This window comes from Saccharicrinis aurantiacus (assembly GCF_947489045.1).
Taxonomy (GTDB): Bacteria; Bacteroidota; Bacteroidia; order Bacteroidales; family Marinilabiliaceae; genus Saccharicrinis; species Saccharicrinis aurantiacus.
In genome coordinates this window covers 115,344-173,014 of record NZ_CANLCN010000008.1, presented here as the reverse complement: position 1 = coordinate 173,014, position 57,671 = coordinate 115,344, and the positions used below count along the sequence as shown (strand labels likewise).

At 33.5% G+C, this 57,671-nt stretch carries 49 protein-coding genes (2 of these 49 cut by a window edge); 26 read left to right on the top strand and 23 right to left on the bottom strand.

Translation table 11 applies throughout. The features are described from left to right. Together QMO11_RS11405 and QMO11_RS11400 are read left to right on the top strand one after the other, a co-directional pair. A protein-coding gene (locus tag QMO11_RS11405) for an MFS transporter (RefSeq protein WP_282037411.1) crosses the window boundary here: on the top strand, positions 1–906 show its 3' portion. It extends 375 nt beyond the left edge of the window; the window shows 906 of its 1,281 coding nt (coding positions 376–1,281); its start codon lies beyond the left edge, outside the window; it ends in the stop codon at positions 904–906. A 49-nt stretch (positions 907–955) separates the two neighbouring features. Then, entirely contained in the window at positions 956–3,085 is a 2,130-nt protein-coding gene (locus QMO11_RS11400) for an FUSC family membrane protein (protein WP_282037410.1), read from the top strand. A 1-nt stretch (position 3,086) separates the two neighbouring features. Here QMO11_RS11400 and QMO11_RS11395 read toward each other — a convergent pair whose 3' ends face one another. Beyond that, a complete protein-coding gene (locus QMO11_RS11395; protein WP_282037409.1) occupies positions 3,087–3,488 on the bottom strand; it encodes a hypothetical protein in 402 nt (133 codons plus the stop codon). A 90-nt stretch (positions 3,489–3,578) separates the two neighbouring features. Between QMO11_RS11395 and QMO11_RS11390 the strand changes: the two genes are divergently transcribed. Then, positions 3,579–4,028 carry a NanQ anomerase/TabA/YiaL family protein gene (locus QMO11_RS11390; RefSeq protein ID WP_068472372.1) on the top strand — a complete coding sequence of 150 codons (450 nt, stop codon included), beginning with the start codon at positions 3,579–3,581 and terminating at the stop codon, positions 4,026–4,028. A gap of 53 nt (positions 4,029–4,081) precedes the next feature. Here QMO11_RS11390 and QMO11_RS11385 read toward each other — a convergent pair whose 3' ends face one another. The 3 genes from QMO11_RS11385 to QMO11_RS11375 form a co-directional block, all read right to left on the bottom strand. Further along, positions 4,082–4,549, bottom strand: a complete 468-nt coding sequence (locus QMO11_RS11385; RefSeq protein ID WP_068472374.1) for a hypothetical protein — start codon at positions 4,547–4,549, stop codon at positions 4,082–4,084. Between the two features lie 155 nt (positions 4,550–4,704). After that, entirely contained in the window at positions 4,705–5,583 is an 879-nt protein-coding gene (locus tag QMO11_RS11380; protein ID WP_282037408.1) for a MerR family transcriptional regulator, read from the bottom strand. A 226-nt stretch (positions 5,584–5,809) separates the two neighbouring features. After that, entirely contained in the window at positions 5,810–7,183 is a 1,374-nt protein-coding gene (locus QMO11_RS11375; RefSeq protein WP_282037407.1) for a fasciclin domain-containing protein, read from the bottom strand. A gap of 309 nt (positions 7,184–7,492) precedes the next feature. On the opposite strand from QMO11_RS11375, the gene QMO11_RS11370 reads away from it, so the two are divergent. From QMO11_RS11370 to nadD, 3 genes are read left to right on the top strand one after another with little or no spacing between them, the layout of a single operon-like run. Next, entirely contained in the window at positions 7,493–8,368 is an 876-nt protein-coding gene (locus tag QMO11_RS11370; protein ID WP_282037406.1) for a YicC/YloC family endoribonuclease, read from the top strand. 24 nt (positions 8,369–8,392) lie between these two features. Continuing rightward, positions 8,393–8,962 carry a guanylate kinase gene (gmk, locus tag QMO11_RS11365; RefSeq protein WP_282037405.1) on the top strand — a complete coding sequence of 190 codons (570 nt, stop codon included), beginning with the start codon at positions 8,393–8,395 and terminating at the stop codon, positions 8,960–8,962. A 1-nt stretch (position 8,963) separates the two neighbouring features. After that, positions 8,964–9,542, top strand: coding sequence for a nicotinate (nicotinamide) nucleotide adenylyltransferase (gene nadD / locus QMO11_RS11360; protein ID WP_282037404.1), 579 nt, complete (start codon positions 8,964–8,966; stop codon positions 9,540–9,542). Here the strand turns inward: nadD and QMO11_RS11355 are convergent. Continuing rightward, positions 9,539–10,135 carry a DUF4202 domain-containing protein gene (locus QMO11_RS11355; protein WP_068472384.1) on the bottom strand — a complete coding sequence of 199 codons (597 nt, stop codon included), beginning with the start codon at positions 10,133–10,135 and terminating at the stop codon, positions 9,539–9,541. The two genes, nadD and QMO11_RS11355, sit on opposite strands and share 4 nt — an antisense overlap. Positions 10,136–10,311: 176 nt before the next feature. Beyond that, positions 10,312–11,670: a S41 family peptidase gene (locus QMO11_RS11350; RefSeq protein ID WP_282037403.1), complete on the bottom strand. Its 1,359-nt coding sequence runs from the start codon at positions 11,668–11,670 to the stop codon at positions 10,312–10,314. Positions 11,671–11,885: 215 nt separating this feature from the next. Here QMO11_RS11350 and QMO11_RS11345 point away from each other — a divergent pair, with 215 nt between their 5' ends. Then, complete coding sequence (locus QMO11_RS11345) at positions 11,886–13,886, top strand: ATP-binding protein (RefSeq protein WP_282037402.1); 2,001 nt, start codon at positions 11,886–11,888, stop codon at positions 13,884–13,886. Between the two features lie 5 nt (positions 13,887–13,891). Here the strand turns inward: QMO11_RS11345 and QMO11_RS11340 are convergent, their stop codons facing one another. Beyond that, the gene (locus tag QMO11_RS11340; protein ID WP_282037401.1) at positions 13,892–16,234 is read right to left on the bottom strand and encodes a TonB-dependent receptor; all 2,343 of its coding nucleotides are present in this window, start codon (positions 16,232–16,234) and stop codon (positions 13,892–13,894) included. A gap of 322 nt (positions 16,235–16,556) precedes the next feature. On the opposite strand from QMO11_RS11340, the gene QMO11_RS11335 reads away from it, so the two are divergent. Together QMO11_RS11335 and QMO11_RS11330 are read left to right on the top strand one after the other, a co-directional pair. Beyond that, positions 16,557–16,922, top strand: a complete 366-nt coding sequence (locus QMO11_RS11335; RefSeq protein WP_282037400.1) for a DoxX family protein — start codon at positions 16,557–16,559, stop codon at positions 16,920–16,922. A gap of 34 nt (positions 16,923–16,956) precedes the next feature. Next, on the top strand, positions 16,957–17,484 hold the full coding sequence (locus QMO11_RS11330; RefSeq protein WP_282037399.1) for a lipocalin family protein: 528 nt from the start codon (positions 16,957–16,959) through the stop codon (positions 17,482–17,484). Between the two features lie 51 nt (positions 17,485–17,535). Here the strand turns inward: QMO11_RS11330 and QMO11_RS11325 are convergent, their stop codons facing one another. Next, the gene (locus tag QMO11_RS11325; protein WP_282037398.1) at positions 17,536–18,363 is read right to left on the bottom strand and encodes an endonuclease/exonuclease/phosphatase family protein; all 828 of its coding nucleotides are present in this window, start codon (positions 18,361–18,363) and stop codon (positions 17,536–17,538) included. A 127-nt stretch (positions 18,364–18,490) separates the two neighbouring features. Continuing rightward, on the bottom strand, positions 18,491–18,730 hold the full coding sequence (locus QMO11_RS11320; protein WP_068472398.1) for a CDGSH iron-sulfur domain-containing protein: 240 nt from the start codon (positions 18,728–18,730) through the stop codon (positions 18,491–18,493). Positions 18,731–19,064: 334 nt separating this feature from the next. On the opposite strand from QMO11_RS11320, the gene QMO11_RS11315 reads away from it, so the two are divergent. From QMO11_RS11315 to QMO11_RS11305, 3 genes are all read left to right on the top strand, one after another. After that, complete coding sequence (locus QMO11_RS11315; protein WP_282037397.1) at positions 19,065–20,204, top strand: DEAD/DEAH box helicase; 1,140 nt, start codon at positions 19,065–19,067, stop codon at positions 20,202–20,204. Positions 20,205–20,394: 190 nt separating this feature from the next. Beyond that, a complete protein-coding gene (locus tag QMO11_RS11310; RefSeq protein ID WP_282037396.1) occupies positions 20,395–21,555 on the top strand; it encodes an aldo/keto reductase in 1,161 nt (386 codons plus the stop codon). Between the two features lie 164 nt (positions 21,556–21,719). Further along, a complete protein-coding gene (locus QMO11_RS11305) occupies positions 21,720–23,750 on the top strand; it encodes a sulfatase-like hydrolase/transferase (protein ID WP_282037395.1) in 2,031 nt (676 codons plus the stop codon). Between the two features lie 95 nt (positions 23,751–23,845). Here QMO11_RS11305 and QMO11_RS11300 read toward each other — a convergent pair whose 3' ends face one another. Beyond that, the gene (locus QMO11_RS11300) at positions 23,846–24,766 is read right to left on the bottom strand and encodes a DUF6263 family protein (RefSeq protein ID WP_282037394.1); all 921 of its coding nucleotides are present in this window, start codon (positions 24,764–24,766) and stop codon (positions 23,846–23,848) included. Between the two features lie 225 nt (positions 24,767–24,991). Between QMO11_RS11300 and QMO11_RS11295 the strand changes: the two genes are divergently transcribed. Together QMO11_RS11295 and QMO11_RS11290 are read left to right on the top strand one after the other, a co-directional pair. Continuing rightward, on the top strand, positions 24,992–25,696 hold the full coding sequence (locus QMO11_RS11295) for an SAM-dependent methyltransferase (protein WP_282037393.1): 705 nt from the start codon (positions 24,992–24,994) through the stop codon (positions 25,694–25,696). A gap of 799 nt (positions 25,697–26,495) precedes the next feature. Further along, positions 26,496–27,350: an SDR family oxidoreductase gene (locus QMO11_RS11290; RefSeq protein ID WP_282037392.1), complete on the top strand. Its 855-nt coding sequence runs from the start codon at positions 26,496–26,498 to the stop codon at positions 27,348–27,350. Positions 27,351–27,411: 61 nt separating this feature from the next. Here the strand turns inward: QMO11_RS11290 and cbiB are convergent, their stop codons facing one another. Together cbiB and QMO11_RS11280 are read right to left on the bottom strand one after the other, a co-directional pair. Then, positions 27,412–28,341: an adenosylcobinamide-phosphate synthase CbiB gene (cbiB, locus tag QMO11_RS11285; protein ID WP_282037391.1), complete on the bottom strand. Its 930-nt coding sequence runs from the start codon at positions 28,339–28,341 to the stop codon at positions 27,412–27,414. Beyond that, entirely contained in the window at positions 28,341–29,363 is a 1,023-nt protein-coding gene (locus tag QMO11_RS11280; protein ID WP_282037390.1) for a pyridoxal phosphate-dependent aminotransferase, read from the bottom strand. The genes cbiB and QMO11_RS11280 overlap by 1 nt, the downstream gene beginning before the upstream one ends. 291 nt (positions 29,364–29,654) lie before the next feature. Here QMO11_RS11280 and QMO11_RS11275 point away from each other — a divergent pair, with 291 nt between their 5' ends. After that, a complete protein-coding gene (locus tag QMO11_RS11275; protein ID WP_282037389.1) occupies positions 29,655–30,851 on the top strand; it encodes a sensor histidine kinase in 1,197 nt (398 codons plus the stop codon). Positions 30,852–30,940: 89 nt separating this feature from the next. Further along, positions 30,941–31,453, top strand: a complete 513-nt coding sequence (gene tpx, locus QMO11_RS11270) for a thiol peroxidase (protein WP_068472414.1) — start codon at positions 30,941–30,943, stop codon at positions 31,451–31,453. A 36-nt stretch (positions 31,454–31,489) separates the two neighbouring features. On the opposite strand, the gene QMO11_RS11265 is transcribed toward tpx, so the two are convergent. The 3 genes from QMO11_RS11265 to QMO11_RS11255 all read right to left on the bottom strand — a co-directional run bounded on the left by QMO11_RS11265 (position 31,490) and on the right by QMO11_RS11255 (position 34,798). Next, positions 31,490–32,887 (bottom strand): dicarboxylate/amino acid:cation symporter, encoded by a 1,398-nt coding sequence (locus QMO11_RS11265; RefSeq protein WP_282037388.1) that lies wholly within the window; start codon positions 32,885–32,887, stop codon positions 31,490–31,492. 79 nt (positions 32,888–32,966) lie between these two features. Then, complete coding sequence (aroC, locus tag QMO11_RS11260; RefSeq protein WP_282037387.1) at positions 32,967–34,043, bottom strand: chorismate synthase; 1,077 nt, start codon at positions 34,041–34,043, stop codon at positions 32,967–32,969. 164 nt (positions 34,044–34,207) lie between these two features. Next, entirely contained in the window at positions 34,208–34,798 is a 591-nt protein-coding gene (locus QMO11_RS11255; protein ID WP_068472418.1) for an FKBP-type peptidyl-prolyl cis-trans isomerase, read from the bottom strand. Positions 34,799–34,994: 196 nt separating this feature from the next. Here QMO11_RS11255 and QMO11_RS11250 point away from each other — a divergent pair, with 196 nt between their 5' ends. Then, entirely contained in the window at positions 34,995–35,801 is an 807-nt protein-coding gene (locus QMO11_RS11250) for an SDR family oxidoreductase (protein WP_282037386.1), read from the top strand. A 15-nt stretch (positions 35,802–35,816) separates the two neighbouring features. Here QMO11_RS11250 and QMO11_RS11245 read toward each other — a convergent pair whose 3' ends face one another. Next, entirely contained in the window at positions 35,817–36,449 is a 633-nt protein-coding gene (locus QMO11_RS11245; RefSeq protein WP_068472422.1) for a LysE family translocator, read from the bottom strand. 385 nt (positions 36,450–36,834) lie between these two features. On the opposite strand from QMO11_RS11245, the gene QMO11_RS11240 reads away from it, so the two are divergent. Together QMO11_RS11240 and QMO11_RS11235 are read left to right on the top strand one after the other, a co-directional pair. Beyond that, positions 36,835–39,090, top strand: coding sequence for an inorganic phosphate transporter (locus QMO11_RS11240; protein ID WP_282037385.1), 2,256 nt, complete (start codon positions 36,835–36,837; stop codon positions 39,088–39,090). Positions 39,091–39,253: 163 nt separating this feature from the next. Further along, positions 39,254–40,507: a porin gene (locus tag QMO11_RS11235; protein WP_282037384.1), complete on the top strand. Its 1,254-nt coding sequence runs from the start codon at positions 39,254–39,256 to the stop codon at positions 40,505–40,507. 118 nt (positions 40,508–40,625) lie between these two features. On the opposite strand, the gene QMO11_RS11230 is transcribed toward QMO11_RS11235, so the two are convergent. The 3 genes from QMO11_RS11230 to QMO11_RS11220 form a co-directional block, all read right to left on the bottom strand. Continuing rightward, positions 40,626–41,339, bottom strand: a complete 714-nt coding sequence (locus QMO11_RS11230) for a LytR/AlgR family response regulator transcription factor (RefSeq protein ID WP_282037383.1) — start codon at positions 41,337–41,339, stop codon at positions 40,626–40,628. A gap of 138 nt (positions 41,340–41,477) precedes the next feature. Then, on the bottom strand, positions 41,478–42,149 hold the full coding sequence (locus QMO11_RS11225; RefSeq protein ID WP_282037382.1) for a TrmH family RNA methyltransferase: 672 nt from the start codon (positions 42,147–42,149) through the stop codon (positions 41,478–41,480). A 215-nt stretch (positions 42,150–42,364) separates the two neighbouring features. Then, complete coding sequence (locus tag QMO11_RS11220; protein WP_068472431.1) at positions 42,365–42,637, bottom strand: HU family DNA-binding protein; 273 nt, start codon at positions 42,635–42,637, stop codon at positions 42,365–42,367. Positions 42,638–42,995: 358 nt separating this feature from the next. On the opposite strand from QMO11_RS11220, the gene trhO reads away from it, so the two are divergent. The 3 genes from trhO (at position 42,996) to QMO11_RS11205 (ending at position 48,400) form a co-directional block, all read left to right on the top strand. Then, complete coding sequence (gene trhO / locus QMO11_RS11215; protein WP_282037381.1) at positions 42,996–44,006, top strand: oxygen-dependent tRNA uridine(34) hydroxylase TrhO; 1,011 nt, start codon at positions 42,996–42,998, stop codon at positions 44,004–44,006. Positions 44,007–44,111: 105 nt separating this feature from the next. Further along, a complete protein-coding gene (locus QMO11_RS11210) occupies positions 44,112–45,341 on the top strand; it encodes a metallophosphoesterase family protein (protein WP_282037380.1) in 1,230 nt (409 codons plus the stop codon). Continuing rightward, positions 45,338–48,400, top strand: coding sequence for an SbcC/MukB-like Walker B domain-containing protein (locus tag QMO11_RS11205; protein WP_282037379.1), 3,063 nt, complete (start codon positions 45,338–45,340; stop codon positions 48,398–48,400). Before QMO11_RS11210 ends, QMO11_RS11205 begins: the two co-directional genes overlap by 4 nt. A gap of 21 nt (positions 48,401–48,421) precedes the next feature. Here the strand turns inward: QMO11_RS11205 and QMO11_RS11200 are convergent, their stop codons facing one another. Continuing rightward, a complete protein-coding gene (locus QMO11_RS11200) occupies positions 48,422–50,827 on the bottom strand; it encodes a polysaccharide biosynthesis tyrosine autokinase (protein ID WP_282037378.1) in 2,406 nt (801 codons plus the stop codon). Between the two features lie 16 nt (positions 50,828–50,843). Next, the gene (locus tag QMO11_RS11195; RefSeq protein ID WP_282037377.1) at positions 50,844–51,626 is read right to left on the bottom strand and encodes a polysaccharide biosynthesis/export family protein; all 783 of its coding nucleotides are present in this window, start codon (positions 51,624–51,626) and stop codon (positions 50,844–50,846) included. Between the two features lie 247 nt (positions 51,627–51,873). Between QMO11_RS11195 and QMO11_RS11190 the strand changes: the two genes are divergently transcribed. Then, positions 51,874–52,848, top strand: coding sequence for an oxidoreductase family protein (locus tag QMO11_RS11190; protein WP_282037376.1), 975 nt, complete (start codon positions 51,874–51,876; stop codon positions 52,846–52,848). Between the two features lie 18 nt (positions 52,849–52,866). Further along, complete coding sequence (locus QMO11_RS11185) at positions 52,867–53,766, top strand: 3'(2'),5'-bisphosphate nucleotidase CysQ family protein (protein ID WP_282037375.1); 900 nt, start codon at positions 52,867–52,869, stop codon at positions 53,764–53,766. A gap of 5 nt (positions 53,767–53,771) precedes the next feature. Here the strand turns inward: QMO11_RS11185 and QMO11_RS11180 are convergent, their stop codons facing one another. Then, the gene (locus tag QMO11_RS11180) at positions 53,772–54,626 is read right to left on the bottom strand and encodes a C40 family peptidase (protein ID WP_282037374.1); all 855 of its coding nucleotides are present in this window, start codon (positions 54,624–54,626) and stop codon (positions 53,772–53,774) included. A gap of 138 nt (positions 54,627–54,764) precedes the next feature. Here QMO11_RS11180 and QMO11_RS11175 point away from each other — a divergent pair, with 138 nt between their 5' ends. Beyond that, positions 54,765–55,865 (top strand): CapA family protein, encoded by a 1,101-nt coding sequence (locus QMO11_RS11175; protein WP_282037373.1) that lies wholly within the window; start codon positions 54,765–54,767, stop codon positions 55,863–55,865. Between the two features lie 116 nt (positions 55,866–55,981). Here the strand turns inward: QMO11_RS11175 and mltG are convergent, their stop codons facing one another. Then, a complete protein-coding gene (gene mltG, locus QMO11_RS11170; protein WP_282037372.1) occupies positions 55,982–57,043 on the bottom strand; it encodes an endolytic transglycosylase MltG in 1,062 nt (353 codons plus the stop codon). Between the two features lie 433 nt (positions 57,044–57,476). Between mltG and QMO11_RS11165 the strand changes: the two genes are divergently transcribed. Continuing rightward, positions 57,477–57,671, top strand: the 5' portion of a protein-coding gene (locus QMO11_RS11165; RefSeq protein WP_282037371.1) for a hypothetical protein. It continues 1,410 nt past the right edge of the window; the window shows 195 of its 1,605 coding nt (coding positions 1–195); it begins with the start codon at positions 57,477–57,479; the stop codon falls past the right edge of the window.

The window sequence follows — 57,671 nt, the reverse complement described above, 5'->3', positions numbered from 1 at the left end:
ATTGCCGTAATACCCTCTATCAATCAATATTTAAAAGGGAATTACAAACACCGTAATTTTGGCAAACTCTTTGGGTACGCCACTACTGTAAATAAAATTCTGATGATGGTTTCAACAGCTGGGGCTGGATTATTATTAGATTGGAATGCAGATTCCTACAGAATTTTCTATCCTGCAGTTGGTATACTAGGCGTAATATCAATTTTTCAATTAACAAAAATTGAGTTCAAACATCAAGTTGAACCTATTCAAACTCCTATATGGCAAGCTCTAGGAGATTCTTTCAAAAGGATATTTGACATCCTTAAGAATAACATCCCCTTTAGGCATCTTGAAATTGGATTTATGTTATATGGTTTTGCATGGATGAGTACCCATGCTGTAATTACCATATTTTATGATACTGGTTTAGGATTGAATTATTCCTCTGTTGCATTTTATAATAATGCCTATAACTTAGTCGCCATTTTAGTGCTCCCATTATTCGGCAAACTTATTGGTAATATGGACCCTCGTAGATTCGGTATTATTACTTTTGGTTCGTTAATGTTATTTATAGCCTTTACTGGTATCTCAGAAGTTGTAAGTACAAATTTTGATATTGTTGGACTAAAAATATACCATATGCTTTTAATAGCAGTGGTTTTTAACGGTTTATTTATGGGAAGTATGCCTTTATTGTGGGGTATTGGCAGTAGCTATTTTTGTGAGCCAAATCAGGCAGCCGATTTTCAGAGTGTACATCTTTTCTTAACTGGTTTCAGAGCACTATTTGCTCCTATAATAGGTATTAAATTATATGAATTAATGGGTTTTGGGTTTACTTATGCAGTGGGTATAGTATTGCTTGCCTTTGCAATTCTTTTAATGATATATTCTGAAAGAAAGTTTCCTAAAGAAGCATAATTCACCTACAATTCTTTATATTTTTGCATCGCCTTTTTTAATGTTTTATATGTTACAATTTAAAAATACAGCCTGGTACTTAAATCTGAAAACTGAGTTTTGGCGTCATCCCAACAGACTTACTGCACTTAAAGTAGTAACAGCAATGTTTGCTTTGGTATTGCCTTTTATTGTAACCAACCATGCTTACATTGCAGTAACACTAGCATTAGGTGTTGTGGCTGCAGCCCTATCTGAAACGGATGACCACCCGCGCGGACGATTAAAAGCCCTTATAACCACTATTATAAGTTTTGCAATAACCACCTGTTCGGTTACTCTTTTAAAACCTTTTCCTTTAATATTTGGTTTTGGCTTTATTGCCTCAACAATTGTTTTTGTTATAATTGGAGGTATTAGCGAACGCTACAGAGGAATTTCTTACGGTGCCATATTAATTGGTATTTATGCCATGCTTGGTTACGATAACGACCTAGATTGGTATGTGCAACCATTTCTATTATGTTCTGGCGCATTATTTTACGGATTAATATCTCTGTTTTTATTATATAGAAAACCGTGGCGCTTACTTGATGAGCAACTTTCGATGGGCTTTATTGCATTATCAAAGTATCTAGAAGAAAAATCGAAATTATTCCCAAGCAGCACAAACGAACAAGTAGATATAGGTAACAAACTTGCCCTATTAAACGTGGAAGTGGTTAATGCTCTTGAAAAATGCAAAGAAGTAATAAATATATACAGCCACGAGGTTGATGATCAAAAGGACCTTCTTCCTTACCTTCAAAGATTTATGTTATTGCAAAGCTTACATGAGCGAGCTGCATCGAGTCATGAGAAATACGAACGACTGGGCAATAAAATTGAATATAAAGAATTACTTGAAGGCTTTTCAGAATTACTGCATCAATTAAGTCATGCTGCAGAGTTAGTGGCTGAGAATATGCTAACCGGACAAGAGTACAACCATCCGGTTTCTATCGGTTGGATTGTAAATGCACTCGAATTTGAGATTGAAAAAATTCCTGAGAAAGACCAACAACTTCTTATCTTATTATTACACAATTTGTCCCGTTCTCATGTATCGCTAAAAAACCTAAACACTCCCGAAAGGAGTACTTCGATACCACGATTAGGACAAGATAAAAGAACGGTTAAAGAACGTATTAAAGATCAATTACGATTTAGTCATCCGCGAATGCGTTATGCCATACGTTTAAGCTTCTGCTTTACTATAGGATTTTTACTCAACTACTTTCTTGAGCTTGAGAAAGGAGAATGGATTTACATGACTTCTCTTTTTGTTAGTCAACCAACCTACCGAGAAACAAGACAGCGTTTATTTCAGCGTATTTTAGGTACGATAAGTGGTGTTGTTATTGGTGTTAGCATTATACAACTATTGCCGACCGACTTAGGACAAATGTTACTAATGCTATCCTGTGCATTTTTCTTCTTTTTGTACCTACGAAATAAATATTCATACGCAGTTGTATTTATTACTATTTATGTACTAAGTGCCAACAATTTAACCAGCTCTGCTGGGATGGAAATTCTGATTCCTCGTACCATAGATACCGTAATTGGTGCTTTATTGTCCTTTTTAGCCGTGAGGTTTTTGTGGCCTAATTGGCAGTATAAAAGAGTTCCAAAACTTTTGGCAGATGCCTTAGATAAAAATGCCAATTATTTTCATACCATACTTAATGAGCTGAATGATAAAAACACAAAATCTGACGATGACTATGATTATCGTTTGGCCCGAAGATTAGCTCACAAGGCCGATAATGAACTAACATTAGCCTGGCGAAGCATGCGTGTTGAACCTCATAAGAAACGCAAAGTTATGGATCAGGCTTTTACTTTAACCTACTTAAACCATGCATTATTATCGTACGTTTCTGCTTTGGGAGCCCAAAGAGATATATTGCATATTAAACAAAATATTTTCCATGATACAGCACAGCATATCGAGAATACTTTAGTAGAAACATCTCATCTGATAAGCAATAACTCAAGGTCAAACGCAGATATTTCGTTAAAACCACTTTTGGTAACTTTAAAAGATAAAATTAATGAGCTAGATGTTTCAGAAGAGCGTCAGCAACTCCGTTTATTATATAATATTGGTGCAGTTAGTAATAAAATTATGAATGAAGCAAGTGCTGTAAAAAGGTAAACTATTCAGCACGTAATTGAGCCATCAGATTGTTTCTCTCAATTGAGTAATTGGAAGAGATTGAATCAATGTATTCTAATATTTCCAATGCTTTAGCATTAGTTAGTTTTGCTTTAGTCAGATTCCCCTCTCGTTTATAAATTTTACTTCCCATAAACAAAAGTTCTGACAAGCTCTGAAATAAGCCTTCAACATCACCGTTCTCGGCCGATAATTGATTATAAAAATCTTCAACATTTGCCTGTAGCAGATTATCTTCATCAATATCTTTGAGTAACCCGAAACTGTGTGCATACATTCTTTGTGCTTCAGTTACATCATTATCTTTCAATAAATGCAGAATTTTTGCAATAGCTTTAGCAAGTTCTTCGACTAAACGTAGTATAAAATCTTTTTTAATCATATTCGAAAATATTATAGACTGGAAGTTTAAAATAATACTAAAGTGATATCTTTGGTTGTAATATCCAACAATAATTTAACTTTTAATATTATGATAATAGATAGCTTAGACAATGTAAAACACTATCGATATTTAAACGATAGAATTAAAAAGGCATTTGAGTTTTTAGAGGAAATTGATTTTGAAACAATTGAACCTGGCAAATACAATGTAGAGGGTGATGAAATTTTTGCCATTGTTAGCGAGTATAACACAAAGAAAAAGGAAGATGCTAGACCCGAAGCTCACGAACGTTATCTCGACATACAATATATTGTAAAGGGCAGTGAATATATGGGCTATGCTCCTCTCGAAGATCAAGATGTTAGTACGCCATATGATACCGAAAAAGATTTAGTTTTTTATAAAGCTGATGTTGACTATATAAAAGTTTCTGAAGGTATGTTTGCGGTATTCTTCCCTACAGATATTCATGCCCCAGGTGCTGAGATAGAAAAATCAGAACCGGTAAAGAAGGTTGTAGTAAAGGTTTTAGTATAAAGATATGAAACAAAAAAAGGGGCTGTTAGCCCCTTTTATAATATATTAAATTCTTAAGGCCAAACTGGCTCTTCTGCATCCTCATCCCAAAGTGGTCCGTATTGAATCTCTGAAAGCTGCCCATTCTCAATCCAAAAATTGATACTAGCTTGTGGAAAAGATAAAACCTCATGATCTGGAGATTCTGGAGATGAAACATCTTCACGCTCAGCCTCGCCCATATCAATTGTTGATAGCTTAGCCTCTAACTCATTATCAGAAACGCCAATTAATTTCATTCCCTCAAATTCAACGTCTTCATTACTAATAGCAATTGAACCTAATTTCCAATCATCAATTTCATCAAAAGAAACTGACAATTCCAATTCGTCGTAATGATAAGCCTCTGTATTATCATCAGCTTCTTCACTGCTTGCAAATTGATCTACTTCATCTGGTTCACCAAGAATTTTCTTAACCTCTTCACGTGACATACCAAAACGTATCTCGCCAATTCCTTTACCAATTAAAATCTGCTTCATAGCTATAATTGTTTTATATTTAATGCTTTAAAATATCGTAATTCTATTTGATAAAAACGAAGTTAAAAAACAAATTGTTCCATTCGCTATGTTTCAAAAAATTAATTAAATATTTAACATTAATTAAACTCAACATCCCCAACTAACTAACTCATTTAAAGCCTACTTAAACATTCCCTAAATTCTTTTGATGATGATATTACCTGAATAGAATCTGGAATTTCATTTTGATGCATTTTTACCTGATGACCGGTAACTATGAGCAGTGTATCAGGAAACGACTCAGTATACCTTAGTAGTATCTTATTTATTTCTTTTTTGGTGGGTGCATTAACCAATGATGTAAAAAATACATCTGCCTTCTGAATTTCATTCACTTGTTGGATATCTTCAAAAGGAACAGAAACCCCTAAGTAAACAACATTATAGCCATCAATTCGAGCAATCAAACTATAAAATAATAAGCCTATTTCATGTAATTCATTTTCCGGAAGAAAGAAGGTAATTCTTTTATCATTTTTAGGAGTATCCATATGCTTATCAATAGCCACAATAAGCTTTTGTCTAACCAAATTACTTATAAAATGTTCTTGTGCAGGTGTAATAGTTCCTGTTTGCCAAAGCACTCCTATCCTATCTAAAAAAGGAAACAGAATGCTCTCTACAACAGCTTCGAAACCGATATTACTAATGTTATTATTCAATACTTCATTAAACTTACTTTCATTTAACTCCAGCATTGACACAACCATACTTTCTATTTGCACATTAGAATTATCCACATCAGTGCATATATCTAATACTTTCTGCTTTAAGTCTTCGCTACTTAAACGTGCAATTTTTGATATTTTTAAACCATTCTGATTTAAAATCGAGATATTAATAATTCGCTTTAAATCAGTATCACTATACTTTCTTATGTTAGTATCGCTCCGCTGAGGTTCAATTACTCCATATCGCCGTTCCCAAATACGTATTGTATGTGCCTTAATTCCTGATATCTTTTCAAGATCTTTTATTGAATATACTCCCATATTGATGTGCTATGTTAAAAGGGTATCCTTGCTAAATAAGCCTAATTCTTAAATAAAAACAAGGCTTTCGTACATTTTGTTCAAGAAAACAAAACAAACTTTCAGCAAAATAAAAACCTTTGATTACAAAACATAATCAAAGGTTTAAATGCGTAACATCAAATGTGATATCAAAGAAGCAATATGCAAGCATATATGCCTACATATTGCATCAAAACTAAACAATCTATGGTACTATAACTTTATCAATGGCGTGTACCGCACCATTTGTACCTTGAACATTAGCTATAATCAAATTAATATCACCATCAATTGTTACACCGTTATCTATGTTTATCATTAATGATTTATCTCCATTTAAAGTGTTCTCATATCCATTTACCAAATTAGTGCTTTGAGCATTCTTAGCAACAACATGAGCCAATAATATTGGAGTTAAGGCTTCTTTAGACAGGTCACTAATACCACTTACATTTAATTGTTGGAATAAGGTCTCAAATGCTGCGTTTGTTGGTGCAAATACTGTAAAAGGTCCCTCTCCACTTAATGCTCCAACAAGATCTGCTTTAACAACGGCTTCAACTAAAATTGAAAAAGCTGGGTTTGTAATAGCTAAATCTACTACATTGCTAGGCATAATAACTTTATCAACTACATGTATAACTCCATTTGTAGCCACCACATCAGTTAACACAATCATTGCTTTATCAACCATTACACCAGCATCGGAAACATTAATTAAAGCACTTAAATAATTACCTTGCCCCATTGATAATGTGTTCACATATCCACTTTGTACATTAGCAGCAGGTACAAAAGCATTTACAACGTGATGTAATAATATAGGCGTAAGAGCCTCTTTCGATAAGTCATCAAGCGTTACATTTAAATCTTCAAACAACATAGTAAAAGCATCATTAGTTGGAGCGAAGACTGTAAAATCATTCGAATCATCATCCAAAGTAGCTGCAAGATCTGCCTTAACAACAGCAGCCGTTAAACTTGATAGACCACTATTAGCAATTGCATGATCTGTAATTGATGCTGGAAGTATTACCTTATTTATTACGTGAATTACACCGTTATCAGCCATTATATCAGGCTGTGTAACTTTTGCCCTCGCGTTAACCATTAAATCATCCTTATTAAAGTAGATTGAATAATTATACATATCGGTTTTAGAACTAATACTGCTGTAGTAACCGGACATTAATTTACTTGAAGTGTTTTTACCTGATACAACATGATATAACAGAATTGCTTTTAACTGATCTTCAGGGACATCATCTAATGAATTTAATCCTAATTCTTCTAACAGCATTTTAAAAGCATCATTAGTTGGAGCAAATACAGTATACTCAGTTGAACCGTTTAAGGCACTTACCAAATCAGCTTTTGTTAGAGCTTCAACTAATATTGAAAAATCACTACTTGCAACTGCTATATCAACAATAGTATTACCTACCACATCCTCAACTTCGTCCTCAATCATTTCTTGAAGTATTTCCTGATCATCATCGTCATCACACGAGACAAATGTTATATTTAAAATAAACATTGCAATAATCGCATAGTACCATTTTAATTGTAAAGTTTTCATCGTTCTCAATTTTATCGTTTTCAAAGAAATTAGTAGTAATGAGTTCTAATTTTCTGTACTCACAACTAGGTAAAATTTATATATGCGTTAAATTGACTTTTTCTGCGCGCTTGAAAAGCAATTTAATAAGTTCGATAGTAGAACCCTGAAATAATATTTTTGTTTAATCTTTTTTATAAAAACATAAACAAAATATTCGATATACATCTATAAAGCCCTGTATTTGTTGGCATAAACGCATTTATTTTTTTTTGAATATTTTTACTTTAAAAGGTTACCTTTGTGCGATAAATTAGAAATTATAGGAATATGATAAAGTCGATGACAGGGTTTGGTAAAGCCATTTGTGAATTACCAGATAAAAAGATTAGCATTGAAATAAAATCTTTAAATAGTAAGCAGTTAGATGTAAACATGCGCTTACCAAACCTATACCGTCAAAAGGATTTAGTATTACGTAATGAACTATCGAGCCAAATAGGAAGAGGAAAAGTAGATGTTGGTTTTTATATAGATTTTCATGGGTCTGAGAAAAATGCAATAATAAATGCGCCAGTTATTGAAAATTACTATAATCAAATTAAACCTATTTCAGATAAACTAGGATTAAGCGATAACGCTGATATCTTAAAAACAATAATGCCTTTACCCGATACGGTTAAAATTGAACAGAATGAATTGGATGAAGAAGAGTGGAAGTTAATTTTCACCTCTTTTAAAGAAGCTCTTTCTAATATCAACGAATTTAGAGCCCAAGAGGGTGAAGTTTTAAAAATTGATATTGTTGAACGAATAGAAAACATACGTTCATTAATGCTTCAAATAGAGCCTTATGAGACGGAACGCATTGAAAAAGTTCGCACCCGCATTTTAGATCAACTAAACGAACTCAAAGATAAAATTACCATCGATCAAAATAGATTTGAGCAGGAGATGATCTATTATCTTGAAAAGTTAGATGTAACAGAAGAGAAAGTGCGTTTAACAAATCATCTTGATTATTTTACTGAAACAGTTGAAAAGGAAGAACTAGTGGGTAAAAAACTCGGTTTTATTGCCCAAGAAATTGGAAGAGAAATTAACACCATGGGTTCTAAAGCCAATCATGCTGAAATTCAGAAATTAGTAATTCAGATGAAAGATGAGTTGGAAAAAATTAAAGAACAGAATTTAAATATTCTATAACTCACCAAATATTTAGCACACTACATGAGAAAAGGAAAATTAATTATATTTTCTGCTCCATCAGGATCAGGTAAAACTACAATTGTAAAACGTTTACTTGATAAAGATTTTAAAATGGAGTTTTCTATTTCGGCCACTACTAGAAAGCCTAGAGGAGAAGAAAAACATGGTAAAGATTATTACTTTTTAAGCCCAGATGAATTTAGAACTAAGGTAAAAGCAAATGAGCTTTTAGAATGGGAAGAAGTATATACCGACAAATACTATGGTACTTTAAAAAGTGAAGTTGAGCGCATAACTAACAAGGGCTTTAACATTGTTTTTGATTTAGATGTTGTTGGCGGGCTTAATCTTAAAAAAATGTATGGCAATGAGGCTTTAGCTATTTTTATACAGCCACCATCAATACAAGAACTTAAATGCAGATTAGAAGGTAGAGCTACTGATTCTCCAGAAGTTATTCAACAACGCCTTGATAAGGCTGAAGAAGAACTAACTTATGCATCGGGCTTTGATCATATTGTAATTAATAATGATTTAGAAAGTGCCGTTTTAGAAACGGAGCAATTACTTACTAAGTTTATAAATGACTAAAATGAATAATATTGGCCTCTTTTTTGGCTCGTTTAATCCTGTTCATATTGGGCACTTAGCCTTAGCAAATTATATTGTTGAGAATAGTAATTTAAACGAAATTTGGTTTGTGGTTAGTCCGCAAAACCCTTTTAAAAAGAGTAACGATTTAATTGATACAAAGCACCGCATTACTATGTTGGAGCTTTGTGTCAATAATTATTCTAAGTTTAAGGTTAGTGCTATAGAACAAGAACTTCCTTCTCCATCATACTCCTACGTTACTTTGCGCGAATTACGTAAACTACATCCCGATAATAATTTCTCAATAATCATGGGATCAGATAATCTGGAATTATTAATGAAATGGAAGAATATAGATGAGATTATTAAGAACCACAATATAATTGTGTACCCGAGACCAGGATATCCAATCATAAATCACGACAAGGTTCCTAACCTTGATATTGTTGAAGCGCCAGTTTTCAATATTGATTCTACCAGAATAAGAAAAGGCATTTTAGAAGGAAAAAACTACGGTTTTTTGGTACCCAAAAATGCCTATTCATATATCACTAAAAATAATCTGTATAGTAATTAACTAACAGCTTCTAATATCAATTTTTTTACACTTTCTTCAAAATTAATACCCAAGGCCGCCTCGTGCCCTTTATCACTCATTTTTAACCAAGTACTTAAGATAATTCGCTTCAGTTTATCGGTATTTTCTTTATGCTGTTCAATAAAATCATTAATGTAATACTTTAAAAATACCAAACAAACTACATCTTCAAGTAACTGACTATTGCTATCTGATTGCAGATTCTTTTTCTCAATCATTGAAGATATTTGCAATTGCGACTCTTGACTATATCCAATTTTGTTTAAGATTTCAGCTGATTTTTTAGCCTGATATGTATAAAGAAAAGTCCTCCAGGCATGATAACCCTTTCTATCCATAGGGTAAGAATTACGTGGTATTTCCCATCTAAATAGATGCTGACATCGCGCTGCCAGATATACTTCTTCGCTAGCCTCTGAATTAAATGCCTTTAACTCTTTAACCATGCGCAGTGCGTATAAATACTCCTTAGGATATATTTCGCCGTCTAGTTTAACTTTATCCTTATCGCCTTTATAGGCCTCATCAATCAATTGTATTGCTTTGTTATATTTATCTGAGAAGTTTGTCATATTATTTTGTTTAATACAGTATACAAGTAAAAAGCTTTTTAGTTTAAAAAAATCACTTAAAATTTAATTCCTTTATTGAAGGAGGTTATCAAAACTGTAACCCTAAAGGCTAATGGGTATAAAAAAAGAGTTATTTCAACAGAAAATAACTCTCATTTTTTTAATTTTAATATCTTTTACTTTGGCAGAACAATATGCATGTCCTTCTGTAAAGGATGCGAATTAGGTTTATCTATTGTTGTAACCTGACGTCCTTTTTGAGTTGATTTTAATAACTCGGCAGTACTCGATTCTTTTGTAATCTCATTAATTGCTACAGCAACCATTTTATCGTCGAAACTTCCTAATTCTGAGTATGTAAATACATCATCTTGCATTTCAATATCAGGCTTTAGCCCAATGGAGTAATCTATTGAATTATCTACATTCTCAGCCCGCATAATAATTGGTTGAATGGCCCAACCATGATCACGTTCCTCATCTTCTAATGTTACTGAACCGTAATATTTACCGTGAGTTTGTTCCCCAATTTGAATAACATCCATGTATGGCGATAAAGTATACATTACCATTTCACTAGCTGATGCTGTTGAAGGTGTTGTTAACACATACAACCTACTTAAGTCAAGGTTATTTGCACTCCCTTCAAACCTATCAATGTATACCGTTTCGTCATTAGGGTAATTCTGATCAAAATACTCTTTAAAATATTTGTTGTAATCTGTTCTGATAAAAACCTTACCTGCTATATCTGACGGGCCAATCATTGACGCCAACAGATTTGCAGTGGCTACTGAACCTCCCCCATTATATCTTAAATCCAATATCAGTTCATCAATACCTGCAGACTTAAAATTAGCGAATAACTGTTCTAAATCCTTATCAGAATTATCGATAAACGAGGTATAAGCTAAATATCCAATTGTTTGACCTGTGCGCATCTCAAAAACAGTACTTTTCAAAATCGGGTTAATACTAATAACTTCAGCAGTTAAGTTAACTTCTTCGTTTAGTGTTTGAAGCTCATTATCTTCAGTAATTCTTCCAAAACCTAACTGAATTGAATTACTAGAATATAACTCTTGATAGTTATCTGTACTTAGTTCTTCACCATTAATATTTATAATAACATCTCCTCTTTTTAAACCGGCATCAGAAGCAGGAGTATTAGGATAAACAAACTCAACACAAGCAACTACTTTTGTTGAACCTTGCTCCCAAAGGTATGGGCGTATAGAGTATCCATAATCTTTTTGTACGCCATTAAAATAATCAACTAAACCTTGGTAATCATCGGTGATGAAAGACCATTTATCGATTGATGAGAATAATAAGCTATTAAAATATTCTTTAGAATCAGCTTGACTCATTGGGTTTGTTGAGGGCATATCTTCTGTCCAATAATAATATTGGTTCATATAATCGTAAACAAACTTATTTATACCCTTGGTTTCTTTACTTATTCCATCTTCCTTTTCGCACGAAAACAGTATAATTGTAAGGATTATTAAAAAGCTAAACTTGTATAAATTCATAGTAAAAATTGGATGAGTTAAGTGTGCAAATATAACATTATTACTTAACTTGATTTGTTTAATTGAGCATGTAGCCTTCTATTTGATAATCTCCTTCATAAATATGTAATATGTATGTGATTGTTGATTATTACTTTATCAAAATAATAAAGGAATTGATTCATTTTTTTATCTTTGATAATAAACTATTCCGTTTACGAATTAGTAAGAGCCCTATGTTCATAAAAGTTATATTACTTAATATACTAATTGGCTTATTTATTTTCAGCTACCTACCTGGCCAAAATAAAGTTAAGTTAAGTAATAGTGAATACAACTATCTGAGGAATACAAATATTGAAATACTGGCAGGTTACCAAGCTCCACCAAATAGCTACTATAACGAAGAAGGAAAGCATGTGGGTATATGTGTTGACTATCTAGAACTTGTTACAGAACAAATAAATATTACATTTTCAAAAAAGAAATTGCAAGATTGGGATACTACAATTAGTTATGCAAAAAATCATAAAGATTTTATAATAACGGGAATAGCTAAAACCCCACAGCGCGAAAAATATTTATTATTTACAGAACCTTTTATACGAATGCCAAACGTTATTTTAACAAATAACAATTCTGACATTTACACTTTAAAAGATTTACATGGAAAAAGAGTATCCACTGTAAAGAATTATGCAGTAACAGAATTTCTTCGCAAAAAACACAAAGACCTCATAATTCAAGAAGTCATCACAGACTACGATGGTATAAAAAGACTTATTAATGGCGAAATAGATGCGATGGTGATTAATCAACTTTCAGCATCCTATATCATAAGTGAGAAGGGGCTAACTAATCTTAGAATTTGTGAAGAAATTGGATATACCAACAAACTATGTATTGCTGTATCTAATAAAAACCCGCAGTTATTTCAGATTTTGAGTAAGGTTACTAATTCTATTTCTGATAAAGAAACACAGAAAATCTATTCTAAATGGGCCAATCTAACTCGTGTAAAATTTTCAAGTAAATTGAGGTATATTATACTTATCATTATTGTAATTATTATTGTAAGCTATATTGGAACTTGGTATTGGCTGAGTAGCATGAAAAGACTTGTGTTTATTAAAACTCAGGAAATACGCGATTCAGAATCAAAATATCGAGAATTAGTTGAAAATTCTTACGATGCCATTTTTGTACAATACAAGGGGAAGTTTTTAATGGTGAATAACAAATTTGCTGAACTTTTTGGATATACTAAAGAGCAATTTATAAATGGTGAAATTAAGATAGAGGATATTACTGCTCCTGATAGTATGCAAATTATTAACGATAGACTTGAAAAAATAGAACGAAAAGAACCTTTATCCTTACAATATAATATTAATGGAATTACTAGTGACCATAAGAAATTAAACCTTACAATTTCGGTAAGTTACATTCCGCACGAAGATGGAAGTGCAACACAGGGTATTATTCATAATATGACCGAACAATTTAATAAAGAAAAGGAACTTAGAATAGCAAAAGAAAGAGCCGAGGAAAGTGATTGTTTAAAAAGTGCTTTCTTGGCAAATATGAGTCATGAGATAAGAACACCAATGAACGGAATTCTCGGATTTTCTGAAATTCTAAAAAGTTCTGATATTAGTGAAAGTGAAAGAATTCAATTTATAGATATCATTCAGGAAAGTGGAAACCGCATGCTAAATACAATAAATGATATTATTGATATTTCAAAAATTCATGCAGGACAAGTTTCCCTTAGTATGAGTGAAATAAATCTTAAAGAAGAAATGAATAGCTTATATAATTTCTTTAAGCCCTTGGCTGAAAAGAAAAATATAAAACTTGTACTAGATTACAATTGTTCTGATCCTTTAATTATTACTGATTTAACTAAATTTATCTCAATTTTATCAAACCTAATTAAAAATGCTATTAATTATTCAAACCAAGGTGAAATAGAAATACACCTTTGTAAGGACGAAAATCAATTGTTAGCTTGGGTAAAGGATACTGGAATTGGTATACCCGAAGATAGATTATCGAATATATTTGAGCGTTTTACCCAAGTTAATGGAAATAATTCTAGGCTGGTTCAAGGGTCAGGCTTAGGTTTGGCAATAGTTCATTCCTATGTTCACATGCTTGCAGGTAAAATCGAAGTTGAATCAAAACTGGGGGTTGGATCTAAGTTCGTATTTACCATTCCATGGAGAACATTCTAGCAAATTTAAAACTCTAACCTATACGTTAAATATGGATACATCATGGTTAAACCATGTTCAACCACTTTCTGTTGCTCAAAATCGTAAGCCCAACCAAACATTTCACTTTGCATCAGTACATTTTTAGCTTGAATAGTTATCACATGAGCTACTTTAGATTTATTTATTCGATAATTGATACCTATATCAAGAAACAACTTATTCTCTTCTTGCCACTCAAATGCCTTTGATTCATCTAAAACAACCATTTGTGCTTGGTGCGAAGCCTCCTGATCAGGAGGAGTAAACCTATTACCTCCCATATAAGTCAGCTTTCCGTTTAACCCGATGGTATTATTTCCTTTTACTGCCCACTCTTTACCACCTAATAAATTGAATACAAAATTTCGGTTGAATGATGTATTATATTCAACTCCATCACCTCCAATATATTTAGAATCAAAAATAGAACCCGTAAGCATATAGTATAAACCTTCTTTCATATATCGCTCAAGCGTAATATCAACACCAACATTAGAACCTGTACCTGAATTATTCAGAGGATCGCTAAAGTACATATCCCACTCGTAATTAATTAATGATATTGTGCTCCCCTCTACTACAGGCACATCATACAGGTGCTGATAATAGGGTTCGACCTTTAATTTTAGATTGCTATTTATTCGATAGTCATACGAGAATACAAAATGATGCGCTTTAGTAACGGCTAAATCGGGGTTTAATAAGTCACCATTTGATCCGCTTGCTTCATAAAACCGCAAAGGCTCCAATTTACTGTGTTTTCCGTACGCCAAGCTAAAGGAGTGCATTGGAATAAATCGCCAAGTACTGCCTAAACGTGGCTCAAAGACCAATTCATTATTTACACCATAATAACTAGTATGTATTCCAACATTTACGTCCCATGTTGGTTTAATTCTAAATTTCGATTGAGAATACAACTGCATGTAATCTGCGGTTCCATTCTGATCTGCAATTTCAATTAATCCAGGTTGCTCTTCAGGATTAGGGTTACCTTGTACATCAATATCATACCATTGCGTTGTGTGATTAATTCCCGTTCGATTACTATGTTTATTGTTGAATTTATGATTTATATATGATGAAATGATCAACTTAGTATTGTCCTCGTAATGATTGGCTAGAGCAACTGAACTTTGATCTGCACTTATTTGATCACTCACCATTGTGAATCGATCATAGGTTAAAGCAAGTGATGTATTAACATAGCTTTTTGAACCTATATTAATTTTATGATTCATCCCTGTTGCAGCAATATCAGAACCGGTATCGTACTTATTATTATCAAAGGTATTTTTCCACTCCATAGGATCACTATCCGGATCAAATGCAACAGAACTTAAACCACCTATACCCCATAGTGAGAATTCCCCAGCCTGACTTGTAGGTAAATGCACCTTAAAGCTTAAATCTTGATATGTTGGTAATCCGAAGTTACCATCCATTATATTACCTATTAAGCCCATTGTAGAATATCGATAGTTAAATAAATAAGATGCTTCGCTACCTTTTTTTAATGGTCCTTCTGAACTGATATCTATTCCCTGTGAGCCAACTTGGAACGTTGACTCACGCTCTTGATTATTCCCAGTTCTGAATTTCATATCGAAAGCACCAGACATTGCATTACCATATTCTGCAGGAAATGCTCCCGTAAAGAAATCAGAATTGGCCAACATATTAACACTAAAAACCGTTTCAATACCGCCTCCATTATTTACACCATTCAAATGGTTCGGCGCTGGAATTTCAACTCCCTCAAGTCGCCATAAAATACCTTTTGGAGCATTACCTCTAATAACAATGGCATTATCATTTACCCCCTCTGCCATTGAAACTCCTGCAAATGAACTAGCCAAGCGTGCCGGATCGTTCCAACCGCCTGCATAACGCATAGCTTCTTCTACTGAAAAAGAACGCGCCGATAAAGTAGCCATAGAATTTTGAGGTTTATCCTTCCGCTCTTCTGGTTTTACAACTATTTCATTCAAGGCATTAAACTGTTCTTTCAGTTTTATATTTAGTACAACTTCTTTAGCGGAGCCAACTACAACCTCCCTAATTATAGCAGCCTCGTAGCCTAAAAAACTAATTTGTATGTTATGTCTCCCAATGGGCACATTATTAAGTGAGAAATCACCTTCAGGTGAAGTGATTGTTCCTAAAGTTGGATTTGAATCCAGAATATAAACATTAACTCCTGGCAATGGCTGATGAGAGTCGGCATCGAGCACAGTTCCTTTTATGTTTTGAAATAATTGTTGTGCTTCAACTCTTGATAAAAGAGATAAAAAAATAAAGACGATTAGAATTCTTTGATTTCGCATTAGTATATTTTTAAAGTATGATGCAAAAGTAGACGTATAAAGACTTTTAATCGTTCTGAGTTATAGTTCGGAACCTTTTTATTAGGTTTCGGAACCTATTTTTATTAGAACCTTGTACCATATAAGGGCAATTAATATTATAATCATCAAACTTTAAACATTTAAATACCATCGCATGTTTAGGACAAAGAAAACATGTTATACTAACTATAATTATTCATAGTTTTGGACTCATTAAGCTAACAAGTGAATTTATTTTCGCACCACATAGTTTCAATATCTGAGTCCTTTAAAATTTTATAAACCTCAAAAGTAGAATACAATGAAAAAAGTAAAAATTGCTTATTTAATAAGTACCGGATTAATTAGTGCTCTAATGCTTATGTCGGCTGGTATGTATTTTTTTAATAACCAAATGGTAAGAGAAACCTTCGAAGCTTTAGGGTACCCTAGTTACATTATTTACCCATTAGCCATTGCCAAAATACTTGGTATTATTGCTATATGGTCAAATATTTCACAATCACTAAAAGAGTGGGCTTACGCTGGATTCTTCTTTGATTTATTACTTGCATTTTTTGCGCACATCATGATTGGCGACGGTGAATCAACTCCTGCCATGCTAGGGACTGTACTATTATTAATTTCATATTACAGTTGGACTAAACTTAGAACAGTTCAATCATAATAATTAACTCTAGTTTAGTTTTAAAACAAAAGCCATGCGATTATCTATTATTATTTTAAGCTTTTTATTACTCACTAATAATTCTTGTAAGAGTCAGAATACTATGATTGATAAAAGCGTGGTTAAAAAGTTAGATATTGATAAATATTTAGGCAAATGGTACGAGATATCGCGTTTCGACCATAGTTTTGAGAGAGGAATGGAGGGCGTTACTGCTACCTACAGTATGCGTGATGACGGAAAAATAAAGGTTTTAAATGCAGGCTATAAAAATGGACTTGATGGCAAATATAGCTCTGCAGAGGGAAAAGCTTATATTCCAAACAAAGCAGAACCAGCCAAACTAAAAGTATCCTTTTTCTGGTTTTTTTATGGAGATTACTTTGTTCTTGATCTTGATGATGAATACCAATGGGCGCTTATAGGAAGTAGTTCTGATAAGTATTTATGGATTTTATCTCGAACCCCAAATATGAACGAGGATACATATAAAATGCTTATAAATAAACTTAAATTACGCGGATACGATACTAATAAACTAATTAGAGTAAAACATCGATAAACTTCTAAAATAAGGGAATACAGGCCATTGCTAATATTCCCTTTTTATATTTTATTCTAGTTCAGCGAGCACAGGTAAATGATCTGATGGATATAAATTATTAGCTCTTCTATCATCAATATGGCGGTAAGTATTAACTTTAAAGCCCTTACAAAATATATAATCAATTCGCCTGTTTACAATACTTTCCGTATCGTATGCATTCCATGTTCCTATGGGGCCGTATGGTTTTCTGACTGATAATTTCATAGCATCATCAAACTTTTTATTAATTATAGAGTAAGGCTTATCATCTTCGGTACAATTAAAGTCACCCATTATTATGACTTTTTGATTCTCTATTTGATAATTATCTAAAGTTTTAACGATAAGCTTTACCGCTTCTTTTCGAGCTACCTTTCCATCATTATCCAAATGGCAATTTAAAATATGTAATGTATCCCCACTCCTTCTATCTGCAAAAGACCCATAAGTGGCAATACGATAATAACTAGCATCCCATCCTTTTGAAAGCTCGTTGGGTGTTTCTGAAAGCCAAAACGTGTTTGTATCAATTAACTTGTATTTTATCGTATCATAAAATATTTGTACACCTTCACTAACACTTTCTGCTCCTTCTCGGCCAATTCCAATATAATTATAAGTTTCTAGTTGATGATTTATAAAATCAACTTGATTGTTAACAGCTTCCTGAAGACCAAAAAAATCAGGATGATAAAACGATAGTAAATCAACCACTTCAGACTTTCTAAAATCCCACGAATTATCTCCATCATTAGCCGTATCAAACTTTATATTAAACGACATTACGGATAATTGAGCATGAACCTGAATGGATGCACACACTAATAAAATGATAATAATATTTTTCCTACTCATTCTTCTTTTAATTGATAAAAAAATTAGTATTCAAATACGATACCAGTATTAAGGTGCTTATAGATTAAATACTACAAGCTAACATGCTGCTTCAAGAAATAATAAAAAAGATATTACAAATTATGGTTTACAGTTTATTGTGCGAACCATCACAGTACGGTGGATTATTGGTTTGTTTACACATACACAATGCCGCCTTAATAGGCTTATCAACAGTAAATATTTTTGGCTCAAAATCAGTGCCTTGATGAGAACCATCACAATAGGGCTGATTGGCCGATTTACCACAAGCACACCAAGCATAAGTTACAGCATCTTTTAAATCAACCATCTGAGGAACTTTTCCTGCAATTTCACCTTTTTTCATAATAGTAGTTTTTAAATTTAACAATGATGTTGTTTAATGTTGTAGGGAAATTTCGAGAGTGATAGTTTGATTTTCAGTGACAAATCTCAATTTTTAATTGCATAGCCATAGCTACGGAATAAAAATTAGCAGAAGTCAATGTAATCAAAATGTTACTCACAGATTTTCAATACAACTTGAAACAACTTCAATACCTCTCCCTTCAATTTACGTATCTTTTTACTAGTAAATATTAATATTTACCTAAAAAACACGATCACTCTTTATTTAAGCAGGTGCATTCGTAAGCTGAACTATTTAAACTACCTTTGCGGTGCAATAAAAAAATGAATATATGTCGTTTCTCCAATTAGGATTACCCCAATCAATATTAAACATATTAAGTAAACTAAATTTTAGCGAAGCTTACCCTATTCAAAAGGAAGCCATACCTGTGGTGCTAAAAAAGCAGGATTTACTAGGTATAGCCAAAACAGGATCGGGAAAAACTGCCAGTTATGTTTTACCTATATTGAGTAATTTACAGGATAGCAAAGAAGCTAAAAACCGACATGCAAAAGCTTTAGTTTTGGTGCCGACTCGCGAATTAGCTGTTCAGGTTGAAGCCGTTTTCAAATCATTTAGTATCGACCTTGAAAAAAGAATTAAAACAGTGGCTGTTTTCGGTGGTGTTGCTATAAATCCTCAAATGCAAGCATTACAAGGAGCTGAAATTGTTATTGCTACGCCAGGTAGATTAATTGAACTTGAAGAAGCTAATGCCATTAATATATCCGAAATTGAAACCTTAGTTCTTGATGAAGCTGATAAGATGTTGAATCTTGGATTTAAGGATGAAATGGATCAAATTTTTAGCAGACTTCCAAAGAAACGTCAGAACTTATTATTCTCTGCAACCTTAAGTCCCGAAGTACAAAAGGTAGAGAAATTGCTACTTCACAATCCACAAATAATTAAGATTGATGAAGATAAAGATCCTTTAGATTTAATTCAGCAACTAGCCTATTATGTTGATGATGAAAACAAGGGACCATTATTGCGTCACCTTATCGAAAGTAAAGATATGCATCAGGTATTGGTATTTACCGCTTCGGCAAAACGTGCTGATTGGGTGGCCAATAAACTAAGAGCAAATGGTATTGATGCCCGACCAATACACAGTAAGAAAAGTCAAGGCGCCAGAATGGACTTGCTTACCAAGTTTAAATACAAACACCTCAGAGTATTAGTTTCTACCGATTTATTAGCACGTGGTATTGATATTGAATTCTTACCCTATGTTATCAACTATGAGCTACCTCGTTCCCCAAAAGATTTTGTACACAGAATAGGTAGAACAGGACGAGCAGAAAATCCGGGCGAAGCTCTTTCGTTAATTACTCCTGATGAGGAACATCACTTTAGAGTAATTCAAAAGAAAATGAAAAAATGGGTAACCCGAGTTGATGGTAACGAAGTTCTTTTTAAGAGTTAATTTATAATATCTTATTCTTTTATAATTACACGAGCCATGTATTTTATTCACACAGGATAAAATACATGGCTTCTTTCGTTTTAATTTAACCTACTATTCTTTAGGAGCATTAACATCACATTAACCTTTTTGCATTTCTATTCGATTCAAAATTCAATATATTGGTGTACTGAAACTTATAACTAATATTATGAATAAGCAGAAAGACTCTCGCAGAAAATTTATTCAAAAATCTGTTGCATCATCATTAGGCCTAATCTCAGCACCATCATTAATAAGTGCTTGTGATCAAAACACGAAAATTATCTCAGAAAATAAAGATATTGAACCAATTTGGCGAAATAGAAAGGAGGGCATGCAGTATCGAATGCTAGGAAGAACTGGAATGATGGTTTCAGAGCTTGGGATGGGCACATTTCCTTACCAAACCGAAGATTGTTACCCAGTTCTTGATGCTAGTATTGAACGTGGCATTAATTATTTCGACTGTGCTTTTGCATACGGACAAGGTAAGGTGGAAGAAAATATTGGAAAGTATTTTAAACTGAGAGGGAACCGTGAAAAGGTTTTTCTTACCACAAAGCTTAGCGGTTATGGAAAAGGTAAGTATATGAAGAAGATATTTGATAACCTTTCAACGAGCGAACAAGAGAATTTACGTGCAGAAGCCGATGCTCTTTTGGCCAACAGAATGGTTTTAAGACCTGGTTATCATTTCAACTATTTCAATGGACAAGAGAACCAACTGAAAAAATCGTACCTATGGCATGTTGTTTTGCAAAAATATGGCATGAAGAAAGAGTGGAAACAAGAGATTAAAAAGCATACTTATAAATTACTTGAAGATTCGCTAAAACGGATGCAGGTTGATTATGTTGATGTTTTATTTTGTCCACACGGTTCTTCAGAACCTGATTTAAAAGATGATATCCTTCAAGAGTTATTTTCAGAGTTTAAACAAAAAGGATTAATCCGTGCTTCAGCACTATCTTTTCATAATGATGTAAATGGCAATTTAGAGGCAGCCACAGATTTGGCTTACTACGATGTGGCCATGCTCGCATACAATATCGCCAATCATGCAGCTGTTGACGCAGCTATGTATAGAGCCAAGCAATCTGGTATGGGATTAATTGCAATGAAGGTTTCAAGGCTTTACGTTATGGATAATAAACCTGATTGGATTGTAGATAAATTGAATTCAATTATTCCTGATGAGAATTTATCTAAGTTTGCAAAGTCGTACCTATGGGCCTTACAAAATCCCAATTTAACTTCGTGTTTATCACAGATGGAAACAATAGAAAAAATTGATGATAACTTAAAAGCCATAGGACAACAACAGGTGTGATAAATAATTATAGCCACTTACATTTTTAATATCACAAGCCATTTTTCAGGAAGGTAAAATAGTACCATTTTGAGGTAAATTTCAGGAATAGTTCGAGCTAAGAATCTATTAATATTGCAACATAATTAACAGATCTTAATAATTATTTACACAAAGCAACAACTATGAACTTAAAATTTACATCTATTCTCCTCTTTTTACTTGGCATCACTTTTACCGTCTATTCGCAAACCCAAGGAACACGACCTAATATCATTGTAATATTAGCAGATGACCTTGGATACGGTGACGTAGGATTTAATCGCGACCAGAATTATCCTGCAGATAGAGGCATAATACCAACTCCGCAACTAGATGCCCTAGCCACTAATGGTATTATTTGCTCAAGTGCACACGTGGCTCACCCATTCTGTGGTCCAAGTAGAGCAGCTATTATGACAGGTATTTACCCACATCGAATTGGTGCTCAATATAACCTACCCAATGATATCACCACTACTTTAGGGATTCCTGAAAATGAAATTTATTGGTCAAAGGTTGTTGACCAAACCGGATATCATTCAATGGCACTTGGTAAATGGCATTTAGGCTTTACCGAAGGAAAATACCAACCTATGGATAGAGGGTTTGATGAATTCTTTGGCTTTTTAGGAGGAGGAAAAAACTACTTCAGAAGCGAATACGATAATGTATGGTACAAAAATCCAGAGGATCATGCAGATTATAATGCTCCTAAGGATAATCCTAATACAAACGAGTATCTTGATCCTTTGCAAAGAAACCGAGATTATGTGGATAGAAAGGAATTTGGCTCTGATGAATATTTAACCGATATTCTGACCGACCAAGCCATCGACTTTATTAATAGAAAAGGCGGTGATGCTGATAATCCTTTACTAATGTACCTTGCATACAATGCACCACATACTCCTCTGCAAGCTCCGCAAAATGAAATTGATCAATTCTTAATTGACAACCCTGCTTTTGAACAAAACATTAGAATTGATGGTGGTTACATTCGCACTTCGGACCCGGTTTCAAAAAGCAATAATGTTGATAAGGAAGCCCAAAGTTATGTTCAAGACGATGGCCGTGTTTGGAACGACCTTACGGAAGAAGAAAAAAATGCAGAACGCATTTTAGCCGAAGAACGACTATTTGAAAAAATGGTTGATGCACGTATTGTGTACGCCACAATGGTTGCTAATTTAGATAAAAACGTAGGTAGACTGACTCAAAAGTTAAAGGACATGAATATTATGGATAACACCCTTATTGTATTCTTTAGCGATAACGGAGGGTATACCTTTAGTAAGGGAGCTGTAAATTATCCGCTCAACTCATTAAAAGGTAGTGTAGATGAAGGAGGACATAGAGTTCCTTTCTTTATACATTGGCCTAATCAAATTGCAACACCAAGTACTTATCCATACCAAATTAGCGCACTCGATTTGTATCCTACTTTTGTAAACTTAGCAGGAGGAACAATCCCAATTACTAAAACCATTGATGGATTAGACTTTATGGATAAAATGTTGGCTGGTGAAGAAGTAAGGCCCAACCAAACAATTCATGTACTTCGTCCGCAAAACGGATTCCACAACGCAGCTATAATCTCTTATCCTTACCGCATCACTCGCAAAGGAGGCAATGGTCAGTGGAAATTATTCGATGTTAATGTTAACCCTGAAAAGCAATTAAGCGGAAGCATTGACGGAAAGCCTGTGCAGGATATTATTGATGAACTAGTAGGCCAAGGTGCCGATTGGATTAGAGAATTCAAAGACGTAAAACCGGCCTGGTTTGATCACGACAGAGGTGATGGACATCCTCACCGTATTCTTTGGTTCGGAGAAGATATGGTTGGTAATACTGCCGATGTGGTGTTCCCCGGATACAGCTCAACCTATAACGATGCTACTCTTGATGAAGCTACTGCAATTAATCAGATATTTGATAACATTTGCACCGTTTACCCAAACCCAATAAAAAATAGTTTTAATATTACTTTCGATACTTCAATCGATAATCTTGAGATAGAAATACTAAACCAAACAGGACAAATCATTAAACGAATTAAATCATCTAATGTACACCGTTCTACTGTTGATGCTAATGACTTGGCAAGCGGCATGTATGTATTACGCATAAAGGCTGATGATAACTTAAGCGTAGAAAAGGTTATTAAACTATAATACCAAAAACATCATCTCATAAAAACAACACGGGCTTAACTTTAAAAGTTAAGCCCGTGTTATGCTATATATCTTAATCTATTATACTTAAAAACCTATCTTCTTTCTAAAGTAGTACTTGAGGTTACTGAAACCGGTATTTGCATATCTTCCTCACCTTCCTTTTTACCCAACATTTCAATAAAGCCCGATATGCTTTGTTTCTGCCACCCCTTTTCAAACCAACCATCGTTCTGGTTAACTGTAAATTTTGAATGGTTATTTCCGTTTAAATTAAAACGCATCAACATGCCATCCATATTGGCCTCCTGAGCATCTGCCGACACTTTTCCCACGCTAGAAATAATCCAATTATTATTATCGGCCGATTCTAATGTCCAATTACTCATTAAATCAGCTTGCAGTGCCGATGTTAAACGCGTTTCCGTAGTCCATTTGTCTCCAACCTTCTGCTTTTCATCAGGATAAATAGACAAAATCATTTCCATATTACCCTTCAACGATTCTTCTCCAAAATGCGAATTCATAGTACCTTTAATACGCTCCAATGATCGTGTTGAAGCATAAATTAAAGCTTCGGCAGCATCCTCAATAATCTGATCCATTCCATCAACCGAAACCACTTTACCTTTTGGTGTAATTACCATGGTAAAATCCTTATTCACAATACCATCGTACATCAAACCAATGTTATCTGTTTTCTCAACTGGTAAACTCGAATCGTATAACACATTAAAAAACATACTTTTAATTTGAACCGATAAAGTTTCAAAAGCAACTTTCAGAGTAATATTCTCTCCCTCAATTTTTGTAGGTGTAAATCGTGTAATACCTCTAAATGAATTATCCACCTCTTGATCCATCGGACCAATAGTTTGCGTAATATTTAATTCCGTAGCCTGATAGAATTTATAGGTCTTTCCAAGCTCAAGCTGATACCTGAGATCATAAGACTGTGCACTACCAATGATACAGAAAAATAAAAATGTGGTTATAATAAGAGATTTAATATTCATAGAATCTGATAAATTTGAAATAACAAAATTCGATATATGCTAAATTAGGATTTGCTTACTCGCAGTATTCATTTAAATACAATGCATGCATTTGCTGTGCTAAATTACATTTTTTCACTTTATAACCTCGTATTTTTTCATTTATTAAGCTCTGTAACCCTAAATAAACAAAGCTTTTTGTACTTTTGCGCCTCCACAATAAACAGTATACAAAACAAAATTAATATGGCAGGTCAATTATATTTAATTCCTACAACTTTAGGTGATAGTACTATAGAGCGTGTAATTCCGAATGACATCATTGGTATGGTAAAAGAAATAAAGCATTTTATTGTTGAGGATGTTAGAACCACGCGTAGGTATTTAAAAAAACTTGATAGGTCAATAAATATTGATGAGCTTACCTTTTACGTATTAAATAAGCGCACCACCGATAAAGAAAAAAGTAGTTTTCTGAATGCTGCAAAAGCCGGAAACGATATGGGTGTTATATCAGAAGCAGGCTGCCCTGGCGTTGCCGATCCGGGTGCCGATATAGTTGCTACAGCTCACTTCTTGGGCATTAAAGTAGTTCCTTTGGTTGGACCATCATCTATCCTGCTTGCCCTAATGGCTTCGGGTATGAACGGACAAAGCTTTGCCTTTAACGGATACATTCCCATTAAAACCGATGAACGTACTAAAAAAATCAAACAGCTCGAAGGCCGTTCTCTCTCCGAAAACCAAACACAGTTATTTATCGAAGCACCTTTCCGTAACAACCAATTGCTTAAAGATATTTTGGCTACCTGCAAAGGCAATACCCGCATTTGCATAGCCTGCGATATTACTTTAGAAACAGAATACATTAAAACAAAAACTGCTAACCAGTGGAAAAAAGAAATACCAGAACTACACAAACGACCTGCGCTATTTCTACTTCACGCGTAACAGATATAAAATATACCCAAGTCCTAATCTGCAATTGCGGATTAGGACTTCTTATTAAACACAAACCTTTTAATTTTGCCACAACCCTAAATATTTGGGGCTTCCCCTGCGGGTCGGGCAATCCGCTGTATCTTTGCTTCGCCAAAAAGGGCTCACAAAGGATGCCGCTCCTATCCCTAAGCCAACTGGGTTCGCAGTATGCATCAATAATAAACTCCCTTGTACATTTCACTGCCTCTCAAACAAGCCCAAGAAACAACCAACTACGCAAGCGCGAAACAATGGTTCACCTCTCAAAATATGCATCACACAAATGTTGATACCTTGAACCACTGGCGAAAAGTACCTCCTCCGAAATGTTGATGGTATGCCTCGATGCCCAAAATACCAACAACATAAACGGGAAGGCTCAACCATGAGGCGAAAATGGTATCCCATAAATCTAGATGGTTCATATTCGCCGAAAAAATCGAAAAAACATTTTGTAAATACCATTTTGTCTGAAATTTAGTACTAAAACATGTCGGTAAAGGTAGTTTTAGCCACCCATACAGCCCATCTCCTATTACACATCGCTACTTTTTTATTGATAATACCACATTACGCAAATGTAAAAGGTATTTACACCACCACATCACTAGTTCAACATTTTGTTGGTGGGCTATCCACACGAAAAATGCATATTCCATACCTAATAATAAATTTAGTATCTTACTAACTATAGGGTTTATAATTCACCTTTGGAATTATAGGAAACAGATTATCAAGCAATATAAAAACTCCTTAAAATTGAAATAAAATGACTACACAAAAAATTGCAGTAACAACAGCAAGCGGAAATTTAGGAAGTACCATTATAAAACACCTAATAAGCGAAATAGGTGCAGAAAATATAGTTGGTATAGCACGCACCCCTGAAAAAGCGAAATCACTTGGCGTTGAAATCAGAAAAGGAGATTATAACAATAAGGAAGATTTTACAGAAGCATTAAAAGGTATTGATGCTGTGCTTCTGGTATCAGGTATGGATCATCCAGATAAACGTATTCAACAACATCGTAATGTAATAGAAGCAGCCAAAAGCAATGGTGTAAAAAAAATAGTTTATACTAGTATATTCGGTGCCGAGGAAGGTAATGCTTTTAGTCCCATTGTGGCAAGTAACCGCCAAACAGAAGAGGATATACGAAACTCGGGCTTACAATGGGCTATTGGGAGAAACGGTATATATATTGAGCCTGATTTACAATATATAGATACTTATACCAAAGAAGGCGGTATAATCAACTGTTCTGGTGATGGACGGTGTGGTTACACTTCGCGCCAAGAATTGGCTTTTGCTTATTTTAAAATGCTAATTAACGATAGCCTAATTGGTGGAACTTATAGTTTATTTGGAGAACCTATTACACAACAAGAACTAGCCAGTGCCATTAATAAGAACTTTGATACTAACTTGGTATACAAAAGCATTTCGGTTACGGACTATGTTAATAATCGCAAAGAAGCCTTGGGCGAATTTATGGGCACAGTAATTGGCGGAATTTATGAAGGGATTAGAACAGGAAAATTTGATGGCATTTCCGACTATCAGAAAGTAACACAACGTAAACACAAATCAATTGATGAAATGATTCAAGAGTTTAAAAATTAATCTTGAATAAAATACCTTGAGAAGAAGGAAAACTAATTTCCTTCTTTTTTATTATAACCAATTAGTACATCAAATAAATAGAGCACAATATCAACATTACAAAAGAAGTAGCTGCATTAATCACAGCTGCTTTTTTAATATCCTGAAAAGTTATTTCCCTTTCATTTTCACCTATATAAGGCTTATCTACCAACTTTCCATGATATACATTCGGGCCTCCAAATCTACAATTTAAAATACCTGCTAAAGCTGATTCAGGATAGCCGGCATTGGGACTTGCATGCTTATGTCCAAACTTAAATATGAAGCTAAAACCTCTGTAACTAAAAGATACAAGCACCATTAATAATGCTGTCAAACGTGCTGGTATATAGTTAGCAACATCATCAACTATGGCAGCAAACTTTCCAAAATAAAAATAGCGCTCACTTTTATACCCAATCATAGAGTCAAGCGTATTAATCATCTTATAAGCAAACATTGCCGGTATACCGCCAATCGCATAATAAAACATTGGTGCTATTACTCCATCGCTAAGGTTTTCGGCTAAAGTTTCAAGAACAGCAGTGCGAATTTCTTGAGCATTTAATTGGCTAGTATCTCTTCCTACTATATAGCTTAGCTGCTTTCTACCCGCTTCTAAACCTTCCAACTCCAACACAGAGTTTACTTTTAAACCTTCCTTTATTAAAGTATGATTAGCTAAGCCATAAAAAACAAACACCGATACTATTACAAGACTAGCTATTGCATGCTGTGCCGAAAACTCTGCTATCAAATAAAAAGCTCCATAACTCAATCCAATTAATAAACTTGTCAATACTGCTCCCTTGGCAAATCTATTCTTTTTAGTATTGAGCTTCTTCTCACCGAAAGCAATACAGTTTCCAAATAGTTTTATAGGATGAGGCCATGAATAGGGATCTCCAATAATAGCATCTAGCATAAAACCTATTAATAAGGCTAGTAAAGGTATATATTCTGTCGACATCATTTGCTTACAAATTCTTTAATGGCATTAGCGCATTGTGTATTATAATCTTCTCCTTGAATTGCCAATCTGAAATAAGACGCATCAAGACCTTCGAAATTTGAAGCTTCGCGTATTAAAAATCCGTAATTACCGATTAAGTAACTCTGCAAATCAGCAGCCTTATGATTGATCAGCTTACATAAAAAGTAATTGGTTTCCGATGGAATTACTTCTATGCCATCAATTGCGTTAACTGTGTTTTGAAATTGAAGTGATTCTTTTTTTAGTTCTTTAGTATCAATTGTAAAGTCATCGAGATGATTAAAAATATAACTACCTGCATCAAGCGCTATACTATTAACACTCCATGGCATTCTATAAGCGGCAACCTTATCTCTGAGAGCTTCATTTGCAATAAAATAGCCCAATCGTAAACCAGGAATAACACATTGCTTAGTCATTGATTTTACTATAAATACATTATCATATTGAGAAATTAAACTAATTGCAGAATTAAAATTATTACACACCTCAGCATAAGCTTCATCAATAACAAAAACCTTTTCCTTATTTTCCTTTAGTAATTCTTCAATGGTATGTATTTGCAGTACTTTACCATCCGGGTTATTAGGATTACCAATCCAAACCAAATTTGCATCAGAATCTTTTACCTTATCTAAATCTGCACTTCTAATTGTTTCAATTGAATGTTTATATAATAGAGGTGCATCATTATACTCTGAAAACGAAGGAATAACAATTAACGACTTCTTACAACTAAAAGCATGTGCAATCAAATAAAATGCTTCAGTTGCACCGTTAGTGATACAAACTGAATTATGAGTTAATCCATATGAATTGGCGACAATTTGCTGCAAATTAATAGCATCAACAACAGGGTAGTTAACTACATTATGTATTGTACTTTCAAGGTAAACTGATAAATTAGTATTTAAACCTCTATACCAAATATTGGAACTAAAGTCTTTCTGAATTAGCTCCTTTATATTAAAGTGTGAATTGCCATGTCCGTTGAGCATTTTGTAATCTTAGTAGTGAGTAATTAAGGGCAACAAAAATATACTTTTATATTGTTAATGACGCAGAAATTACTGAAATTTAATTAGTCATATATTGTAACAAGTTAGAGTCAGTATAGATATTAAATTTGAATAGTATCTATCATAAGTTTATTTACTAAATCATTTTTTATATATTCGCACCACACTCACATTAATTACAACATGCTGCCTAAGAAAAAAACTCGTTTCCCAAAGAAACGGCCCATTAAACTATTGGAGTATATTTTAAGCATAATAGACACTGATAGTATGACTAGATATTTTGTAGCCATATGCTTTGCTGTTTCTGTATTATCTACATTTATAAACATTGCTCTAGACTTACCTCCTAGCTTTACATACATAACTGTAGGGTTCTCTTTTTTTTATGGTACACTATTAGTAATCTGCAAAAGGAACTCAAGTTCAAGACTATGCAAACCATTAATTTTATTATCCGTTTTTAGTGCCATAAATATAGTGTGGTTTACAAATGGTGGCAGCTTAGGACCCACCGTAATTATATTTCAGGCTATTCTTCCCATCTTTCTATTTATTATAAAAATAAAAAACAAAGGACTTATTGTGGTTCTAGCATGGTTAAATATATGTGCACTATTCATTATTGAAATAATCTACCCTGAAACTATAGTTGGATATTCAAATATGACTTTCCGTTTTTATGATGTATTTATAGTTTTTATAATATTCCTACTTATTGAGATACCGATACTATACCTTATTAAAGAACATCTCATAAATGAAAAAGAGAAAGCGAAAAGATCAGAGAAAATCATCTCTTCTTTTCTTGCCAATATGAGTCATGAAATTAGAACTCCAATGCATGCTATTATAGGGTTTTCTGATATTTTAATGGATGACAACATCGATAAATCTACTCAAAACCTTTATCAAAATTTAATTAAAGATAATGGGAATAAACTCCTCAGAATAATTAACAACATGGTAGATGCATCTAAACTTGAATCAAATTCGATAAACGTTCATAAAAAATCGTTCCTGATTAAAAGTACTTTTGATAGATTAAGACAAAAGCACCTATCTCAGATACCAGTTAACAAAACAGTCACAATTGGTTATAAACTACAAAATGAGAATATACTCTTAGAATCAGATGAAAGTATAATATTTCAGATATTATCAAACCTTATTTATAATGCAGTAAAATACACTGAAAAAGGTCATGTAGAATATGGTTTAATTGAAGAAGAAAACAAATATAAACTATATGTTTCTGATCATGGAAAAGGAATTTCTGAAGAAGCTAAAAAAAGGATTTTCGACCGTTTTTCTATTGATGAAACCATTCATATTAATACCAATGATGGAGTTGGTTTAGGTTTAGCTATTTGCAATGGGCTTACTACTTTATTGAAAGGGAAAATAGAACTAGACTCTTCTCCTGAAAAGGGAAGTACTTTTTACATAGTCCTAGATAAGGAATAAATTTTTCAATCCTGTTAAAATAATATTTGCAGTAGCAACAACATTTTTTGCATTGTGCTGTTTAGATAAAAACACTTAAAGATAAACAAATGAATAAGAATAATATTGACGTAACTTTTGCCGGAAACCCGGTAACTTTAGTTGGAAACGAAATAAAAGTAGGCGATGTAGCTCCAGATTTTACTGTATTAAAAGGGGACTTAACACCTGCTAAATTATCAGATTATAAAGGGAAAGTAGTTGTATTAACTGTATACCCATCTATTGATACAGGAGTTTGTGCTGCTCAAAATCGCAAATTTAATGTTGCCGCAAACGAATTAGAAGATACAGTAGTACTTTCTATTTCATGCGATTTACCATTTGCACAATCAAGATTTTGCGGTGCCGAAGGCCTAGAGAACATTATCACTCTGTCTGATCATAAAGATTTAGATTTTGGTGCTAAATATGGTTTTGTTGTAGAGGAACTACGTTTACTAGCTAGAGGTGGTGTGGTTGTAGATAAAGATGGTGTTGTAAAATACGTTGAGTATGTATCAGAGATAACTGATGAGCCTAATTTTGATAAAACTTTAGAAGTTGTAAAATCACTTTTATAAAACCTAAAGACTCGATAAAACATCAAGCTCTTTCTCCTAATTTGGAGAAGGAGCTTTTTTATTATCAACAAGCAAGCAAACTGTTGCATCCCCTGTAACATTAACCACTGTACGCATCATATCAAGAATACGGTCCACAGGTAATATTATAGCAATCCAAGCAGGATTTAGCCCTACTGACTCAAGCACAACCATAAGCATTACCAATCCAGCACTAGGTATTGCAGCTGAGCCAATACTTGCCAAAGTTGCTGTTAGCACAACCGCCATTTGCTGTCCCAAGCTTAAATCAATCATATGAATTTGGGCTAAAAATATTACTGCAACCGCCTGATACAGGCTTGTTCCATCCATATTAATAGTAGCACCAATGGGTAAAACAAAACTTGCTGTTCTTTTATCCACTTTCAAGTTATCTTCTACACACTCTAATGTGACTGGTAAGGTGGCCGCACTTGAACTTGTTGAAAATGCTAAGGCTTGCGCAGGACTAATACCAACAAAGAAATCTTTAAACTTGAATGAGCCCCTTAGTAGTTTTAACAAGCTTGGATAAAGAATAAAGGCCATAATAAATAAACCTCCTGACACGGTTAATGAATACCATGTTAAACCTTTGAATAACTCTAAAACTTTTGATGGATCATCGCCAGCAATATCATTTACAACACCTGCCATTAGTGCAAAAACAAAAAGAGGAGATGCTTTCATTACGAAGTCAATCATTTTAACAAATGCTTCTGTTACCCCCTCTACTAAACTAATTACAGGTTTCGCTTTTTCCTTATCAATGTACAATAAGGCCACACCAAAAAATATGGCAAAAAAGATGATTTGCAGCATAGATCCATTCCCAGATAAGGAATTAAATATATTAACTGGGATGATATCTACCAATGGTTGAAGAGGACCTGATTCTTCATTAAGACGATTCTTAAATTTTTCATCTAACTCTTTATCTATGGAATTTTCCACTTGCCTTTTATCAAGCAAATATGCTTTATAAACCTCATTATTCACTAAAGATTTATTCTCTATTATTTCAATTCCATTTTCATTGGCCCACCCTTCATAAGCAATTCTATTTTCTACTCTAACGTCTTCTGATAAGGTTTTTCCTGGTGAAAATACATTAACTAATATCAAACCTACTGACACTGCAGTTATTGTAGTAATTAAATAAAAACCGAGAGTCTTCACCCCCATTTTTCCTAAATCCTTGGGATTTCCAAGGCCAACAATACCACCAATTACTGAGAACAATATTAACGGAATGGCTATTAATTTTAATAATGCAATAAAAATATCTCCCCAAGGAGAAATCCAGTTATTGGTAAAAGAACTCCACCCCATGTAGCTTGACAAAACAGCCCATATAATTCCGAAAATGAGTGCAACAATAATTTTAATATATAGAGGAATACTTTTTAGCATTTAAACAAATTAGAAGATGAATAATTATAATGAAAAAAGCCTACTATAAAGTAGGCTTTGCAAAAGTATAATAAATTAATTATTGATACATCTTATTGAGATAAATCATATCAACCATTACCATAGCTGCCATAGCTTCAACTATTGGCACAGCACGTGGCAATACACACGGATCATGTCTTCCCTTAACCGTAGACACAATCTCCTCTCCTTGTTTATTCACAGTATTTTGTTCTTTTAAGATTGTTGCAATTGGCTTAAAAGCAACATTCATATAGATATCTTCACCATTGGTAATTCCACCTTGAACTCCTCCTGAACGGTTTGTTTTAGTTCTTACCTCGTCACCATCCATAATAAACTCATCATTATGCTGTGACCCTTTCATTTCAGCAGCCTTGAAACCCATCCCGTAATCAAAACCCTTTACAGCATTAATTCCTAGCATAACTTTACCCATTTCTGCATGAAATTTATCAAAAACAGGTTCTCCAAGTCCAACTGGTGAATTCTTAATTACACAACTAATTACTCCACCAACAGAATCCTTATCTTGTCGTACTTTATCAATATACTCAATCATTTGCTCTGCAACCTCCGCATCAGGGCATCGCACAATATTATCCTCAGTTTTAGATAAATCAAGTTCTGTATATGGTTTCTCAAGTTTTAATGTACCTACCTGAGATGTATATGCTGATATTTCAACATCATAACTTTTTAGAACCAATTTAGCTATTGCACCAGCAACAACTCGTGCAATGGTTTCACGTGCAGAAGATCTACCTCCACCACGGTGGTCTCTTATTCCATATTTCTGCTGGTAAGTATAATCTGCATGAGAAGGACGGTATACATCTTTTATATTTCCATAATCCTTAGAGCGTTGATCCGCATTCCAGATAACAAAACCTATTGGAGTTCCGGTTGCTTTGCCATCTAATATACCGGAAAGAATTTCTACTTTATCTTTTTCATCCCTAGGTGTAGTAATCGCACTCTGCCCTGGTCTGCGTCGATTTAATTCTGCTTGAATAAAATCAAGATCAATATCGATTCCAGGCTTCACACCTTCTATAACACCACCTACAGCTTTTCCATGAGACTCACCAAAAGAAGTGAGTTTAAAAAATTGTCCAAATGAATTTCCGGCCATCAGTTATTTCTTTTAATAATTTGTATCAGTATAACTACTGTATATGATTAATGTCACAAAAATAGAAAAGAATTTGGGATTACCCCTAAGTAAGAGACATTAGCTTACTATAAACAAAAAAAGAGTGCATAAGCACCCTTTTTTTATATCATTTTATGTATGAATTATGAACATCCACAACCGCCTGAACCTGAACCATCAGATCCACAAGATGCTGTATCACAACCACCACCGGCAGTATCTCCACAACCACATCCTGAACCACAACCGCCACCACCGACAGCAGCAACTAATTCACTCTCTGTAGCTTCACGAACTTCTAATACAGATCCTGAGAAAAATAAATCATCTCCAGCTAAAGGATGATTAAAATCCATTTTTACAGTTTCGTCAGTAATCTCTAATACGATACCATTTAAACGATTTCCCTGAGCATCTTGCATAGGAACAACATTTCCAACTTTAATTAAGTCTTCGTCAATTGCTCCTTCTACCTCAAATATATTCTTTGGAATATCAACTTTTGCTTCTTCATTAATTTCTCCGTAACCAGCAGCACTAGGAATCTCAAAATTATATTCAGAACCAGCAGTTAAACCCTCTAATTTCTCTTCAAACATAGGAAGCATTTTTCCTGTTCCGAAAACAAATTCTAAAGCATTTTCTGGAGTTGTTTCTTCTACTAACTCTCCATCTGCAGCGTTTGTACGTAGAGCGTATGTAAGCTTTACGAAACTATTTCTTGTAATTTCCATATCTTATTTTATTTATTTTCAATAATCATTAAGTTTACAAAGTAAGGTAGATTTTTACTGATTACAAAACAACCAATGTAAAAAAGACTTAAAAATCCGTTTTTATTCCATAATTTTTTATAGGATTTAAAACTTCATTTTCTACTTTTGCGTTAAGCATATGTTTAACTTTAAAAATAGCGTCACCAAAGAATTCATGAAGAACAAAGTTGTTATAATTACTGGAGCCTCTTCAGGTATAGGCCTAGCTCTCGCTAAAGAGTTTGCTAAACAAGGTGCTAAGGTTGCTCTAGCAGCTCGATCGTCGCAGAAATTGGCTACTATTTCCGAAGAATTAACTTCAATTGGATGTGATAATATTGTTGTAACTACTGATGTAAGTATAGAGAATGATTGCAAACACCTAATCGACGCTACTGTATCTGCCTTTGGTAAAATTGACATACTGATAAATAATGCTGGTATTTCAATGCGAGCACTTTTTAAAGATGTAGAGATAGATGTATTAAAGCAATTGATGGATGTAAATTTTTGGGGAACGGCTTACTGCTGTAAATATGCTCTACCATATTTATTAGAATCAAAAGGATCTATTACAGGCATATCTTCAATTGCTGGCTATATTGGCTTACCTGGAAGAACTGGATACTCTGCAAGTAAGTTTGCCATGCATGGTTTATTAGAAACAATTAGAGTAGAAAATCTTAAAACGGGATTACATGTATTAATTGCAGCTCCAGGCTTTACTGCTTCAAATATCAGAAAAACCGCATTAACTAATAATGGAAGTCAACAGGGATCCACTCCTCGTAAAGAGAGTAAAATGATGAGTGCCGAAGAAGTTGCTATTTCAATTATTAAAGCTATCAAGAAAAGGAAGGAAACTATTGTACTAACCTTTCTAGAAGGAAAACTTACCGTATTTCTGAAAAAATGTATGCCAAGACTATTGGATAGATTGTCGTTCAAACATATGTCTAAAGAAGAAAACTCTCCGTTCTAATATAGAAAATAAACTCTAAGCTTTATTCATCATAAAAACAGAAAATGCAACAATTACCAATACAACAATTGCGGCTCCTGCAATTTTATTTAACCACCAAAGTCTTCTTAAGTTAATTTTTGAACGAAAAAGATTAATAACCGACGTCAGCATAAACCACCATATAGTAGCTCCTAAAAACACCCCGCCAATTAACATTACATGTTCTGGCAATCCACCATCTTCTTTCACCACTTCAAAAAATGCAAACCATGCCAAAAATAGGCCTATGGCTAGCGGATTTGATATTGTTAGAAAAAAAGTGGAAATAAAGTCCTGAAATAAAGAACTCTTCACTTTTTTCTGTTTTCGTAATTCCACGGCCGGATTACTCATAAAAATGCTAATGCCTAAGCCTATCAAAACAAGAGCTCCAAATATCTGTATGAATAACTCATACTTTGTAACAAAACCTAATATATAAGAAATACTAAAACTTGCTATAATTGCATATATAGTATCGCTAACTACGGCACCTAAGCCTGAAATAAATCCAGATAATTTTCCCTTATTAAGAGTACGCTGAATACAAAGAACACCTATTGGTCCGAGTGAAACTGAAGCTAAAAATCCAACTATAATTCCGTCTGATAAAAAATTTAACGACATTGATTTGTGCTAATAATTTAAGCCGAACTAATACACGTCAGCTTTATTAAATATTCGGTTTTGTTAAAACAAAGGTACGTTAAAACTTAAATTTTGGTGCAAGATATCGTTAAACTTTAATTTGAATTAATCCACAAAGCTTAATATCCCCTTAAAGCACTTAGATCAGATAATGTGTTAACTTGTACATTATCAAATCATCTAATGATACAAGTATAATCAAAAAATCTCACCATATATTTTTGTAATCTTGAACAGAATATCATAGATTGCCAATTGAATATTAACATTGAATTAACATTTAAATAATATATAAAAAACATAACTAGTTGCGCTTTACAATATGTTTGCAACGCAAAATTAAAACAATATTAACTTAATTTTAATGGACAATATTTATTTAATTATGGTAGTGGTGCTCTTCGCACTCGCCATTTCTGATTTGGTTGTAGGTGTTAGTAATGACGCTGTAAACTTCTTGAATTCTGCTATAGGATCTAAAGCAGCTTCATTTAAAGTAATTATGATTGTTGCAGCTGTAGGTATACTGGTAGGTGCAACTACTTCGAGTGGAATGATGGAAGTAGCCCGAAAAGGAATTTTTAACCCAAACCTATTCGCTTTTAGTGATATCATGTATATCTTTTTAGCGGTTATGCTTACCGATGTTTTACTTCTTGATCTCTTCAACACCTTTGGTATGCCAACGTCAACCACTGTATCGATAGTTTTTGAACTATTAGGTGCAGCTATTGCATTGGCTATTATTAAAGTTTCAAATGATCCGAGTACATCACTAAGCGAATATATAAACACAGCAAAAGCCCTTGCTATTATTAGTGGAATATTATTATCTGTAATTGTAGCCTTCAGTGTTGGAGCTATTGTTCAGTACATTACCCGTTTAATATTCTCATTTAATTATCAAAACCGACTTAAGTATATTGGTGCTGTATGGGGAGGTGTTGCAATTACTGCAATTACATACTTTATACTTATTAAAGGAGCAAAAGGCGCTTCTTTCATGACTTCTGACACAAAGGAATGGATTAACAATAATGCTTTAATTATCATTGGTGTTTCTTTTGTAGCTTGGACCGTATTGTTACAAATATTCAGAGCTTTATTTAAATTAGATATATTAAAGTTTACTGTATTGGTAGGAACATTTGCACTTGCAATGGCCTTTGCTGGTAACGACTTGGTTAACTTCATTGGGGTTCCGTTAGCTGGTTTAGAATCATACGGCTTCTATAAAGCTGCAGGCAATGTAGACCCAACAACTTTTAAAATGTCTGCCCTAGCCGGAAAAGTAGCAACTGATACCTATTTATTGGTAATTGCAGGTATTATAATGGTGATTACACTTTGGACCTCTAAAAAAGCTAAAGCAGTTGTTAAAACTTCGTTAGATCTTAGCCGTCAACAAGAAGGTGATGAAAGATTTGGCTCATCGTTTTTTGCTCGTTCAATTGTTCGATCATCAATTAATGCATCAAATTCTATCAACACAATTATCCCAAAACCAATAAGTAACTTTATTGCGAAGCAATTTGACTCAACAAAATACGAAGAACAGCGTATTGCATTAGGGAAAGATGCACCTGCTTTTGATATGATCAGGGCAACAGTAAACCTTGTTGTTGCAAGTATATTAATTGCAATGGCAACTTCTTACAAACTACCATTATCAACAACATACGTTACATTTATGGTAGCTATGGGTACATCTTTAACAGATGGTGCATGGGGACGTGAAAGTGCTGTATATAGAGTTACTGGGGTATTATCTGTAATTGGAGGTTGGTTCTTTACTGCTTTCTCGGCATTTACTGTGGCATTCATTATTGCTAACATTATAAATCTTGGTGGTGTTTTTGCAATCTTTGCGCTTATTGTTGTAGCTGGATACATTATGTACCGAACACATCTAATTTCAAAAAAGAGCACAGCAAAAACTACTGAAGTATCAGAATTTGAAATTGAAGAAATAGATGGACCTATTGAAGCGGATAAAATACTTGATACATGTAAGACTACCGTTACAACATCTCTAAATAAAATCCTTAATATCTATGTTAAAACATTTAAGGATTTTGAAAATGAGGATAGAAAAGAACTTAGAGAAAAGAAGAAAAAAGTTAATAACTCGAACAAAAAAATAAAGAAAGTAAAAGATAATATTTACCAAACAGTTAAAAAACTGCAGGATAATGAAATCGATTCTAGTCTTTATTATGTACAGGTAATTGATTATTTAAGAGAAACGGCACATGCCATTACATTTATTGTAACACCTCTTTATAATCACATCGATAACAATCATTCAGTATTTTCTGAAGAGCAGTTTAAAGACCTTAACGAGTTAACTGAAAGCATTAAGGATCTTCTAAAAAGAGCAATCAACATAATCAATAACGATGATTATGAGGATTTAAATGACTTTACTGAAGCAATTCAGCTCAAAATTGAAGACTTAAGAGAAATGCGTAAGAAACAGTTAAAACGCATCAGAAAAGAAAAGTCAGGAACAAAAAATAGTATGTTATATCTTAACATATTGCACGAAACTCAGAATATGATTTTACACGTGAACAACCTTGTAAAATCACAACGTGATCTTGTAAATTATAAAAAATAATTCCAAGTAGATGTGGATATTCTTGGGAGGGTATATCCACATCTATTTTAACACATTTCAGAGTAACCAATTGTACTAACCGGTACAAGTCCTATTAATTAATTAGGTCAATTAATCGAAATTACACATCAGGAAAATTCCTAAAATGAAAAAACAATTATTTGTGACAATACTTGTCACGCTAGTATCCGTATTTGCTTTCGGTCAAGAAGGCATTGAACTCAACAAAAAATCAGAGTACGCCCTACCCGAAACAAAAGATGTTAACCTTAACGATATGATTGTTCCTAAAGAATGGAATGAACGTATTAAGATCTCAGGTTACATGCAATTAAGAAACAATGATTTCTACCAATCAAATGTGGACCTAACATGTCCTCAATGTGACAGAACGTATGGTGGCAACACCGGTTTCTCGTTACGTCGAATGCGCTTAAAAGTAACTGGTAGAATACATGAAAGAGTTTATTTTTACCTTCAATCAGATTTTGCTTCTGATGGTAAAAACCTAGGTCAATTGCGTGATGCTTACGCAGATATCTACCTTACTAAGGATGAAACATGGAGAATTAGAGCCGGACAAAGTAAAATCCCTTATGGATTTGAAAACCTACAATCATCACAATACCGTTTAGGTCTTGATAGAAATGACCCTTTAAATAGTGCGGTTAAAGATGAGCGTGATATGGGTGCCTTTGTTTATTGGACGTCTACAAAGAATAGAGCAATCTTCCCAGCCCTAAAAAAGATGGGTTTAAAAGGATCAGGAGACTATGGTAACCTAGGTTTTGGTATGTATAATGGTCAAAGAGCTAACACATACTCAGGAAACGGTAGTTACCACTATGTGGCTCGCTTCACATGGCCTTTCCAACTTAATAATGGACAATTTATGGAAGCTGGTATTCAAGGGTACACAGGTAAATATACTGTTACCGATGTAAGTGATTCTGATATTAAAGTAAAAGGCACTGATATTAATGCCCTAAACCATGAGTTTAATGATCAGCGAGCTGCAGTAACTTTTATTGTTTACCCACAACCTTTTGGGTTTCAATCTGAATTCAACATTGGTCAAGGTCCTGAGTTTGATCCTGAAACAAATACAATTGACACACAAGATTTAATTGGTGGATATGCTCAATTAATGTATCAATTTAAAGGTAAAAGAAAACACAATTGGTGGTTAATGCCATTTTGTAGAGCTCAATATTATGATGGCGGTAAAAAGTTTGAGACAGATGCTAGAAGCTATACTGTTAAAGAATTAGAGCTTGGTATTGAGTGGTCTCCATTCCCTGCCCTTGAATTAAATACAACCTACACATTCTCAGATAGACGCTACGAAGATTCTTCAACAATTGGAAACCATCAAGATGGTCAACTATTAAGAGTACAGTTACAAATAAATTATTAAGAAATACCCTATAACTAGAAAGGCAATCCAATTTGGATTGCCTTTTTTATTTCCTTATTTCACAATATGTTATAAAAAGTAAAAAGCCGATTCATTTAATTGAATCGGCTTTTTAAATCTATTTTGTTATTAAATTAATGTCATTCATTAATTGTTCTTTATACGACTTACCAATTGGGATTACTTTTGAACCCATTTCAGTCTTTATAACAACTGAATTATCTTCTATTACTCGAATCTTACCTATATTAACAATAAAAGAACGATGCACCCTTACAAACTTATCTGAAGGCATTTTTTCAGAAATAGCTTTCATTGTAAAGTGAATAGTAAACTTATCCTTAAATGTATTTACTACTACATAATTCTCTAGAGCTTCTATCCATAAAATATCTTCATATTTCACGCGAACTAGAGATGAGTTATTTTTTATGAATATTTCAGAGTTACTTTTTGAAATATCATCTTTCTTTTCGGTATTCTCTTTAGCCTTACTTACCGCTTTAATAAAACGCGGATAGCTTACTGGTTTTAATAAGTAATCGGTTACATTATATTCATAAGACTCTAATGCGTACTTTTCTTTAGAAGAATAAATAATTACCTGAGGTAATACATTTAAAGTCTTTAATAAATCGATACCTGTCATATCAGGCATCTCAATATCTAAAAACAATAAGTCAATTCCGTCCGAATTTTTTCCATTCAAATAATTAATTCCGTCAACAGCATTGTCATAAGTTCCCACTAAGTTAAGGTCTCCAGATTTCTCTATAAATTCAGCTATAACCTTAGTTGAAAACTTATCATCATCGATAATAATACAGTTCATATAGCAATTTTTTTTCTTTAAAGCATATATTAGACTTATGTCTAAAGGGCCTTAAGTTGGTTAATTTTTACGCCAGATAATTTACAACATTAATCATCAATTATCTAACGAATATCGTTTTTTTTTACATATTTATCACTAAATATCTCTTCTCTTGTATTCTTCAACAATGGCTTCTGATCGTTTAATTGAAGATTTCAGCCAATCAAACTTTATTGATTCTCGCTCAGCCTCTGATAGTTGCCAATTTACATCATTAGCTCTAATTTGATGCGATAGGTGTTGCAACATTAAAGCTGCACATACTGAAATATTAAAACTCTCAGTAAACCCATACATTGGTATCTTTACGAATTCATCAGCTTCTTGTTTCACAATATCTGAAATTCCTGTTAATTCTGTACCAAAAACAAATGCTGCCTTACCTTTTGTAACATCAAAATCATAAAGCTCAACATCGTTTGTATGTGGTGTTGTTGCAACAATTCTGTACCCATCTGCCTTTAACTTCTCAATAGCGGACAAGGTATTGTTTTCATGCTCATTATATTTATGCATAGTCACCCATTTTGATGAGCCTAAAGCAACATCTCTACTAACCGTATATTCGTTTGTATTTTCAATAATATGAACATCTTGTATACCAAAACAATCACACGATCTTAACACAGCACTAGCATTATGGGCTTGATATATATCCTCTAAAACAACGCTGATATATTTTGTTCTTTCATTTAAAACTCTATCAAAAAGTTCTTTTCTATTATCTGTAATATATTGCGATAAGAACTCATTTATATTTTCATCCATAAATTGTAACAATACGCATTAAAATAAAATTTGCGCTAATTTATCATTTCTTCATGAGGAAACCGCAATTATTATAGGGCATCTAACAAAATTTAATAATTAATTCTTATAAATTCGATTTGCCCCCTAATAAAATAGGGCCATCCCTTACAATTTTGAAAAAAAAAAGAGAGTACTAATAGTACTCTCTTTTGTATTTCTTTCTTAACAGAAAACTAGTTAACAGCGTCACTTAGTTCGCTACCAGCTTTAAATTTAACCACTTTTTTAGCAGCAATTTGAATTTCTTTACCCGTTTGAGGGTTTCTTCCTGTTCTAGCACTTCTCTCAGAAACTGAGAAAGATCCAAAACCGATAAGTGAAATTCTATCTCCACCTTTAAGTGCATCGCTAGTTACGTTAATAAATGAGTCTAAAGCTTTTTTTGCATCAGCTTTAGTTAAACCTGAATTCTCTGCGATAGCGTCAATCAATTGAGCTTTGTTCATGATAACTTATAAATTAATAGGGTTAACAACTAGATTCACTAAAATTTGCATTACAAATATAGAGTAATTATAGTCTCATCCAAATCTAACGGCATAAAAAATGCCTATTTTAAAGGGATACAGTAGTTTTTTAACATTTCACCCCTATAAACACTAGCTTCTAATTCGTTGATATTCTAACACATAAGAAACAAGAAGTAATTATCTATTTTTTAACAATTAAAATTACTTTTTCATACTTTTTTAGACTACTAACACTGATTTACTTCAGTTGTAGTATCTAATCTATGAATTTCCACCCTATTCATACTTTTATATCCTTTTATCTTTATATTTGCAATCTTTTAAAGATATTACAATGCATTATAATAAACTCAACAAAGAACAACTCATTCATAAAATTGAGACTGAAACTTTTAATAGAATAACAATTTCTTTTTACAAATATGTAAGTATAGATAATCCCGAAAATTTGAGAGATGAACTATTCATTAAATGGAACGAACTTTTATGTTTAGGACGAATTTATATAGCAGAAGAAGGTATTAATGCTCAAATGAGTATACCCGAATATAATATAGATACATTTAAAAATTTACTTAACTCCTATAAGGAATTCAAAGATATTCCTTTTAAAATTGGAGTTGAGCAGAGTCAATCTTCATTTTATAAGTTGCAAATTAAAGTACGCAAACAAATTGTTGCAGATAACCTAGATAAAGGCGAATATGATGTTACAAATGTTGGAAAGCACTTGAATGCCAAGGAGTGGAATGATGCAATGGATAAAGGTGCTACAATTGTAGATATGAGGAACTTCTACGAAAGTGAAATTGGCCATTTTAAAAATGCTATTTTACCAGATGCCGAAACCTTTAGTGAGGAATTACCTATGGTACTCAATCAATTAAAAGGCAAAGAGGACGAAAAGGTATTGCTGTATTGTACTGGAGGAGTGCGCTGCGAAAAAACAAGTGCCTATTTAAGAAACTTTGGTTTTAAAGATGTAAATCAATTACACGGAGGGATAATTGACTATGCAAAACAAATAAAAGAGCAGAATTTACCTAATAAGTTTATTGGAAAAAACTTTGTTTTTGATAACCGATTAGCAGAAAAAATTACAGATGATGTAATTAGTAAATGCCATCAATGCGGCGATGCATGTAATACTCATATTAATTGTAGTAATGTTAGGTGTAATATATTACTAATTCAATGCCCCAAATGTGCTAAAAAATATTCCGATGCTTGTTCCGAGAAGTGCATGGAGTATGTATTAGCGGATGCTCAAAAAAAGGCAGAATTGGACAAACTACATAATTATAGACCTATTAAAAGATACTTTAAGTCTACTTCTAAAATATAGAAGTAAAAACCAACCTATCCTTTTTCTTTTCCATATACACAAATATGATAATGGTGTTTCTTTGAATTTATTCTATTTTTGAATTTGAAACTTCGAAATTCAAAAATGAAAATTCTACATACTGCCGATTGGCATATTGGCAAAAAATTAGAGAACTTCTCACGATTAGCAGAACAAAAAGATGTTTTATCAGAAATTTGCGCTATTGCTGACGAAGAGGATGTTAATGCAATAATTATTGCCGGTGATTTATTCGATAACTTTAACCCGGCTTCAGAGGCTACAGAGTTGTTTTTTAAAACGCTCAAAAACTTATCTAATAATGGTAACAGACCCGTAATTGCAATATCTGGCAACCATGATTCTCCGGAGCGTATCGAATCACCCGATTCTTTAGCACGTGAGTGTGGTATTGTTTTTATGGGATTCCCGCATTCTAAACCAAATACTTTTTCGTTAGAGAGCGGTCTATCTCTTATAAAAACTGAGCCTGGATTTCTGGAATTTAAAATACCCAATTGTATTGAGCCCTTAAGAGTTATTGCAACTCCATATGCCAATGAGCATAGAATTAAAACCTATTTGAACCAAGAATCTAAAGAGCAAGAGTTACGTGATTTTCTATCAGAACATTGGAATAGTTTATACAATGCACATTGTGATTCAAAGGGGGTTAACATTTTAGCTACCCATCTATTTGTTATCCCGCAAGGTTCTGAAGTAAAAGAAGAAGCCGAAGACGAAAAACCAATTGTGCATGTTGGAGGTGCGCAAGCTATTTACACAAAAAATTTCCCTCCGGAAATTCAATATGTTGCTTTAGGTCATTTGCATAGAAATCATAATATAGGAACAGACAAACAAGCTATAGTATATTCAGGCAGTCCTCTATCCTATTCGTTTGCAGAGGCAAATCAGCAAAAATACGTTTCAATAATAAATGTAAAAGCAGGAGAGCAAGCCAAAGTAAACCATATACCCTTGAAAAAAGGGAAAAGATTACTCCGCTTAAAGGCCGAAAATATTACCGATGCGGTTGATCAATTGAGTGCAAATCAGGATTCATTAATTGAGCTAACGATAAAAAGTGATACTTATTTAACGGCTGCAGACAGAAAGTTACTAAATGAGAGTCATCCGAACATCATTACTTTAATACCAATGGTAAATATTACCAATAGCGACAATGATTTAGAACAAAAAACTATTAATCCTACATTAGAGAGAGTTCAGTTATTTAAAGATTACTTTGAGCATGTGCATGGAAACAAACCTAATGATGAAATAATAGACCTATTTAACGAAGTTATCTCCAATAATAGCAGCAATATATGATTCCAATAAAACTAAGCATTGAAGGTTTGTATTCTTACCAATCCAAACAAACCATAAACTTCGAAACTCTCACATCAGATAAGTTATTCGGTATTTTTGGAAGTGTTGGAAGTGGTAAATCATCCATATTAGAGGCTATTACATTCTGTTTATATGGTAAAACTGATCGTTTGTTACAATCTGGCGATAATCGTAACTACAATATGATGAACCTTAAATCGAATCAAATGTATATTGAATTTGATTTTTGGGCTGGAGATAATAATACTAAGTTCAGGTCGGTTGTAAGTGCTAAAAGAAATTCAAAAAGGCATGAAGATGTAAAGAAAATTGATCGTATAATTTACCAACATATTAATGGTGAGTTTACACCTATATCAAGTGAAGAACTTGAGAAAATACTTGGATTAAGCTACGATAACTTTAAGCGTACCATAATAATCCCGCAAGGGAAATTTCAGGATTTCCTACAACTTGGTGATACGGAGCGAACCAGAATGATGAAGGATTTATTTAACCTTGAAAAGTTTGAGCTAGCTCCTAAATTAAGAGGGATAGAATCGGATAACCTCAGCAAACTTCAAATTACAGAGGGGCAATTAAAGCAACTTGAAGAAGTTAACGAAGAAAGAGTAAACCTTAAACATGAAAAACTAGATAAGGCAAACAAAGAATTATTAGCTATTAATAAGAGTTTTACCAAGGCTGAAGTTGATTTAAAGGAGTTTGATAAACTAAATGAACTGTTCAGAAAACTTAATGCGAGTACAGAAAAACTCAATGAACTTGAAAAACGTAAAAGTTTTTTTGATGAACTAAAAATAAGACTTCAGAATATAGAATATTGTAATACGCATTTTAAAAACAACATTAATTCTGCCATTGTACATAAAAACAGAATTGACAGTTTAAATTCGAGTATTGATAAGGATACTCACCTACAAGCTAACCTTATCAAAAAAGAAACAATTGCCAGTGAATCATTAAAACTAAGCAAAGAAAAACATGAGAAAATTGATACTCTCAAAAAAGAAACTGAGCAATTTCTCAAGCTAATTGAAATACAAAAATACAAGTCGCAAATAACATCAAATAAGGAACGACTAAGTAATGGAAAAAAAGCTGTTGAAGGTACAACAGAGCTTTTGAGTAAAGTTAACCTTGATATTGAGCACACCGAGAGAGAACTTGATTTACTTAAAAAGCAATTGCCAAATTTAAATGAATTGAGTAATGCTGCCGAATGGCATGCAAAAAACAATCAGATTAAAACGGAAATACTTGATCTAAAAAAAGAAGATGATGCGATTAATATAGAGCTTAAATCTGCTACAACAAAAGCTCAAGAAGCAATTGATAATCTAAAACTTGACATTCCATTAGAAAACTGGCAAAAAGATATTGAAGCACTTAAAAATGTAAGATTAGTAAAGTTAAACTCACTTAGAGACGAGTTTAACAATATGCAAGTTCAACAAAAACTCATCTCCTATTCAGAACATCTTCATGAAGGGGATAATTGCCCATTGTGTGGCTCAATAGAGCATCCTAACCCAATCAAAGAAGGGAATATTCGCGAAGAATTAGAAGCCCTTAAGTTATCGTTAGAATCAGAAGAACAATATATAGCAGCCTTGGATGATTTTATTAAATTGATGCTCTCTATCCAATCCGAAAAAACTATTCTGCAAAAGCAATTAGAACGCACTAACGAAAAGAAATGTAATATTGAGAATAAGTTAAAGGAACATGCTACCCTAGTTTATAAAAGCTACCAAAACATAAAACAACTCAATGATGCTCAAGATAAACTTGAACAAGACGAAAAACTAATTAAAGCAAAGGATAGCTTATTAAAGGAATATCACAACAAAAGAATACAGCTTACAAATAATAAAGAAAAGTATGTTAATGCACTACATAAAATAGAAACTGAACTTGAAAAGTATTCTCAATCGGCATCACTTTTAGAGCAACAAATTGATGAGCAATTCCTTAATCAACATAAAGCTTTTGATTCAGCATCCTTACAGCAGAAGTATGACTTAATGACGGAGGAAATTGTCAATATTGAAAACCAATATAAACGTGACTTAACTAATTTAGAGCAAATAAAACTAGAACTTGAAAAAGTAAGTGCTGTTTTAAGTACTAATAAAAAGTCGCTTAATAAAGAGGAAATACTGCTTACTGATATTAATAATGCGCTACAGGTGGCTGTAACAAACTCTCCCTTTAAATCAATTAGCGATGTAAAAGCAATTCTTGCTGATAAATTAGATATTACTTCTTCCAAAGAAGAACTCAATCAATATATCAGAAACTCTGAGATACTTAAAAATGAGCTCGACCTTTATAAAACCGAGATAGGTAATAAGGAATATAATAAAGAGAAGCACAAATTGGTAAAAAATGAGTTTGATAATATTAAACAAAAGCAAAATGAATTATTTAGTTTAAAAGGAACGCTTGAAAACCAGTTTTCGGAGTTAAAGAAATCCTTGGCCCAAAAAGAAGCTCTGCAAAAAGAGAACAGTCAATTAAAACAACGTAATGAAAACATCAACACACTTAAAAAACTATTCAAAAGTAGTGGTTTTGTAAACTACGTATCTTCAGTATATCTTCAAAATATTTGTGCCGCAGCTAACGATCGTTTCTATAAAATGACACGTCATAATTTGAGCCTTGAGCTGAACTCAGAGAATAACTTTGAGGTAAGAGACCACCTTAATGGTGGTAAAGTAAGAAATGTAAAAACTCTATCTGGAGGACAAACTTTTCAGGCTGCATTGGCATTGGCCTTAGCTTTATCTGATAACATTCAGTCTAAAAATCAATCTAAACAAAATTTCTTTTTCTTAGATGAAGGATTTGGTTCCTTAGATAAAGCTGCTTTAGATATGGTATTTAATACGCTTAAAGGTTTGCGTAAGGAAAACCGTATTGTTGGTGTTATCTCACATGTAGAGGAGCTAAAACAAGAGATTTCAAACCATTTACGCATCACCCAAAATCAAGAAGATGGCAGTTATATAAATTGTAGTTGGGAAGAGTAATTGGGTAGTCCTAAAGTAGGGCTATTCTTCAGTGTAATAGCCCTGACTATAATTATACCCATATCCATAACCGCTACCATATCCATTGGTAACTCTGTTTCTCATTTTCTTAATATCCAAATCGTTTAACAATACCCCAATATTATTAATCCCTTCATGGGTAGCATGTTGCAATGTATGTGCAAAAATATCTTTAATTGAATGATTGTGACGCGCCATAAATACAAGAGTATCTGATTTTCGAGCCAACAAATAAGGGTCAGAAACAATTCCCATGGGAGGAGAATCTAATATAATTATATCAAATCGCTCTCTTAATTCTTTCAGCAATTGATCTGTGCGTGGTGAACTAATTAGCTCCGATGGATTTGGTGGATTTACCCCAGAGGATATGATGGTGAGATTATCAATTCCATGATTATTCTCTAATAATATATCGTCCAAGTTAACTTTGTTAATCAAGTATTCTGAAGTACCATCAACGCCTGTTAGGTCTAACATTCGTGACAAACCAGGTTTACGCATATCAAATCCAACAAGTACTGTTTTCTTTCCCGACAGGGCAAACACAGACGCTAAGTTTAAAGAACAGAAGGTTTTTCCCTCACCTGGTATAGAAGAAGAAATCGTGATAACAGGTGACTTCACATCTCCAATTAGATACTCAAGCCGTGTTCTCACTCTCCTAAACGATTCCGTTACTGAAGATTGTGGGCGACTACTCACTATATTATACTCCGGTCTTGAACTATGCAATACTTGTCCTATAACCGGGTAAGAAGTCATTTTTTCAACATCCTCAATGCTAGATATTTTTTTATCTAATAACTGACGGATTACTAAAAACAACAATGGTAATAATAAACCTATAATAAAGGCTTTTTTGTAGTTACCCTGAATATTTGGAGAAACCATACCTCCATTTCGTGCAGCTTCTAATACTTGATGATCTGGAGTGTTTGAAGCCTTCTGTATTTGGGCTTCCGAATGCTTTCGTAGAAGAAAAGTATATACTTCGTTACTTAATTCAAATTTACGTTGAATACCCATCAACTTACGTTCTGTATCTGGCAAACCATACAAGTTTGCTTCTACTTTCGACTTCTCATTCTTTAATCTTAAAACCTGTGTTTCTAGTATCTCATTCTGACTTTGTATAGACTGAATCAAAGTATTTTTAGCCAATTCAAACTGGCTGTCCATAGTGTATGCATATGGGTTCTGCGTATCTCCCAATGGTTTTTTAATAGCTAACCTTTCTGAATTGATTGTCATCAGATTTTGAATCTGAGTAGATATCAATTGATTATCAATTTTATAAATAGCCGGTGCAATAATACTATTGTCGATAGTGTCGTTTAAGAGATATTGATTTAAGTATAAATAGTATTCTTTAGTGATCTGAATTTCTTCCAACTGAAGTTCAAACTCTTGCATTCGGGTAAATAAGAAATCGGCCTTTGAACCAATGTCCTGAATCTTATTCTTAGTTCTAAAATTACTTAACTCCGTACCCGTTTCACTTAAGGAGTCTTTTATAGTGAGCAATTGACTCTCAATAAAATGAATTGTATTGGTTGCTATTTGATTTTTCTTTTCCAGATTATTCTGAATAAATACCTGAGTTAAAGTGTTCAAAAACTTAATATTCTTTGCTTTATTTTCACCAGTAATCCCTAAATGAACAATACTTGAGGTTTCACTCTTTTTATACGCTCTTAACTTACCTACATATTTACCTGCTAACGCATTAGGATGATTAAATAAAAAATATTGTTCTGAACCTGTGCTGAAACTACAGCCATTACACATCACCCTAAACTTGTAATTATCGGTTTCAATCCAATCTCCAAATTTATAAGTGGTTGTAGTCGTGTTACTGACAGCACTTCCTCGTGAAGCACGAGAATAATAATTATAAACGCCTCCACCGTTATCTGTGAATTTTAGCAGAAACTCTTTTTTATTAAGTTGTTCAATATAAAACTTTGTATTTATTAACTGATCATGAAGCGTATCAAACTCAATCCTCCAGTTCGACGCAGGATACACCTCAGTGGTTTTCACATTCCCTTGTGCGAAATATGAAACATTAAAATCTAAATTATTAATGGCTTCATAAACCATATCCCATGAGGTTAATAAAGCAATTTGATTATCTACACTCCTCATTTCAGGGGTAAGTCCAAATCCTTCCATCATATTGGTTTGCGGCATATCTGTGCCACGCTCCTCCATTAATATTTTAATTTGTGCACTATATACTTCCGGAACATACCGATGTAGCATGTAAACTGAACCTATTGCTAAGGGTATGGTAATTAAAAACAACCACCAATATTGAAGAAAATCGAACAGTAATTTCTTATAATCCAAATTAATATTCATTCCGCTATCAGGTACTTGCTTCGTTGGTGTTTGGCTCATTCTTTCGGCAGTAAAATTATTTCGAGTAAGATGCAATTGTCATTATAGTAAGGGTTAAGGCTAATAATGATGTAAGAATTCCTAAACTTACAGATTCTCCAATTCCCCACATCTTCGCTTTCATTGGACGAATATATATTATATCATTGGGGTAAACGTAATAATATTCAGAATCTATTATTCTTTCATCTGTAATATCAACAGAAAAGCTCAATGTTTTACCATCAGGTTGAGGTCGAATGATTCTGATATCACGCTTTTTACCATAAACGGTTAAATCACTTCCCATCCCAATGGCTTCAAAAATTGTGATTTGATCACGGTTCATTTTCTTCTGACCAGGGCTTTTTACTTCACCTAACAAGGTGAAATAATTACTCCCTAACCTAACAATTAGGTTTCCATCGCTCAGAAACGGCTTCAACTTATCTTTTATAATTTCCTTAGCTTCAAAAATATTAGCCCCTTTTAGATTGATTAAACCTACATATGGAAAGTCTATATTCATATCATCATCAACCATATACAAAAACATCGTATTACCTTGATTTTGATTAATATTATTTCCTTGCTGAGCATTAAAAAACTCCGACAATTTAGGATCAGGTGTTGTTACATGTATAAATAAATAATCATTAGGTTGTAATACATATTTACCTGTTATTTCTGTTGCAGGCGTAAATTCCATTTCTGCCTCTTTTTCCTGAAGATATAAGGTTTCTTTACGTGGTATACAAGAAGCCAACAAACTAATAACAACTAGGGTTACAAGTATAGATGGTTTAAATTTATAAGTCATATTTTTATAATAAACTGATCTTCGTTTTTAATGATGTTGGCAAAAATAATCTTTTTAAATAATTTATTGCCCTGAATCACATATTTAATGAGCTAACTACTTATATTAGTAGGAGTCAGTCTTCTTTAAATTACTTAATTAAACGATGAAGATTATTTTCAGCAATAAATTAAATAGAAGTCGGCAAACTAACTCTATAATCACTTAAAACTATTTTATATTTGCAAGCTGATAAATTGAACAAGCTATGCAAAACCACTTTAAAAATATAACACTTAAGGCAACCCAATCTTCAGATTTGTATGAGATAGAAATGATACAAAGCCTATGGAGCGGGTACGGGAGAATTATTCGATTAGGACTTAAAAATGGAATAAAAAAAAGTGTTGTAGCTAAACACGTTAAGATGCCAAATCAGAAAAATCATCCGCGAGGTTGGAATACAGATTTTTCTCATTTACGCAAAGTAAAGTCATACGAAGTAGAAACCAATTGGTATCAACAATGGGCTAAATTATGCGACAATAATTGTAAAATACCACATTGCTTTGTAATTGAATCAGAAAATGGAGAGGTTTTTATGGTACTCGAAGATTTAGATGATGCAGGTTACGATCTTCGCAAAGATTCTGTTGATTGGAGCGACATAGAAGCGTGCTTAAAATGGTTGGCAAACTTCCATGCTACTTATCTGCAGGAAAAACCTACAGGTTTGTGGGATATAGGTACGTATTGGCATTTAGATACTCGCCCGGATGAGCTTAAAATAATGGATGACAAAATACTTCAAAAAGCAGCACCTGCAGTAGATGAAATATTAAATAACTGCAAATACCTTACCTTTGTACACGGTGATGCTAAGCTTGCTAACTTCTGCTTTTCAAGCTCTGAAAATAAAGTAGCAGCTGTAGATTTTCAATATGTTGGTGGTGGATGTGGAATGAAAGATGTAGCTTATTTTATAGGTAGTTGCTTGTACGAGGAGGATTGCGAAAAGCTTGAAGACAAAATACTCAATTTTTATTTTAAAGAACTTGAATCTGCAAGTGCTGTAAAAAAGAAATACCTCAATTTTAAGGAACTGGAAAAAGAATGGCGCGAGATGTATCCTGTTGCCTGGACTGACTTTCACCGGTTTTTAAAAGGCTGGAGCCCTAGCCACTGGAAAATAAATAGTTATAGCGAAAAAATGGCACGCCAAGTAATTAGAAAATTAAGCTAAACCAAAAAACATAGAGACATGCTATTATCCAACGAAGCTTTAAAAGAATTATGTAATCAGGGAATTGATGCTGCTATTAAGGCAGGGTCCCTAATCGAATTTTACGCTAACAAAAGCATAATAGTTAATTATAAGGATAATAACGGAGGAACAAGCGACGCTTCAAAAGTAGTAACTGAGGTTGATATAAAAAGTCAAAATACGATACTTAAAACTCTTGAAAAAGGAATAGAAAAGTTTGATTTAGCCTTACTTACCGAGGAATTGGTAGATGATAAAAGCCGCTTTGAAAAAGATTACTTCTGGTGTATTGATCCGCTTGATGGTACTTTACCTTTCACCGAAGGAGTTGAAGGTTATTCGGTTTGTATAGCTCTTGTGAATAAAAACGACGAGCCAGTTATTGGCATAGTTTACGACCCAAAGAATGATACTCTTTACCATGCCATTAAAGGGTGTGGTGCATTTGTAAATCATAAACCCCTCTCCTTTCAGCACGATTCAACTGAAGCTTTCTATTTAATAACAGACCGAAGTTTTGTAAAGCATCGCCATTATAAAGAAGTTGAGTTACATATAAAATATGAAGCCCTAAAAAATGGGGCCCAAGAATTTAACGTAATTAAAGACATGGGTGCTGCCATGAATGCAATTAATGTAATAGTCAAGCGGAATGCTTGCTACTTCAAGTTTCCGAAAGATGAGCAAGGTGGTGGTAGTATTTGGGATTTCGCTGCTACGGCATGCATCCTAAATGAATTAAAAATCGAAGTAAGTGATTTTAACGGAGCACCTCTCCCATTAAATAAATCAAATACAACTTTTATGAATGATTGCGGTGTTATCTTTTCTCCGAATAAAGAGATTACAGCTTGGATACATTCAGCGCATAAAAAAGTGCAGAGTACGAATTGGTAGAGGTTCTATTTATACCTTCCTCCGCCAATAAAATACTTCTTATAATAAGCTTCGCTTAGTTTGCTAATCATAACGCCTCTGCTTGAAGAAGCATGCACAAACTCACCATTACCTAGGTAAATACCCACATGATTCACTCTATTCTTCTTAATCTTGAAGAATACTAAATCTCCTTCTTTCAAAGAGTGTTTTCCTACCTTTTTCGATTTCGCATGCTGATCAGCCGAAGAACGAGGTAAACTAATATTATAAGTACTTTTGTATACTTGGCAAGTTAAACCTGAGCAATCAATACCTGATTTAGTATTGCCCCCATAACGGTACCTTGTACCTAACCATTTTTTTGTCTCCTTTGAAAGCGACGATTTTTTTGCTGGCTTTGCAGCTACTTTAACTTCGCCATTATTTACCTTAGGCGCTGGTGCTTGTTGAGGCTTATTTGTTAGCTGAGCAATTTTTCTATTACACTGCTCTATTTCTCTTTTTTTCGAAGTCAATTGGTTTTGCACGGCACTCAACTCTTTTCGTTTGGCTGTGAGCTGATCTAATATCCTTTGTTCCTTTCGTTTAATTTTCGTTTTGTTCCTTCGCTTTTTTCGTTTACCAGCCTCGGCCCAAGCCTGCTTTTTTATAACATCTTCCTCAATAATTAAAGCTTGTTCAGTTTTACGCAGCTTCAGCATTGCTTTCTCGGCTGCCTTTATCTCCTTCTGTAACTCTTTAATTTCTTTTTTCGTTCCACTAGCTAAGCTTTCAATGTCACTCTCATCAGAAGTTACATCTGACGTAGCATATAAGTTAGAAAATGATAACAAGCTTAAGACTAGTAAGGCTCTATTTATGAATTTTGAGAATTGCATGTGAGTTCGATTTATAGGCACAAATATAATGAATAAGAGATGCGCTGATCAAAAGTGACCATAAAAATTACTCTCAAACAAAATACACGGCATTAAGTAACTGTTTACTATATTTGAAGTCTAAAAATAAACATACAAATGAGATTATATTTATCCTTCGTTTTAATTAGTATCGCATCAAGCATTTGGGCTCAAGATGCAAAGACTGTTTCGCTACTATTTGTAGGAGATGTAATGGGACATGGCACACAAATCAATAGTGCTTATAACGAAGAAACCCAAAAGTACGAGTATGATGGCTGTTTCAAATATGTAAGTAATATTTTTAATGATGCCGATTTTTGCGTTGCCAATCTTGAAGTTACCCTAGCAGGCCCACCATATAAAGGCTATCCTCAATTTAGCTCGCCTGATGCTTTAGCCATTGCCATGAAAAATGCCGGAGTAAATGCAGTAGTAAATGCGAACAACCATTGTGTAGATAGGCGTAAACAAGGGTTAGAGCGAACAAATGAAGTATTAGATAGTTTAGAACTTCCGCGCACCGGAACTTTTAAAGATGAAGAAGATAGGACGAAACACAACCCAATGTGGCTCGAAAAAGATGGTGTTACCATAGCTATTTTGAACTATACATATGGCACCAATGGTATACCCGTTACCGAACCCAATAAGGTTAATTTTTTGGATAAAGAGCTCATTAAATCAGACATAAAAACGACTAAGGCTATGAAGCCCGATTTTATCATCGCGTTTGTGCACTGGGGCCTAGAATATCAAACCGTTGAAAATAAAACACAACGCGATTTTAATAAGTTCTTTAACGATAATGGAGTTAATATCGTTATTGGTTCACATCCTCACGTGCTGCAGCCTATTCATAAAACAGATACTAACTTTGTAGTTTATTCTTTGGGTAATTTTGTCTCTAACCAACGTACACATCCCCGTGATGGAGGCGCTATGGTGAGAATTGAATTAACAAAAGATGAGGACATTAAAATACTGAGCGACGCATCCTACTATTTAACATGGGTTCATACCCCTACTATTAATGGCAAAAAAGAGTTTCGGGTTTTACCTGTTAGTCCGTTTGAAGATGAAGCTTACTTCTTAGATACAAAATCGCACAATAGATTGAAAGATTACAAAAAGGAAGCTGAAGCAATTTATAAAAACAACACTGATATTCAGGAAATGATTTTTAACGCGGATTTACCCGGATGGGAGAAAAAATAATTAGATGATTTTGAGTCAGAAGAGAACTTGATACTCATGAAATGAGTTATAATAAAAAAAGGTCTTAAAGCACATAATAATATGCTTTAAGACCTTTCTTTTTTCTATTACAGATGTTATCGTCGTATACCACGTTTACGAAGTTCGTTTTGATACTTGCGTGCATTTTTATTATGCTCGGTTAAGGTTTTGGCAAAATTATGATAGCCCGAAAAATCTTCTTTAGCACACATATATAAATAGCGATGCTCTGTAGGATTTAGAACCGCATCAATACCTTGTATTGATGAAATACGAATTGGTCCGGGAGGCAAGCCTGCATACATATAAGTATTATACGGCGAATCTATTTTCATATCCTTATTTAATAAGCGCTTAATGGTAAAATCGCCCAAAGCATATTTTAAAGTAGGATCAGCCTGTAAGCGAATATTCTTATTTAAACGATTTAAATACAAACCTGCCACCTTGGGTTTTTCATCAGCTTTAACCGTTTCTTCATCTACAATTGCAGCTAATGTTGTTACCTCAACTGGTGTTAATCCTTGCGCTTTGGCTTTATCAACTCTACTAGCATTCCAAAACTTTTTATACTCTTTTTGCATACGAGCTACAAATTCCTTTGCGTCGGTATCCCAATACATTTGATAGGTATTAGGAATAAAAAGAGCAGGTAAAGTACTTTCAGTAAAGTTTATTTCTTTTAAATATTCTTTATTCGTTAATAAGTTCAGCAAATCAACAGAATCGAGCATAAGCTGACCTGCAATGCTTCCGGATAATTCCTCTATGGTTCGAATATTATTAAATACTACATTTATTGGATCTTGAATACCCAAACGCAACATGTTTACCAACTCATTATTATTCATTCCGTTGGCAATTTTATAACGGCCTGTCTTAATTAACGAAGGATAACTTTTGCGTTCAGCAACCCAAATAAAGCCATCAATATTACTTACTATCTTTTGTTCTACCAGTTTATTGCAAACTTCTTTAAAACCATCATTGCTACCTATATGCAAATACGTTTGTGGTTTATCTAAAACAACACTTGTCCCATATATAAACTTATAAAATCTTCCTCCGACTAATATTATTACAATTACAATTAAAGCTAAAAATAGCCCCAACCGCTTAACCTTCTTCTTTATCTTACGATTTGTTTTTTTTCCCATCGATAAATATAATTTAATACCTGCAAATATGGCATTTTATCTATAAAAGGGAAAATATTATTGTTGTTGTATCCAAGCTTATTCAAACTAAATCTATTAATCCCCTTTGCCCTTAAAAATAAAGAGAAATTATAAAATAGAACCTTCTATCTTATATAATTCATAAATGATACAAAACTCAACTTTGTACACTGAAATACTGTTAGGAGCCAAGTGTAGAAAAAAATTACTTTTTTTTTATTGGACTAAAGACCTAATAATTTTGACTAAGTAACCATAGATAATGATTAAAAAGACCTAGCGGTCTTTATTACACTCTCAAGCCCTTTCTTAATCGAACCTTTTCACTTTCTAGGCGTAATAAAAGCTGTCTATAATTTAAAAAACAAAACACATTAACTCTTAACTAGAATTTTTTATGAAAAGACAATTGATGAGTAAAGTAATAGCTATTTGTATTATACTAACTATTTATAGCTCTTGCAACCTCGATGACTTCGACTTTGAAAAGATGGCAGACCCTTCTTTTGGCGTTGGAATAAAAGCTCCAATAGCGAGTGGTTCGTATACCATGGGTCAAATAATTGATAATATTGACGATCCTGATAGTTTAATAATAGTTGATAAT

Bases quoted from the DNA above. Each gene is read 5' to 3' on its own strand.
- QMO11_RS11400 (WP_282037410.1), top strand. From the start codon at position 956: ATGTTACAATTTAAAAATACAGCCTGGTACTTAAATCTGAAAACTGAG.
- QMO11_RS11395 (WP_282037409.1), bottom strand. From the start codon at position 3,488: ATGATTAAAAAAGATTTTATACTACGTTTAGTCGAAGAACTTGCTAAA.
- QMO11_RS11390 (WP_068472372.1), top strand. From the start codon at position 3,579: ATGATAATAGATAGCTTAGACAATGTAAAACACTATCGATATTTAAAC.
- QMO11_RS11385 (WP_068472374.1), bottom strand. From the start codon at position 4,549: ATGAAGCAGATTTTAATTGGTAAAGGAATTGGCGAGATACGTTTTGGT.
- QMO11_RS11380 (WP_282037408.1), bottom strand. From the start codon at position 5,583: ATGGGAGTATATTCAATAAAAGATCTTGAAAAGATATCAGGAATTAAG.
- QMO11_RS11375 (WP_282037407.1), bottom strand. From the start codon at position 7,183: ATGAAAACTTTACAATTAAAATGGTACTATGCGATTATTGCAATGTTT.
- QMO11_RS11370 (WP_282037406.1), top strand. From the start codon at position 7,493: ATGATAAAGTCGATGACAGGGTTTGGTAAAGCCATTTGTGAATTACCA.
- gmk (WP_282037405.1), top strand. From the start codon at position 8,393: ATGAGAAAAGGAAAATTAATTATATTTTCTGCTCCATCAGGATCAGGT.
- nadD (WP_282037404.1), top strand. From the start codon at position 8,964: ATGAATAATATTGGCCTCTTTTTTGGCTCGTTTAATCCTGTTCATATT.
- QMO11_RS11355 (WP_068472384.1), bottom strand. From the start codon at position 10,135: ATGACAAACTTCTCAGATAAATATAACAAAGCAATACAATTGATTGAT.
- QMO11_RS11350 (WP_282037403.1), bottom strand. From the start codon at position 11,670: ATGAATTTATACAAGTTTAGCTTTTTAATAATCCTTACAATTATACTG.
- QMO11_RS11345 (WP_282037402.1), top strand. From the start codon at position 11,886: ATGTTCATAAAAGTTATATTACTTAATATACTAATTGGCTTATTTATT.
- QMO11_RS11340 (WP_282037401.1), bottom strand. From the start codon at position 16,234: ATGCGAAATCAAAGAATTCTAATCGTCTTTATTTTTTTATCTCTTTTA.
- QMO11_RS11335 (WP_282037400.1), top strand. From the start codon at position 16,557: ATGAAAAAAGTAAAAATTGCTTATTTAATAAGTACCGGATTAATTAGT.
- QMO11_RS11330 (WP_282037399.1), top strand. From the start codon at position 16,957: ATGCGATTATCTATTATTATTTTAAGCTTTTTATTACTCACTAATAAT.
- QMO11_RS11325 (WP_282037398.1), bottom strand. From the start codon at position 18,363: ATGAGTAGGAAAAATATTATTATCATTTTATTAGTGTGTGCATCCATT.
- QMO11_RS11320 (WP_068472398.1), bottom strand. From the start codon at position 18,730: ATGAAAAAAGGTGAAATTGCAGGAAAAGTTCCTCAGATGGTTGATTTA.
- QMO11_RS11315 (WP_282037397.1), top strand. From the start codon at position 19,065: ATGTCGTTTCTCCAATTAGGATTACCCCAATCAATATTAAACATATTA.
- QMO11_RS11310 (WP_282037396.1), top strand. From the start codon at position 20,395: ATGAATAAGCAGAAAGACTCTCGCAGAAAATTTATTCAAAAATCTGTT.
- QMO11_RS11305 (WP_282037395.1), top strand. From the start codon at position 21,720: ATGAACTTAAAATTTACATCTATTCTCCTCTTTTTACTTGGCATCACT.
- QMO11_RS11300 (WP_282037394.1), bottom strand. From the start codon at position 24,766: ATGAATATTAAATCTCTTATTATAACCACATTTTTATTTTTCTGTATC.
- QMO11_RS11295 (WP_282037393.1), top strand. From the start codon at position 24,992: ATGGCAGGTCAATTATATTTAATTCCTACAACTTTAGGTGATAGTACT.
- QMO11_RS11290 (WP_282037392.1), top strand. From the start codon at position 26,496: ATGACTACACAAAAAATTGCAGTAACAACAGCAAGCGGAAATTTAGGA.
- cbiB (WP_282037391.1), bottom strand. From the start codon at position 28,341: ATGTCGACAGAATATATACCTTTACTAGCCTTATTAATAGGTTTTATG.
- QMO11_RS11280 (WP_282037390.1), bottom strand. From the start codon at position 29,363: ATGCTCAACGGACATGGCAATTCACACTTTAATATAAAGGAGCTAATT.
- QMO11_RS11275 (WP_282037389.1), top strand. From the start codon at position 29,655: ATGACTAGATATTTTGTAGCCATATGCTTTGCTGTTTCTGTATTATCT.
- tpx (WP_068472414.1), top strand. From the start codon at position 30,941: ATGAATAAGAATAATATTGACGTAACTTTTGCCGGAAACCCGGTAACT.
- QMO11_RS11265 (WP_282037388.1), bottom strand. From the start codon at position 32,887: ATGCTAAAAAGTATTCCTCTATATATTAAAATTATTGTTGCACTCATT.
- aroC (WP_282037387.1), bottom strand. From the start codon at position 34,043: ATGGCCGGAAATTCATTTGGACAATTTTTTAAACTCACTTCTTTTGGT.
- QMO11_RS11255 (WP_068472418.1), bottom strand. From the start codon at position 34,798: ATGGAAATTACAAGAAATAGTTTCGTAAAGCTTACATACGCTCTACGT.
- QMO11_RS11250 (WP_282037386.1), top strand. From the start codon at position 34,995: ATGAAGAACAAAGTTGTTATAATTACTGGAGCCTCTTCAGGTATAGGC.
- QMO11_RS11245 (WP_068472422.1), bottom strand. From the start codon at position 36,449: ATGTCGTTAAATTTTTTATCAGACGGAATTATAGTTGGATTTTTAGCT.
- QMO11_RS11240 (WP_282037385.1), top strand. From the start codon at position 36,835: ATGGACAATATTTATTTAATTATGGTAGTGGTGCTCTTCGCACTCGCC.
- QMO11_RS11230 (WP_282037383.1), bottom strand. From the start codon at position 41,339: ATGAACTGTATTATTATCGATGATGATAAGTTTTCAACTAAGGTTATA.
- QMO11_RS11225 (WP_282037382.1), bottom strand. From the start codon at position 42,149: ATGGATGAAAATATAAATGAGTTCTTATCGCAATATATTACAGATAAT.
- QMO11_RS11220 (WP_068472431.1), bottom strand. From the start codon at position 42,637: ATGAACAAAGCTCAATTGATTGACGCTATCGCAGAGAATTCAGGTTTA.
- trhO (WP_282037381.1), top strand. From the start codon at position 42,996: ATGCATTATAATAAACTCAACAAAGAACAACTCATTCATAAAATTGAG.
- QMO11_RS11210 (WP_282037380.1), top strand. From the start codon at position 44,112: ATGAAAATTCTACATACTGCCGATTGGCATATTGGCAAAAAATTAGAG.
- QMO11_RS11205 (WP_282037379.1), top strand. From the start codon at position 45,338: ATGATTCCAATAAAACTAAGCATTGAAGGTTTGTATTCTTACCAATCC.
- QMO11_RS11200 (WP_282037378.1), bottom strand. From the start codon at position 50,827: ATGAGCCAAACACCAACGAAGCAAGTACCTGATAGCGGAATGAATATT.
- QMO11_RS11195 (WP_282037377.1), bottom strand. From the start codon at position 51,626: ATGACTTATAAATTTAAACCATCTATACTTGTAACCCTAGTTGTTATT.
- QMO11_RS11190 (WP_282037376.1), top strand. From the start codon at position 51,874: ATGCAAAACCACTTTAAAAATATAACACTTAAGGCAACCCAATCTTCA.
- QMO11_RS11185 (WP_282037375.1), top strand. From the start codon at position 52,867: ATGCTATTATCCAACGAAGCTTTAAAAGAATTATGTAATCAGGGAATT.
- QMO11_RS11180 (WP_282037374.1), bottom strand. From the start codon at position 54,626: ATGCAATTCTCAAAATTCATAAATAGAGCCTTACTAGTCTTAAGCTTG.
- QMO11_RS11175 (WP_282037373.1), top strand. From the start codon at position 54,765: ATGAGATTATATTTATCCTTCGTTTTAATTAGTATCGCATCAAGCATT.
- mltG (WP_282037372.1), bottom strand. From the start codon at position 57,043: ATGGGAAAAAAAACAAATCGTAAGATAAAGAAGAAGGTTAAGCGGTTG.